This window comes from Nonomuraea sp. NPDC049486, from assembly GCF_040676925.1.
GTDB lineage: Bacteria > Actinomycetota > Actinomycetes > Streptosporangiales > Streptosporangiaceae > Nonomuraea > Nonomuraea ferruginea.
On record NZ_JBFAPV010000004.1, the window covers coordinates 1 to 53697 of the forward strand.

The window sequence follows — 53697 nt, forward strand, 5'->3', positions numbered from 1 at the left end:
GACGTGCGGCGATCCGGGGTCCTCGGCACCCGACGATCATCCCATCCAGCGGATGCCGCTCACGCCAGCGTGATCACACACTTCTGAATGCTTACCCCTCGTCTCAGGAACCAACCCGTGGACCTCGGCCAGGTCAGCCTGCCCGACGATCGGTTGTGGCCAACCATGCTGAATCTGTCGAGGGTGCTGGAAGAGCGTGCGTGGGCGCTCATCGGAGGCCAGATGGTCGCGCTTCACGGCTTGGCCCTGGGCAGGACCCCCGTACGTTTCTCATCGGACCTGGACGTCATCGCAAATCTCGTGCTGAGGCCGTCCAGCCTGACTACCTGCGCCGCTCACGTCCGTTCGCTGGGATTCACCCCTGCTCCTACCTCGGACGGTAGGCGACTGCACCGATTCACGCAGGACAATCTGGTCATCGATATCGTCGCGCCGGACCATCCGCCTCGGCACCTTCTCCCATTGCGATAGTGGGCAAAGACGCTGTCGAGATCGATGGCGGATGGCGTGCGCTGCAAAGCACAGGCGTCATGCCCGTCATGTTCGGCTCCACGCATGGCCAGATTCCGATGCCCGATCTGGGAGGCGCCCTCGTCATCAAAGCTCGCGCTGCCGTAGCCGACTCGCGTGATCCGCAACGACACCTATTCGACCTGGCCTTCCTGTTCAGTCTCGTGGAGAATCCCAGGCAACTACGTGAGCGCCTAAGTGCGCGGGACCGGAGTCATCTGCGGCGCCTCGACCTGGGCGACGATACGCGCCAAGCACCGTGGGTCGTCCTATCTGACCAGGGCGACCGCAGCAATGCTGCCGAGGCATACCTTTCCCTGATTCGACACTGACACCGTGGCGCTGGCTGTCCAACGGACGTCCCCTACTCACGATCTTCCGCCAGCAGCGGATGCGGGAGACCGCGGAGATCGAACGAGCCGTGCAGGCGATGCGGCGATGTGTCGCCGAGGCACACGCAGAGGACGAGGAGTGATCGACATGGGTGATCGCAAGGCATGGGCGGACAAGCGCGCAGAGATCATGAGCCGCCCCGGCGCCGGAGCCGCCTATGAGGCGGCACGTCTGCGCTTCGAACTCGGTGCGGCCGTACGGAACCGCCGCGAAGAGCTCGGTCTGACCCAAGCCGAATTGATCGAGGGGGCCGGGCTCAAGCAGCCAGCTGTGGCGGATGACGTAACAAGCGCCTGACCGTCCTAAACGTCAGGCGCTTGCAACACGATATACAACGGTTCATACCCCCCGAAGGGAATGACAAGACGCTCGCTGTCCGCAGGGCAATCAGGCTATGCGTCGAACTCGCCGATCTTGACACCGCTGAGGAAAGCTCGCCACTCGCCCGGAGTGAAGACGAGCGCGGGGCCGTTAGGGTTCTTGCTGTCGCGAACGGCGATGATCCCAGGGAGATTGCTGGCGACCTCGACACAGTTCCCGCCGTTGTCACCGCTGCGGGAACTCTTCCTCCACGCCGCCCGGAGGAGGTCCGCATGGCTTAGGTCTTGAGCTTCCATTGGTCTCGGGCTTCCTCGATCATCTCTAGAGAGTGTCCAGGACGGTACGCCTCTGCTCGTAGTTTGTCATACCTGTCCCAGATCAACGTAACGAAGTCGTGTTCGGCTGACACCTCGCCTCTGCCTGCGGAGTCCACCGATACAGCCGTGGGGCCGTCCGGTAGCTCAGCAATGATGAAGCTGGACAGCAGGCCGGCAGTACACGGAGTGTCGAAGGGGACGACTTGCACCGTGATGTAGGGACGGTCGGCAACGGCGAGGACATGCTCCAGTTGCGTAACCATGCCTTGCGGTCCCCCGACGGGCCGACGAAGCACCATCTCGTCAAAGAGGACCCACAGAGTGGGAGGTGCTTCAGTGTCGAGGATGAGCTGGCGGTGCATGCGAGCGCTGACACCGTCCTCAACCCTTCGGTCTGAGGCCCCCGCGGGACCGCCTCGAAAGACGGCTCTGGCGTAGTCCTCGGTCTGGAGCAGGCCAGGGAACAGGAGCGGATCCCAGCTTCTGAGGACATGTGCCGAGGGTTCGATCTCGTCGGTCCACCGGAGGTACCAGCCTGGTCCGGACGGAGATGTGATGCTGCGGCACAGGCGGGTGAAGAGGTCGCCGGTACCGAACACCTGATCGCAGCCCGCGGCGAAATCCGGCTTCGGCTTGCGATTCCCCTTTTCGATGTGGGCGACGAGTGATGACGAGCAGTCCAGGCGCTTGCCCAGAGCCGACTGCGTCAGTTCGTTCTCCTTGCGTATTCGAGCGAGTTCTCTGCCGAAGCGCTGCGCTGGCGTGAGACGTGGATCAAGGTCGTTCCTCATGAAAATCTCTCACCTGTCTCCCCGGCAACTTGACGAATGTTGACGACGAGCCCCAATCGAAGGGAATTTTTGGGACTCGATTGTGCACTGGTTCTTTCTGCAAAAAGAGTCTTCACCTGGGCAGACTGAAAGTCAAAGGTTTCTGCCCAGCCTCTTGTCCTGACAGGAAATGGACGCCGAAACGCTATGGACGGATGCTTTGTGACATGTATAAGGCGGGCGAAAATCGACATCCCATAGGAAAGGATGCAAATGCACGGAAAAGGTCTCTTGCTCGGTGAGATCGCCCCGGGAGTCGCGCGATCGGCGAAGGCCATTGTGTCGGCGGAGCGTTCAAGCTTCGCCGGGCGGAGCATGGTCTGGCGGCTCCGGGATGACGCCCGTGCGGTCGGTGATGCCCGTGACCTCGTCCGGCGCGCGCTTCTGCTGGTCGGTCTGGGGCGGGAGCTGGTGGACGACGCGGTGCTGATGGTCAGCGAGCTGGTCACGAACGCGGTTCTGTACGGTGACGCGCCGTACGAGCTGGTGGTACGGGTCGATCCGGTCGAAGTGGTGTGCATGGTGGTCGATGCCGGAGCCGTTCGCCCGGTGCACCGGGGTGCAGATGCTCAGGCCGAGCACGGGCGGGGACTGCTGATCGTGGCGGAGCTGTCGGCCGGGCTGTACGGCTGCGTTCCGCAGGGGTTCGCCACGTGCCCCGGGCTGGCGGGTAAGGCGACCTGGTTCGCGCTGCCTCGTACGGCAGGCCGGCGATGAGCGGGGCGTCAGACCTACTGGAGGAGTATCACGGCCTTCACGTGGCTCCTGCCCAGGAGGAACATGAACAGATCGCCTGGGCGAACCCCGCCGCTCGGTGCGTGCGGGTTCGGGTGCGCGAGCACACGTGCAGCCGGTCTGCGCCTTGCTACGAGTTCTGCGTCGCGGGTGGGCTCGCGTTCGTCCGGCGATCTGTCAAAGGCGTGATGCAGGAGACGGCGTGGACCACGACAGCGGAGGCTGAGCGGGTCTGGGTGGCACTGCTCAGAGGCGAAGCCCGTTGAAACTCGGGCGCCCGTCATACTCGCAGGACGGTGACCTGGCGGCCGGAGGGTGTGGTCGTCTGTTCGAAGCCGCCGCGTTCCTGCCAGGGCGGGGCCTCGGGGCGGCGGTCGAAGATCACCAGCGCGCCGGTGGAGAGGGTGAGGCGGTCCAGGTAGCGGTCGAGCTGGGCGAGGCCGTCGGGTGTCGGGTCGTTCGCGCCTGCTCGCCACACCTTCAGTTCCATGGCCTCGCGCTGCATCAGGCGTTCGCCGTCGGGGCTCGTGTAGGGCCAGCGGACGAGCACGTCCAGGCGTTTGGTGCCGGCGGCGTACTCCCGGTCGAGGTAGCCTCCGCCGTTGACCAGGCGGTGCAGGAAAGCCATGAGGATGATCTGGCAGGCGGCCTCGTGGTAGCCCTCCTGACGGACCAGCACCTCGCCGTGCTCGCGCCAGAAGACGACGAACTCCTCCAGCAGGCGCGGCAGGTCGAACCGGCCGTCCGGCAGCACGAAACTGCGCGGGTCGGCCATCACGTACTGCTCGGACGGGTCTCCGAGCACGCGCAGAATGACCTCCCGGTAGATCGGGTTCGCCACTTCGAGCGGGGGTTTCTGCTTGATCAGGCCCAGGTCGCGTACGTAGGACAGGTCGTCGGAGAAGGCGGGGTCGATATGGGGGAAGGTCCCGGCCACGACAGGCTCCATCACCCGCTTGACCCGCGGCTCGTGCAGCCGGGCCATCACAGAGTCCAGATGCGTGGCGCGCGCCCGTATCAACCGTTCCTTGGCGTCTTCCACCTGCCCGGCGGTGACTGCGCCGGTCACGCCCATCTCGAAGACGACCTCATGGGCCAGGGCGTTGACCAGCCACGGCTGTCCCTGCGTCAGCTCGAACACCCGCTCCACCGCGTCCTTGGTGAACTCCTGCCCGGTCTGCTGAGTGTGCTGGTCGTAGAGGTCGGCGATGTCGTCGGCGGTGAAGTCGCCCAGGCGCAGAGACTTGGCGACGATGTTGAACGGGCTGGCCGGGTTCGACCTGCCGGCTTCGCCACCCGAGGCGACCTTGTAGTCACGCAGGTCGCGCAGCCCGCACAGCACCACGGATGCGGGGAACGGTTGGCCCTCATGCCGGGCGTTGTGACCGTGGCGGAGCTGGCTGAGGATGCTGACCATGCTGTTGCCTTGCAGGGCGTCGATCTCGTCGAGGAGCAGCACCACGCGGCGCGGGCAGCGGCGGCACCACTCGCTCAGCGCCGAACCGAACCGGGCGCCGGGCGTGACCTGCGGCCAGGAATCCGGCGGGAGCAGTTTCTTCGGCCATCCCGACCGCGCGGCGGCCTCGCGGAGGGAATCCAGCAGAAGCGACTCCGCGGCGGCGTAGTCGTCACCGGCCGACTTGGCGCGCTCGCAGGAGAACATCAGGGCGGCGATGTCGCCCTCGGCGGTCAGCTCGGACGCCAGGGTGCGCAGCATGGTGGTCTTGCCGGTCTGCCGGGGCGCGTGCAGCACGAAGTAGCGGTCCATCTCGATGAGCTCGCGCGCCTCGGGGAGCCGTTGCGTGGGAGGCAAGATGTAGTGGTGCTGCGGGCTGCACGGTCCGGTGGTGTTGAAGTATCTCGCTCGGGGTCGCCGCATGGTCACATTGTGTCATCACCTTGCCGCTTAATGTCTGGGACAAAGGATTCGCGTTCGTGTGGAAATCCGCTGATGGCCTGATCCACGAGGCGGCGTGGACGTTGACGGCCGGCCTGCTTGGGGCCACGCACTGGTTGGCCGGATAAAAGATTTTGAAACAGCCAAAATCCCCTCTACGAGGAATCGGGTGCCTGAACGGTGGTCTTACCCGCCGGTAGGACTCATCCGACAGGCGTTTCTGCGTAGCGTTGGACGATGTGTCGAAGCTGAATCTGCGTGCCGCGTTCGCGTTGGGGCTCGATTCCCCTATATCCGCGCAACAGATTTTCACGAATCGCGCATCCGAAATAGGCGCATTCGACAGGTCGATCGAGGCTCTGGCATCCCGCCTCCAACAGGCGGAGATATCCCCGGTGACGGATCGGCGGGTGCCGAGGCGGAACGTGCTCGTCTACTACGGCGTGGGCGGCATCGGGAAGACGACGCTCTCGGCCGAGCTCGAGCGCCGGTTCATGAGCCAGGACGAGCGGGCGGCGGTGCGGGTGGACTTCGCCGAGTCGGCGGTGCCGGAAGTGGAGTCGTACGTACTGCGGTTGCGAGCCGGGCTCGGGCATCTGGCGCGGCGGTGGCCGGCGTTCGATCTGGCGCTGAGCGCGTACTGGGAGCGGGCGCATCCCGGGCGGCCGTTGGAGGAGTTCATCAACGGCGACTCGATGCTCAGCCGTACTTCTCAGGCGATCGGATTGCCCGAGCAGATCACGGGAACGATCGCCGACGTGATCGGCGCGCTGCCCGGAGTGGGCGAGGTCACCCACCGGGTGGGGAGCCTGCTCTACAACAGGGCCGCCGAGGCGATCGTCAAGCACCGCACCCTGAAGAGGTGTGAACTGCTGGGTGAGCTGCTCCAAGCCGACCCCGATGTGGAGACGCTGTCGTACTTCCCGTATCTGCTGGCCTGGGACCTCGAACGCCTGGCCGGGCCGCATCCGCGCGCGGTGGTGTTCCTGGACACCTACGAGAACGCCGGCGGCCGGCACCACCGCGATTTCGAACGGTTCCTGCAGCGGTCGGTCTTCCTCATGCCGAACACGCTGTTCGTCATCACGGGCCGCAACCGGATCGACTGGGCCCACGTCGACGAGCTCGACTTCCCCGGCCCGGAGCGCTGGCCCGGTCTGCATGCCGACCACCACGGCGAGGAGCCTCGCCAGCACCTGGTCGGCTACCTGTCGGCGGACGACGCCGACGACTACCTGCGCAACGCCATGGTGAAAGACGGCACTCCGGTGATGGACGCCGTCATCCGTGAACGGATCGTCGCGGCCGGGGGCGGACTCCCGCTGTACCTGGATCTCGCGGTCACCCGGTATCTGGATCTGCTGGCGCGGGGAAAGGCGCCCACGGCCGAGGATTTCGGGCAGCCTCTGCGTACGGTCGCCGCACGGGTGCTGCGCGACCTGGGCCGGAACGAGCGCGAGTTGCTGCGTACCGCGGCGCTTCTGGACACCTTCGACATGGACATGCTCAGCGCTGCCTGCCCCGCCATTCCCGATGCGGCGTTGCGCAACTTCAAGGACCGCTCGTTCCTGGAAGTGAATCCCGAGTGGACGTGGCCGTACTCCTTGCACCAGGTGCTACGGGAAGCCCTGTGCGAGGCCGACGTGGACCTGGCCGACTCGTGGTCGGAGCGGGAGCGGGCCGAGGTCGCCGACCGGCTCACCGATCATCTGGCTCAGATCTGCACGGCGGCCGCCGCGCATGGTGATCGGAGCGCCGAAGTGGCGGCGTTCCGGCAGGCGCTCCTCCTGTGCACGTACACTGACCGTTTCCCGTACTGGCTGGTCGATGCCGCGCAGCGGCTGCTGGTGTCCGGCCGGTGGAGTCACTTGCCCGAGGCCCCGCAGACCCAGGTCGCGGCGTCGGCGCTGCTGCTGGGCCTGCGCGGGGCTCGGGAACGGCGATCGGGACGGCTGGAGGAGGCCATCGCCGCCACCGAACAAGCTCTCGGCCGGCAGCCGCAGCAGAACCGGCTCCGGCACTTCCTGCTGTTGCACCACGCGCACGCCCTGCGCGTCGCCGGTCGTTACGCCCATGCCGCCGAGCACTACCAGATGTTGATCGCGGCTGGCGCGGACGGGTTCGCGCCCGAGGCCGGATACTGGCTGGCCGACTACCGGTTCCTCGCAGGCGATTTCGGCACCGTACTCGCCTCCCTCGATGCTCTGGGCGAGCAGCCCGACGAGCTCAAGGGAGAGGTTCTGCGCCTGCGCGGGCACGTCTACCGGGTCAACGCCCTGTTCGCCGACGCCGAAGCCAGCTACCGCCAGGCACTGGCTCTGGCCCGCGACACGGCCAACCTCGGTGCGGAGGGCAAGGCCCTCACCGATCTCATCCAGACCCTGGCCTGGCAACGCCCGCGCGAGTCACTGCGACTGCTGCCCGACGCACAGCGGATCAACGCGAGCATCAGCAACCAGATCGAACTCGTCAAACTCCACGCGGCCACCGCCGTCGCGCTGGTCAACCAGGCCCGCTACGACGAGGCCGAGCAAGAGATCGCCCGCGGACTCACCCTGACCACCGACTGCGGCTACCCCGGCGGCGAGGTCTGGTGCTGGAGCGCCCGTGCCTACAGCAGCGTCGTCCGCGCCGACTGGAACGAGCACGCCACCGCCGCCGCCCGACTCACCCAGATCACCACCGCACTCGGCGGCAACCGATTCTGGGGCCAGATCGCCGCCTGGTGGAATCCCTCTGACAACGGCACACTCTTCGACGACATCGACTGGATCGACGGCCCAGAGGCAGCCCGCCGCCGCTGGACCGCGATCATTTCCGCAGAAGGAGGGCGGCGATGACGGACTCGGTGCTCATGGTGGGGCTGGGCGCGGTCGCACGTACCCACTTGAACGTCCTGGCGGACATGCCCCAGGTAGACGTCATCGCCGGAGTCGATCCCGCACTGCCGGAGAGGATCACCTTCCGCGGCCGTGAACTGCCCGTGACGCCCACCCTTCGGGAGGTCGCCGGCACCCCCACACTGGTGGTCATCGCCACGCCCACGCCCACCCACAGCATGCTCTGCCACGAGGCGCGCGAACTCTTCCCCGACGCCGCCGTCCTGGTGGAGAAGCCGGCCGCCGACGACCTGGCCGAAGCCGCCAAGCTCCTGTCCGACGGGATCGAGGTCGCCTTCCACATGGCGTACGCTCCCGAAGTGCTCTGGGGCGAGCAGATCGTCCGCACACACGAACTCGGCCCCGTACGGGAGATCCACGCCTGGTTCACCGACCCCTACGCCGACGACCTTGATGCGGCGCGGGAGCGATTCACGAGTAGCTGGATCGACTCCGGGATCAACGCCCTCAGCGTCCTGCCCAGGTTCTGCGATCCCGTCGAGCGAACCTCCCTGCGCCGGTTGGACGATTCGACGTACGAAGCCCGCATCCTCTGCACCTCCGACGGCGAGCCCTTCGAGGCGCTGATCGTGACAAGCTGGCGGGTCACCGCCGCCGCCCGCCGTACCAGCGTGCGCTTCGCCTCCGGCGCCGAGCTGCTTCTGGACCATCACGCCGTAGCCGGGTACCTGGTGCAGAACGGACGGATCGCCGAGAACTTCGGCACCGACGGGAGCGTCCCACGCCGGGAGAGCCACTACATCGGCCTTTATCACCGGCTCCTCGTCGATCGCCGCTCCCTCATGCCGAGCGAGCAGAGCAGCCTCCTGCACAACGTGCTTCTGCGGGGCGAGTAGCTCGGCCGATGGGCTACAGTCGTCCGCCGTGGCCGAATCCTCCCCCTATCTGACCGCGACCGCGGACGCCTACGACGCCCTCGCGGACGTCTACGCCGACTTCGTCCGGGACTCGCTCGACCGCCTGCCGCTGGACCGCTCGATGGTCGCCGCGTTCGCCGAGCTCGTGCGGGCCGACGGGGCCCGGCCCGTCGTGGAGGCCGGCTGCGGTCCCGGGTACATGACGGCACACCTGCGTGACCTCGGGCTGGACGCCTTCGGTGTCGACCTGTCTCCCCGGCTGATCGACATCGCCCGTAGGGACTATCCCGACCTGCGGTTCGAGGTCGGTTCGATGGGGGCCCTCGACGTGGCCGACGGCGAGCTGGGCGGGCTGCTCTCCTGGTACTCCCTCATCCACACCCCGCCGACAGAGCTGCCGCCTTACTTCGCCGAGTTCCGCCGGGTGCTGGCCCCGGGGGGTTACCTCCTGCTCGGTTTCTTCGAATCCGAGGGCGGCCCGGTAAGCCGGTTCGACCACAAGGTCACGCCGGCTTACCGATGGCCGATCGACGAGCTGGCCGACCTGGCTCGCAAGGAGGAGTTCGTCGAGGTGGCGCGGATGCTGCGCGAGCCTCTGGAGGATGAACGATTCCGCCGGGGCCACCTGCTCATGCGCCGCGACCGTACCGCGGCTATCGGGTGAGTGCACTGCTTCGTGGATCGGTCCGGGCTCCCGCGTGGAACGCCAGGGCCAGCGCGAGCAGAAGCCCGGCGCCCGCGATCGGCACCCACGACAGCGTGGTTGACGGGACGAAGTCCTGGGTGAGCCCCGCCCGATCGAGTACGGTCGCCGCGGCGACGATCGGCAGCAGGGAGCCGAGGCTCATGACGATCGCCAGGGCGACGAGCCCGGCAGTATCACGCCGGGTGAAAGGCCGCCCTTTCATGGTGGAGCTCAGCAGCAGAGCGGCCAGGCCCGCGCACAGACCGCCCAGGAGGACGTCCGCGCGCGAGAGCACCTGCTCGGCGACGGTGGCTCCCCAGACGCCCAGCGGAAGCTCTCCCCGGAGTACGACCCCGTCGGGAAGTCTCACACCGCTCAGCGGCGAGGGCCCGGCGTCCGGAGCGGTTGCCACGCGTACGGTGACGTACCCGCCCGCCTGGGTAGCGCCGTTGATCACGTAGGCGATGCCCCAGATCGCCAGGGCGGCTCCCGCGAACCTGACCAGGTGAAGGATCGAGCTGACGAACGATCGATTCATGAGTGCCCCCACGACGCGCGTCGACTGCCGCCAGTATGCTGCGCGGCGGTCTCCCTAGATAGTGCGCCCAGGTCTCCCCAGCAAAATGGCGGAGTGGGTGTCGGCCGGGCGGTGGACGACGGGGAGGGCCGGGCGTTCCTAGCCTTCGTGGCATCACCGGCCACTTAGGGGACACCATGTCGTTGTCAGATCCGATCCGATTCCGGAGGCTCGCCGCCGGCGCGTGCCTCATCGCCGCGCCCGTCCTGTACGTCGCGGGGGTGGTCGCCGACCCCGCTCTGCGCCAGGGCGGCGGCGACACGGCCGGCGTCTACGGGCGTCAGCTGGAGGAGGTGTCGATCAGCGCGGCGGTCCTGCACTGGAGCTGGGTGCTGCTGATCCCGGGCATCATCGGCATGATCCACCTGGTACGCCACCGCGCGGTGCTCCTCGGTCACGTCACGGGCGGGATCGCCCTGCTCGGCGTGGTGAACTTCTCCGGGCTGATGCTGGGCGACTACTTCTACGCCCGCCTGGAGCGCTCGCTGCCGCCCGCCGAAGGGGCCGCGCTCGCCGACCAGGCGTTCGCCGACCCGGGACTCGTGTTCGGGTTCCAGATCCCGGGGTTCGCCGGGATCCTCGGCCTGTTCGCGCTCGGGCTCGTCCTGGCGTACTGCCGAAAGGCGCCTTGGTGGGCGCCGTTCGCCATACTGCTGGGTATCTTCGGGGCGCCGGTCTTCCCGGTCGGCACGGTCGTGGGCGGACTGCTGTACCTGGCCGGGGCCGGGGTCATCGGCCTGCGCATCGTACGGATGAGCGACGCGGAGTGGGCGGCTCAGCCCGAGGGGAACCTGGCGCGTACCCGGTAACCGCCACCCCGCACAGGGCCGGCGGACAGGTCGCCACCGTGCATCGCGACCCGTTCGCGCATCCCGATCAGGCCCTGCCCGCTCCCGCCCCCTTGCCCGTCCCCCGTGCCGTCGTCGGTGACCTCCACGGCCACGGCGTCGGCGGAGTAGGCGACGGTGACGACGATCCGGGTCGCCCGCGCGTGCTTCAACGCGTTGGTCAGCGCCTCCTGGATCACCCGGTACGCCGACAGCTCCAGCCCTGGGGGCACCGGCCTGGCCTCGCCCTCGACCCGCACCTCCACGGCCGGACCGGCCTCCTCGATCTGGGCGACGAGGGCGTCCAGCCGGTCCAGCCCGGTGGCGTGCGGCTCGGCGGCCGTGCCGCCGGGGCTGCGGAGCATGCCGAGCATCAGCCGGAGCTCCTCGATGGCCTCGCGGCCCGCCCGTTCGACGCCGGTCAGCAGTGTGCGTTCCCGCTCGCGGTCCGGGGCGTCGCGGAGCATCATCCGTACACCGCCCGTGTGCAGGGTCATCAGGCTGACGTTGTGCGAGACGATGTCGTGCAGCTCCCGGGCGATCCTCACCCGTTCACCCGCGACCGCCTGCCGGGCACGCTCCTCGCGCTCGACCTCCAACCGGGTGGCCTGCTTGGTGAGGCGTAACGTCTGATCGATCTGGCGGCGCAACAGGATGCCGCTGGCGTACGCGACGCCGACGAAAATGGCGCTGATCAGCACTTCGGCCACGTCATTATGCTGAAATGTCTGTAAATAGCCGTACGCGAGCAGGACGCACCCCAGCCCGGCCAGCCCTCGCCGGGTACGCACCTCCGCCGCGCTGGCGACGGTGTGCACCAGGATGAGCGTGGAGTAGAAGTGCCACGCGGCGTAGTAGCCCGCCTCCGTGACCTCCCGCACCCCGATGCCGATCCCCACCAGCGCGAGCAGCATGCTCATCGGGAACCTCTGCCGGAACAGCAGCAGCGCCCCGGCGGCGGCCGCACCGGCGGCCAGCGGCACCGGGCGGCTGATCTGGCCCGGCTCGATCCCCTGCCGCCCGAACGACTCGACCTGCCCGGCGACCACCACGGCCAGCGCGAGCAGCGTGTCCATCCGGCTCGGCCGCCAGTTACCGCGCATCATTCCTGACCAGGGCGGACGAAGCCGGACTCCAGCGCGATCTCCCGGTTGGACAGACCCCGCGTCAGCTCCAGGAGTTGCTCGGGGGGCGAGCTTTTCAGCAGGGCCCCGCCGATGTGATGGCCGGTCGGCGGCCGCAGCCGCGTGGCCTGGTTCGGCCAGTCCTGATGCGTGTGGTGCGCCATGAGCCCATCGCGAGAGATGTTTGAGGCCAAACGATATGAAATCCCCTGCTCCGGCACAAGACCACTCGTTTCGTGTCGCCGGGGGCGCGGTGCCGCCGGTTTCACCACGACGGCGAGGGCCGCGTCCGGTGAAACGTCAGGCGTAACGTCCTGGTGGGTCCCGCGGTGTCTGGGCTTTCATGTGAATCGCTCTGAAAGGGGGGCTCCATGAAGGCTTGGCCAAGGGCGCGGGTCCGTGGCCTGCTGATCTTCGCGATCGTCGTCGGGACGCTGCTGGGCGCGGGGGCGGGCAGCTTCCTTCTATGGGGGTCGGGCGACGATTCGGCGGTCCCGCTCATGCGCGATCCACTTCCCAAGCCGTCGCGCTGGGCGGGACCGCCCGCGAGCTGCGGGGTGAGCCCGGAGACGATCAGGGAACTCGTGCCGGGCGCGGAACCGGGAGAGCAGAGGGTGAGAGAGACAGCCAGATTTTTCCTGTGCTCCTGGAGCACCCCGTCCAGCCTTTACGGAAAGAGGAGGGTCACCCTTCGGGTCAGCTTGTCCGAGGAGCAGTCCTCGGACAAGAAGCCGTCCGTCAGTGACGCGATGGGCTTCTTCGAGACCATGCAGAACAACCACGCGTCGCAGTGGCGAGACGTGGTGGGTCTGGCGGATGAGGCCGTCGTAGGGGGCGGGACGGTGTTGTTCCGCACCGAGGCCGTCATCGCCGAGGTGGAGTACGAGGTACGCCTTTGGGATCAGGAGCTGAAGCTGATCGACGACGAGCACGTTCTCACGGACGGCGCGCTGAAGGTCGCGGCCGGTGTGGCTCGCGCACTCGGGCTCGAGGTCGGCAAGCTGTCCGTCGTCACCGCAGCCAACCAGTCCACCGGCGACCTCCTGTCGGCCCCCGAGGACATCTGCGCGACCGTGAGCGAGGACGTGCTGGTGAGCACGGGCGTCACTCCGGCGGCGTCGATGCCCTTGACCCGTTTCGCATATGTCGAGGGCGCCGCCGGAGGCTCGTGCACGTGGTATGACACGGATTACACGAGATCCGTCCACGTGGCCGTCAGCGCCGTTCCCGACGGTGCCTCGGCCACCGCCGAGCGCAAGGCGGCCCGCCACTATCTGATGGAGTATCACCGAGCCAGAGAAGGCGCGATGATTCTCGATGAGCATCGCGGCTCGCTGCGCTTCCACGCCCTTCGCGGTCTGGGTGATGAGGCGTTCGCTTGCGCTTACGTCGACGGTCGGCGCTCCGACAGGTCCAAGGTGGAGGCATACGGCGTCGTCTGGTTCCGCGTGCACAACCTGCTCGTCCGGGTGGAACACAGGGCGCCGACCGGCGAGCTGACGGAGGAGTCCGCGCTGACGGCCGCTTACAAGATCGCCAAGGACCTGGCCGGATCACTCGAAACGGCTTGATCATGCATCCTCTCCTGTCCCGCGACCCTTCCCGGATCGGCGGATACCGGCTGCTCGCCCGGCTCGGCAGCGGTGGCATGGGCGAGGTCTTCCTGGCCCGCTCCCGCTCGGGCCGGGAAGTCGCGCTCAAGCTGGTGCACGCCGACCTGGCGGGCGACCCGGAGTTCCGGGCTCGCTTCCGGCGCGAGGTCGCCGCCGCTCGCGCGGTGAGCGGCGCCTTCACCGCGCCGGTGATCGACGCCGACCCCGAGGCGCCCGTCCCCTGGCTGGCCGCCGCCTACTTGCGGGGCGTCTCTCTCCAGCAGGCGGTCTCCGCGCACGGGCCGTTGCCGGTGACCGGCGGGTACGCGCTCGGGGCGAGCCTCGCCGAGGCGCTGCAGGCCATCCACCGGGCCGGCGTGGTGCATCGCGATCTGAAGCCGTCCAACGTCATCCTCACCGCCGAGGGCCCGAAGGTCATCGACTTCGGCATCGCCAGAGCGGCGGGGTCGGCCACGGTGACGATGTCAGGCTCGGTGATCGGTTCACCCGGCTTCATGGCCCCGGAACAGGCGACAGGGCTCGCGGAGGCCGGGACCGCGGCGGACGTCTTCTCGCTCGGCGCCGTGCTCGCGTACACGCTCACGGGCGTGGGCCCGTTCGGCGAGGGGCCCACCGACGTGCTCATCTACCGCATCGTGCACGACGAGCCCAGGCTGTCCGCGATAGGGGACCCGGAGCTCCGCGAGCTGGTGGCCTCCTGCCTGGTCAAGGAGCCCGCGCTGCGTCCCGTACCGGAGCAGCTCCTGGACCGCCTGACCCCGCACCTGCCCCCCGCGACCGCGCTCCAGGGCACGTCGTGGCTGCCCGAACTGATCATCACCTCGGTCACGCGGCGGCTGGACGAGCCCCCGCCCGCCGACGGCTTGACCCGCCGCCAGGTGCTCGTGGCCGGCGGAGGTGGGCTGGCCGCGGCGGTCGCGGCCGCCATCGGGATCGGCCTGGCCTCCGGAGGAGACTCCGGCTCCGGCGCGAGAGCGAAACCCTCCGCGGAGCCCGGCGGAGACGTCCTGTGGCGGACCAAGGTTCCGATCGGCGGGTTCGGCAAGACCATGGACGTGGCGGCCGGCGTCGTGTTCTCCATGGGGAGGGACACCGGCGTGACCGCGCTCGACGCCAGGACAGGCAAGGTCCTCTGGCGGGTGGCCACCCAGCCCCTGACCCTCCCGGGCCGACCGCTGACCGTGGCCGTGTGGGACCGGGTCGTGCCGCTGCGGGACAACGCCGTGGTATCCGCCTACGACCTGGCCACCGGCCAGGCGAGATGGACGCATCCCTTCACCGCTGGCACGCAAGCGTCACCGCCCCTCGTGGCGAAAGGGCTCGTCATCGTGTCGGGGGAGAAAGAGATCGTCGCGTACGACGCGTCCCGCGGTGAGATGCGCTGGTCGCTGAAAGGCGAAGACCACAGGGAAGCGTGCACGGTGTCGGACGATGTGCTTTACACCTGGTACGGCACGACGAAACCCGAGGTGCACGCCGTCGACGTCGTCACGGGGAAGCTCCGCTGGAAGCGCGCGCTGGTGCGGGACTACCGCGGTACAGGCGGTTCCCTGGTGAAGAGCGGGCGGTTCGTCTACGCCCCGCTGCACGACGGCGAGATCCACGCCCTCGACGCCGATTCGGGGGACGTGGCGTGGGTCGGCGGCCCCAAAGCGCGAAAGTTTCCTTGGTCTCCGCCGCTGTCGGTCGTCGGGAAGCATCTCTACATCGGTGACGAGGCGGGCAGCCTGTACGCGTACGACGCCGGAACCGGGGCCCGGCGCTGGAGGAGCCGGCTCACCACGGCGAAAGTGGGCAGCGGGAGCATGGCGATCGAGCCGGAGATCGCCCTGGCCCGCGAGACGGCCCTCGGCCTGGTGTACGTGTACGACGGTGCGGAGAACCTGGTCGCCCTCGACGCCTCCACGGGGAAGGTGCGCTGGCGGCAGGCGGTCCCGTACGTGCAGCAGGACCTGCCGGTCGTCGCCGAGGGCGCGGTCCACCTGGCCTCACTGGAGGGTGTGCAGTCGTTCCACCTGGAGACGGGACAACTGCTGCGCAAGCTCGAGATGGAGGGCGCAGCCTGTCTCAAGGCGGTGGACGGCGTGCTCTACTGCTTGGACGACGCGGCGGTCGTGGCGGTCAGGACGACCTAGACGCCCGGCTCCGCAGGTCCTCGGCCTGGGCCCGTAAGGGAGCGGCGCCCATCTTGTCGATGGCCGGCATCGCCTCCTCTACGATGCGCACGGCCACCGAGGCTTCCCCGGCGCGCATCCTCACCTCGGCGACGGCCCGCGCGGCGTCACGACTCCACAGCTGCCGGCGCATGGCGCTGTCGTAGTCGCCTCGCAGCCGATCCATCGCCGCGCGGGCCTTCCAGAGCTCGACCAGGCCGTGCTCTTCGTCCAGCTCCGTGAAGATCTGCTCGGCCAGCTCGTACTGGATGTCGGCCTCCCGGTGGTCTCCGCAGGTCATGCTCGACTCCCCGAGCAGGGTGACGGCCAGCGCCTCCGCCCGCCTGTCGCCCGAGCGCCGCGCCGCCTGCCAGCTCCTCGGCCTCGGCGTGATCCGTCTCGCCCATCGCGGCGGCCAGCCACAAGGGGACGTCGGGCACGTCGAGCGCGGCCGGGCGCCGCAGCAGCCGCCGCTCCCGCTCGCTCAAGGCCCGGTGGCTCAGGTCGAAGCTGGCTCGTACGGTGAGGTCGGAATAGGAGAGCAGGTCAAGCCGCCGGTGCTCGTCCGCCAGCCGCCGGGCCAGCTCGTCGAGCCCGCGGTGCGGCAGGGCCGCGAGCCGGGCGCCCGCGATGCGCAGGGCGAGCGGCAGCCCGCCGCACAGGCGTGCCACCTCTTGGGCGCTTTCCGCGTCGTCCGAGACTCGCTCGGCACCGACGATGCGGCCGAGAAGTTCGGCCGACTCCTCCCCGGTGAGCGGACGCAGGCCGATCACCGCCTGCGCGCCCAAGCCGGTCAGGCGCCTGCGCGAGGTCACCAGCACGGCGCAGCCCGCCGAGCCGGGCAGCAGGGGCCGGACCTGGTCCTCGTTCGAGGCGTTGTCGAGCACGACGAGCGCCTCCCGGCGCGTCATCAGCGAGCGGTAGAGCGCGGCGCGCTCGTCCAGGTCCTCGGGGATCGCCCTGCCGTCGACCCCCAGTGCTCGCAGGAACCCGGCGAGCACCTCCGCCGGCTCGGCCGGCGTCGTGTCCGCGCCGCGCAGGTTGGCGAACAGCTGGCAGACGGGGAAACGGGGCAACAGCCGGTGCGCCAAAGGGACGGCGAAGACCGTCTTACCGATGCCGGGCGCGCCCGCGACCACGCAGATCCCCGGCGCCGTGCCGGACTTCTCGGCCAGCGCCCGCACGGCGGTGGCGACCTCCTGCTCGCGGCCGGTGAAGTCGGCGGTGTCGGCGGGGAGCTGCTCGACCGTGCGGGTCCTGGGGCTGCGCCCCCGCTCCATCTCACCGATCGACCGCGAGCTGACGCCGGCCCGCTCGGCGAGCTCCTCCTGAGTGAGCCGGAGCCGGACCCGCGCTGCGAACCCGCCCCGAGCGGCGTGGTCGACGATCATGCTGTGAGGCTAGTGCACGGCGGCCGGACCTCCCAGCGGTCCAAGGTCGCCCGAACAGCTACAGCGCCCCGGCGGCGCATCATTCCTGACCAGGGCGGACGAAGCCGGACTCGTACGCGAGCACCACCGCCTGGAGACGGTCCCGCACGTCCAGCTTGCGCAGGATCTGGGCGACATGGCTCCTGACCGTGGCCTCCCCGACCCCGGACTCCAGCGCGATCTCCCGGTTGGACAGCCCCCGCGTCAGCAGCCGCAGCACGTCCACCTCGCGCGCGGTGAGCGCGGCCAGCTCAGGAGGAGGCGAAAGCGGGGGCTGAGCGGCGAAGGACGCGATGACCCGGAGGGTGACCGCGGGATCGATCAGTCCGTCACCCGCCGCCACGACCCGTATCGCCGCCAGGAGATGCTCGGGAGGCGAGCTCTTCAACAGGAAGCCGCTGACACCGATGCGCAGCGCCGCGTGCAGGTTCTCGTCGCTGCCGAAGGTCGTCAGCATCAGGATCCTCGGCGGGGCGGGGTCCCCGAGCAGCATCGTGGCGGCGGCCAGGCCGTCCAGGCCCGGCATGGCGATATCGAGCAGCAGCACGTCCGGCCGTTGCTCCCTCGTCACGGCGACGGCCTCCACGCCGTCGGCCGCCTCACCGACCACTTCCACTCCTGGGGCGTTCTCCGCCACCAGCCGCAGCCCTGCCCTGATCATGGCGTGGTCGTCCGCTACGACCAGTTTGATCGTCATGTCTCACCCGGCATGGCCAGATCGTATTCAGGCCACGGTCTTGCGCACCATCTCGGCCGTACGGGCGAGGCGATGGAGACCGGCACGTACCCGCTTCTCGCCCAGCTCCGGCAGGAGAGCGGACACGTGCTCGGCCGACAAGGCGGCCAGCACCGCATGGGCGGCGTAGTCGGGGTCGGGCGTGCCGTCGAGCAGGATCGCCACATGGCGGTGCCAGAACCGGTAGGCCCCGATCCGGTAGCGGGCACCCGGCGCCGCGGTCTCCGACATGCGGATCAGGTCCAGGTGCTCCAGCAGGTAGTCGAAGTACGCGTCGACGAACGCGGCGAGTCGCTCGCCGGCTGCCGCGCCGGGGCCGAGCGGTGGCGGTCCATGCAGGATCGCCTCCTGCAGCACACGCTCGCGGGCGTCCAGCAGGGCCGCGGCCAGTCCGGACTTGTCACCGAACCGGCGGAACAAGGTGCCCTTGCCGACGCCCGCGGCCGCGGCCACCTGATCCATGGACACCGCCTCCACGCCGTGTTCGGCGAACAGCCGGGCCGCGGCCTCCAGCACGGCGGCCCGGTTGCGTGCCGCGTCCGCCCGTTCCTTCGGGGGTGGCTTGAGAAGCAGTTCCAACGGGATTGCGGAAACGGACTGCAGTCCGCTATTGTCGCGAGACATAAGCGGACTATAGTCCTATTCATCTGGAGGTGGCGGCATGACCGCACTCATCACCCGGGACGAGCTGAAGGCCGCGATCGACGCGGGCACCGTGACCGTCGTCGACGCGCTGGGCGGCGACTACCACGCGAAGCGGCATCTGCCGGGCGCCATCGCCCTGGTCAGGGAAGACGTCGACAGGCTCGCACCCGCCCTGCTCCCCGACCTCGACGCCGCCATCGTCACCTACTGCTCCAACCCGGCGTGCCCCAACAGCGGCCAGGTCGCCGACCGGCTCACCGCCCTCGGCTACACCGACGTCCGCAAGTACCGGGAGGGTATCGAGGACTGGACCGACGCCGGCCTCCCCACCGAATCCGGATGATCCTCGTCGTGAAGAGGAGAGGCGACGGCGGGCCGCCAGGGACGTGGGGCCCGCCGTCGCCGTCGGGGATCAGGCCTTGGCCAGTGACCGGCCCGCTTCGAGGGCGGCGGCCAGGGCGTCGGCGCGCTGCCGGGCGGAGAGGTCCCTCAGTTCCTCCATGCCCGGGGTCGTGGCGGCGAGGGTGAGCTCACACTTGATCAGGGTGAGGTCCGCCTGCCAGACGTCGGCGAGGACGCGCTTCAGGTAGGGGGTGGAGTGGTCCCACCCGTCGCGCGGGGTGCCGGGGCCGTAGCCGCCGCCGAGTGTGGTGATCAGTACGGCGGGCGTGCCCTTCAGCAGCGGGGTGCCCTTGGCCGCGCCCGCCATGGCCAGGTCGGACCAGGTCTTGAAGTGCTGGGAGACGCCGTAGTTGTAGATCGGCACGGCCATGATCACGGCGTCGGCGTTCTGGAGTTCCCCGGCCAGTCCGGTGGCCAGGGCCAGGGCGTCGCGCTGCGCCGGGGTGCGGTCGGCCTCGGGGGTGGAGCGGGCGGTGGCGGCCTGTGCCCAGGCGTCGGCGGCCAGCGGGTCGGTGCCCAGGTGGCGGCGGGTCACCGTGCCCCAGGGGTGGGCGGCGGTCCACTCGGCTTCGGCTCGGTCGGCGATCTCGGCGCTGACGGAGGCGGCCGGGAGGATGCTGGCGTCGAGTCGGAACAGGTGCATGGATCGATCACTTCTTCAGGGTGGATGCTTCCCGCGGTACGCGGGGTGGTCGCACGCGACGGCCCGGAGAGCTCCAGGGCCCGCGTCTCTCGACAGAGAAACGGACTTTACCCCGGTTAACATTCCCGGTTAGATTGATCGGGTGAACTTCCCTGTCGTGCCCCTGGGAAAACCACGTGGTGAGCGCGCGGACGCGGCACGCAACCGCGAGCAGTTGCTGTCGGCGGCCCGCGCCATGATCGCTGAGCACGGGACGCGGAAGGTGACCATGGACGCTCTCGCCGAGCGCGCCGGTCTGGGCAAGGGCACCGTCTTCCGCCGCTTCCGCACCCGGGCCGGCATCTTCCGTGCCCTGCTCGACGAGGAGGAGCGCCGCTTCCAGGAGCGGGTGCTGTCGGGCCCACCCCCGCTGGGCCCGGGCGCCGACCCCGCGCAGCGCCTGATCGCCTACGGCCGCGCCCGCATCGCCTTCCTCCTGGAACACCACGCCATCGCCCGGGCCGCCCTGGACCGCGCCCAGCCGATCCCCGTGGGCGAGGTCGCCATGACCCGGCCCCACATCCGCATGCTCCTCGGTCTGTCAGGCTCGCGCCTGCCCCACCCGGACATCCTCGCCGTCCAGCTCACGGCCGCACTGGAAGGCCCGCTGCTGCTCTATCTGTCCATGGACGAGGATGCCGCGCCACCGGCCATGGAAGCGGCCCACCCTCTGACCGAAAGCTGGCAGACCATCATCGAACGCGTCCTCCAGGTCGATCTTCCCCCGGAGGACGCCGTCGATGGTTGACCGGATGTACGTCTAGCCGACGTCCTTGCAGTACATCCAGCCGTAGTCTTCGACCCAGCAGGGGTAGTAGTCGTCGTACCTGGGCTTCGCCTGTGCCGCCGTGCCGATGATGGCCAGGGACGCGGCGGCGACTACCACGGCTGCGGCGATTCGGCGGCTCGTGCGCGCGAAGGCGCCGGTTTTATTCTGGTTCGTCATGACAGATATCTGATCTTGAAGCCCTTGTGGATCACTTGCATCCAGCTGTCCTCAAGCCGAGCGGTCTCCCAGCGCTTCCAGCGCCTTGGCGAGCCTGACCTGCCGGATCTCCGGGGTGGAAGCCTGGAGCAGCGGCAGGATCACGAGGTAGCGGCCCGTCTTGTCGAGCGCCTCGAACGCCTGCCGGGCAGCCGGGTCGGCGTCCAGCAGGGCGGCGAGGTCGGGCGGCACCGTCGCGTTCTTCTGCGACTCGTACGCGCGATCCCACCGCCCGTCCTCCTGGGCGCGACGCACCTCGGCCAGCCCCGGCTCGCGCATCCGCCCCGCGGCCGTCAGCTCGGCGACCTTGTCGACGTTGACCCGCGACCACAGGCTCCTGGGGCGGCGCGGGACGTACTTCTGCAGGTAGTGGAGATCGTCCAGGCCGCGTCGCTGCCCCGAGATCCAGCCCCAGCAGAGCCCGACGTCGACCAGTTCGTCCTCGGTGACGGACGGGATGCCGGACTTCTTCTTGGCCACCTTGACCCAGACGCCTTCCGCCCGCGTGTGGTGCTCGGCCAGCCAGTTCTCGAAGGCCTCCGCGTCGGGGAAGGCGATGATCTCCACACCGTCGTCCATACGGATCAGGCTAACGCGGGACGATCCCGTACGACGTCGGCCGGCGCTACTCGGGCCGCGGCGTGACGGATTCGCGGCTGCGGACGTGCATCGGAACCCGGTGCACGTCGCCCACCCGGCCGGCGTCCGAGCGGTCGCGGTCGATCTCGGTGAACAGCACGTCGACGGCCTTGCGGCCCAGTTCGTAGTGGGGCAGCGCCACGGTGGTCAGCTTGGGCCGCATCCACGAGGCGATGGGGTGGTCGTCGAAGGAGACGACGGAGACGTCCGCGGGCACCTTGAGCCCGAAGTCGTCGAGTGCCTGGTAGGCCCCCATGGCGATCCGGTCGTTGAAGCAGATCAGCGCACGCGGCCGTACGGTACCCAGAAGGTCGCGCGTGGCGGCGAGGCCGTATTCCGGCTGCCAGTCGGGGCACCTGCGAGCGCCCGCCACCTCGACTCCCGCCTCGCTGAGGGTCTCGCGGATGCCGATGAGCCGTTCCACCGCCGCGACGCTGTCCGAGGGCACGTCGCGCAGGCCCGGCCCGGCACCGATCAGGTGGATCCCGTCGCGGTGGCCGGCGTCGAGCAGGACGCGGGCGGCCAGGCGGCCGGCCTCGACCTCGTCGGGAAGGACGGCGGGCAAGGGCGTGGGCTCCTGGGGAAGCGCGTTGAGCAGCACGGCGGGTGAGGCCGTCATGCTCTTGGGGACCTTGATGGTCCTGGTGAACATCGAGGCCAGGATGAGCCCCTCGACCTGGCGGTCCTGCATGGTCTGCAGCAGGAGGCGTTCGAGTTCGGGGTCGCCTTCCGTCTCACCGATGAACAGCATGAAGCCCCGGTCCCGGGCGGCCTCCAGCGCTCCCTTGATCATGTCGCCGGCCAGGCGTGAGGTGGCGACGGTGTCGGAGATGAAGCCGATCGTCTGGGAGGTGCCCTTGCGCAGGCCCACGGAGACGATGTTGGGCCGATACTGCAACTCGTCGGCCGCTCTGAGCACTCGCTCCTCGACGTCCTGGGAGATGCGCAGTTCGCGGCCGCGGCCGGACAGCACCAGCGAAGCGGTCGGGCGGGAGACACCTGCGGCCTTGGCCACATCGGCCAGCGTGACCCGTCGTGGACTCACCCAGAACCTCCGGTCGTCAAGAGTGTGTTACAGGGGGTTGACATCCTGCGACGCGCAGGATGAGACTATCGGCGCTAACCCGATTTAGCAACGGAGGCGGACGCCGCCCGGCGCCGATCGTCCCAAGCAGCAGAGGAGACGCACATGGCTCGTCGAGGTCGCCGCGGCAGGTCCGGGGCCGCGCTGGTGATCGCCATGGGGACGCTGGCCGCCGCCTGCGCGGCGCCCGGCAGCGACAACCCGCAACCTCAGGCCACCGCCTCGTCGCCGGTGTCCTCCGCACCCACGTGCGGCACGGAGCCGATCACCATGAGCGGCTACTTCGAGACCGGCTTCCCGCTGCCCAAGGCGCTGACCGCCGAGTTCACCAAGCAGCACCCGAACGTCACGTGGAACCTCCGAGAGGACCAGTTCGCGGTGATCACCCAGAACGCGCCGCGCGTGCTGGCGGACAATCCGCCCGACCTGATGCGCCTGCCCCAGGTCTCCGAGCTGGTCAAGGACAACCTGCTGAAGAACCTGGACGGCTACGCGACGGCGTTCGGCTGGGACGAGTGGCCGGCCTCCCAACTTGAGCAGCTGCGCCTGGGCCAGGGCGGGCGGCCGCGCGGCGAGGGCTCGCTGTACGCCCTGGGGCTCAACTCCAGCATGACCGGCGTCTTCTACAACAAGGAGCTCGCCGCCAAGATCGGGATGTCCGCCCCGCCCACCACGCTGGCGGAGTTCGACGAGGTGCTGGAGAAGGCCAAGAAGGCGGATATCACGCCCATCGTCCAGTTCAACGGCGGCGCCACCGGCGGCCTGGCGTTCCCGCTGCAAAACCTCATGGCCTCCTACGGCCCGGCCGGGCCCATCAACGACTGGATCTTCCAGAAGCCCGGCGCCAGCATCGACACCCCATCGAACCTCCAGGCCGTCCAGCACCTGGAGCGGTGGATCAAGGCAGGATACTTCCAGAAGGACGTCAACGCGGTCGACTACGCGACCATGATGAGCCGCTTCATCGACGGTCAGGGCCTGTTCATGTTCAACGGCGACTGGGAGTCGGGCAACCTCGACAAGCAGATGCCGGGCAACGTCGGCTTCTCCCTGATGCCGCCGGCGCAGCAGGGCGGCAAACTGGCCGCGATGTCGGCTCCCCTCACCTTCGGCATCGCCGCGAACGCCAAGAACGCCGACTGCGCCGCCTTCTTCCTCGACTGGGTGGCCACCGACAAGCAGGCCCGCACGATCGGCGTCGAGGTCGGCGGATCGCGTCCGATGGGACCGGCCGACGCTTACATGCCGGACGTCGCCTCGGACCAGGTCACCGCGAGCACTCTGGCGGCCGGGGCGGACATCGCCGAGGACAACGGCGCGATGGACTTCATCGCCAACGCCACAGGCGCCATCTACGCCAAGAGCTGGACACCGCAACTGCAGAAGCTGGTGGGCGGAGAGCAGACCCCGCAGGAACTGCTGAAGACGGTCCAGGCGGACTACGCCGCCCAGGTCGAAGGGAACTGAGACCGGTGATGAGCAGCCGTGCCGGCGCCCGAGCCGCGCGCCGGCGGCCGGTCGTGACCATGCTGGGCGGCACGCGCGGCCTGGTCGGCTGGCTGTTCGTCGCCCCGGCGCTCGCCTTCTACGCGGTGTTCGTGCTGCGCCCGATCACCCTGACGTTCCAGTACTCGCTGTACGACTGGAACGGCATCGGCGCCTCCACCTGGGTGGGGCTGGCCAACTACGGCAAGGTCTTCACTGATCCCGACCTGTTCGACTCGCTCGTCAACGCCTTTCAGCTGATCGTGTTCTTCAGCGCGATCCCCGTCGTGCTGGGCCTGGCGATCGCCGCGACGATCAGGCGCATCGCCCAGAGCAGGCTTGCCGTCGTGGCCCGGACCGTGCTCTTCCTGCCGCAGGTCATCCCGCTGGTGGCCGCCGGCATCGCGTGGAGCTGGCTGCTGGCCTCCACCGGAGTGATCAACCAGTTGCTCTCGCTCATCGGCCTCGGCGGGGTGACGCGGGCCTGGCTGGGTGACTTCGCCACCGCCCTGCCCGCGGTCGGCATGATCGGCGCGTGGGTCCTGCTGGGCCTGTGCACGCTGCTGCTCCTGGCCGGCATGAGCAAGATCGATCCCGCGTTGTACGAGGCGGCCCGGCTCGACGGCGCCGGGCCGTGGCGGGAGTTCGTCTCCATCACGGTCCCGAGCCTGCGCCAGGAGATCGCGGTCTGCGTCACCGTGACCGTGATCGCGGCGCTGGCCAGCTTCGACATCATCTACATCTCCACCCAGGGCGGGCCCGGCAACACGACCATGGTGCCCGGCCTGCAGATCTTCTACCTCGCCTTCTCCGAACGCGAGGTGGGCATGGCCTCGGCCCTGGCCGTGGTGCTCATGGTCCTCGTGATCGCCTGCGCCCTTCCCATCCAGTGGTTCGCGAAGGACGGCGACCGATGAGCATCCCGTGGCGGGAGGCGTGGACCGGCAGGTTCCTGCTCATCCTCATGATGGCGGTCACGCTTCTGCCGTTCCTCAGCCTGTTCGTCACCGCCCTGCACCCCTCGCGCACCTATCCGGCCGGACTGGCCTGGCCGGACGACCCGCAGTGGGGCAACTTCGTGCGGGCCTTCGAGGCGGCCAACATGGGCGAACTGCTGAAGTCGAGCGGGCTCATCGTGCTGGGTGTGGTCCCGATCTCGATCCTGCTGGGCACGATGGCCGGCTTCGCCATCGGCCACCTGCGCGTGATCGGCGGACGAGTGATCTTCCTGCTGTTCGTGCTCGGTCTGACCCTCCCGTTCGAGGGCATCATCACGCCGTTGTACTACCAGATCCGCGACATGGGACTCCTCAACACACGGTGGGCCATCATCCTGCCGCTCATCGGCCTGTTCATGCCGTTCAGCGTCTTCTGGATGCGCGCCCACTTCGTCAACATGCCTGGGGAACTGTCCGAGAGCGCCCGGATGGACGGCGCCACTACCTGGCAGCTGTTCCGCCGCATTCACGTCCCCCTGGCCATGCCGGCGATCTCGTCCCTGGGCATCCTGCTGTTCCTGTGGACCTGGAACCAGTTCCTGCTGGCCATCGTCCTGGTCGACGACCCTGCCAAACGGACGATGTCCGGCGCGCTGGGCGCTTTCCAGGGCCAGTGGGGCACCGACATCCCGCTGCTCTGCGCCGGATCACTGCTGATCCTGACCCCCACGCTGGTGATCTTCCTCATCTTCCAGCGTCACTTCGTCAAGGCCCTGCTGCAGGGCTCGTTGAAAGGATGACGGCGATGAGCGCGCCGCCGCTCTACGGCGGGATCGAGGCGGGCGGGACGAAGTGGGTGTGCGCGATCGCCGACGCCGACGGGGAGGTGCTCGCGACCCGCGTGATACCGACGACCACAAGGGAGACGACCATCACCGCGGCCGTGCGGTTCTTCCGGGACCACCGGACGCTCGCCGCGGTCGGCGTGGGCAGCTTCGGCCCTGTCGATCTGCGGACGGGCTCACCGACGTACGGCCACATCACCGCCACGCCCAAGCCCGGGTGGTCCGGCACCGACGTCGTCTCCCCGCTGCGCGCCGCGCTGCGCGTTCCCGTCGGCCTCGACACCGACGTGAACGCCGCCGCGCTGGGCGAGTGGCGGCGCGGAGCGGGACGAGGGCTGGGCACGGTCGCCTACATGACCGTGGGCACCGGCATCGGCGTGGGAGCGGTGGTGAACGGCCGGCCGCTGCACGGTCTGCTGCATCCGGAGTTCGGCCACGTCCGCATCCCGCACGATCGGACCAGGGACCCGTTCGCGGGCAGTTGCCCCTTTCACGGGGACTGCCTGGAAGGCCTCGCCTCCGGCGAGGCGATGCGCCGGCGGTGGGGACAGCGCGCCGAGGACCTGGACGACCCGGCGGCGTGGGAGCTCGAGGCCGAATACGTGGCCCACGCCGTCATGAACCTGACCTACGCGCTGTCACCCGAGCGGATCATCGTCGGGGGTGGCGTCACCAAGCGCGCCGGGCTGATGGGACGGACGAGGGCACGCGCGTTCGACCTCGCCGCCGGCTACCCCGCGATCTCGGCGCTGACCGATCGGGCCGCCATGGACGAGTACGTGGTCAGCCCTTCGCTCGGCGACCACGCGGGAATCACGGGCGCCGTCGAACTCGCCATGCGCTGCTTCGCGTGACCGGCAGAGCACATCCCACCAGTGAAAGAAGAGATCATCCATGCACTCCCGAGGACGGTCAGGCGCCCCATGGACCCGCCGGCACCTCGATCAGCTCACCGAGACCGGCACGGCCACGGCTCCCGTCATCGATCCCCCGGCCCTGCCGAGGATCCTGCCGGACCTCGATCTGTGGGACCTGTGGCCGATTCAGGAGGAGGACGGCTCACCGAGCGTGATCGACGGCCGGGAGCTGTGGATGGCCCTGTCGGCTCCCGCCCTCGGTCATCCCGAAGAGCGCCATGACCAGGCCCGGATCCGCCTGCTCGGCAAGAGCGGCGACGCGTGGGAGGACCTGGGGAACGCCTTCGCTGACGGCGCCTCGCCCGGCAGCCGTGAATGGTCGGGGTCGGCGGTCCGCCGGCCCGACGGCACCGTGTCCGTGTTCTACACGGCCGCCGGACGGCGGGGCGAAGCACGCCCGACCTACCGGCAGAGCGTCGTCGAGACCCGCCCCGCCCTGGTCGCGGACCGCGGCGGGGTCCTGCTGGGACGAGACGCCGAGCACCGCGAGGTCCTGCGCTCCGACGGCCTGACGTATCTGCCGGCCGACGAGTCTGATGGGGCGCCGGGCCGCATCAGAGCCTTCCGCGATCCCGGCTGGTTCCGCGACCCGGCCGACGGGCGCGACTACCTGCTCGTCGCCGCGTCCACCGCCTGGGAGGACGGCTTCACCGGTGCGATCGCCCTGGCCGAGTCACGGGACGGCGCCTGGTCCCTACTTCCGCCCCTGCTCGTCGCCGAAGGCGTCAACCACGAGCTGGAACGACCGCACGTCATCGTGCACGACTCCTGGTACTACCTCTTCTTCTCCACCCACCGCCATTCGTTCCACCCGGCCGACCGTGCGCCCACAGGGCTGTACGGATTCGCCGCGCCCAGCCTGACCGGCCCGTACGAACCGCTGAACGGCTCCGGACTCGTGATCCAGAACCCCTCCGTCGCACCCGACCAGGCCTACGCCTGGCTGGTGCTGCCGGATCTCCGCGTGGTCAGCTTCGCCAACTACCGCTCCCACCAGGGCATGGACCCCCGATCCGTGGGAGCGGCGCAGGCGCGGGCCGGTTTCGGCGGCACCGTCGCCCCGATGCTCAGGCTCGTACTCAACGGCATGACCACCTCTGTCAGCCCGGTCACATGGTCACCGTCCTGAAGGAGTCGGTGTTCCGATGGACCGGCGCCGGGGCCGCAAGAACCCCGGCGTCAGCCCGTTCACTCCGGCCGCTTCGCCCTGGAACCCGCCAGCCAGAGGCCGACGCCCACCAGCGCGAGCGCCGCGGCGGCCACCCAGATCCAGCCGGGGATCCCCTCGCCGGCCTCGGCCGCGGCGACGGCGGAACTCTCCGGCGCCGCGGGCGCGGTGGTCTCGGCGGGGACGCTCGGCGGCGTGCTCTGCTCAGCGGCCGGGGTCGGCGTGGACGGCTCCGGTGAGGGCTCGCCCTCGGCCGTGAAGGGGATCTCGCCCTCGATCGGGTGGCCGTCGGACGACACCACCCGCCAGGCGATGACGTACTTCCCGGCCGGCAGCGGCTCGGGCACCTCGGTCCGGACGAACTTCCCCTCGACCTGCGGCTCGCCGAGGTCCACCTGCCGGTCCCCGGCGTCGCGCAGGGCCACGAAGGGCATGCGGACGCGGGAGGTGAACTCCAGCTCGATCTCGTCGAGCGAGGTGACGGTGGCGTCCTTGGCCGGCGAGCTCGCCTTCAACGAGTCGTGAGCCAGGGCGGCGGGAGAACAGAACACCACAAGCAGGCCGCATATCAGCGCGGCCAGGATGGAACGTGGCGCGATCGCCATCGTGCAACTCCGTAGGTACAGGCCCGGCCCTCAGCCGGGTATGCCGAGCGGGCGCGCGGCTGTGACGACGCGCGCACCTGATGACCACGGGGCGCCGGGGGACGCGTACGTCAGCCGGCGCGGGCGAGCGCGGGCGGGCCGCGCCGGTGCACCGCCGCCGTGAACTCCAGGGAGCGCCGGGGACCGCTCCGGCCGGCGGACCGAACCGGCCGCACGCACCGGGGAGCCCGTACGGGCGAGGCGAGCACCAGGAGCAGCAGCCGCAGCGGCGCGACCCCCCACAGCCGCAGCATCGTCCACACGACGCTCTCGCCCTGGTGCAGCCACCAGCCGCTGACCAGCGCGAGGGTCAGGTGGACCAGCGCCATGCCGGCGTTCGTGTGGCCGTGGTCCGTGGAGGTGACGCCGCCTGGCGCGACCTGCGCGAACGTCTGGTGCAGGACGAGCTGGGCGAGCACGGTCGCGGCGAGCACGGCTTCCCGCGTACGCTCGCGCCTGTTGCAGGCGAGGGCGAGGGCGAAGGACGCGATCAGGCTGATCACCAGCGCGGACCCCGATATCGCCCCGCCGCCGGCGAACAGGTGGCCGCAGGCCGAGACCACGACGCAGACCGCCGCGAAGGCGGCCGCGCGGATCAGACGGAGGACCGGGGCCATGTGCCCATCCTCTCAGCCGGGTGCCGCGGTCCGGGTCAGTGGTGCTGCGTCGACTCGATGGCGCCGCCGAGCTTCGTGCGCAGGCCTTCCAGCACCGCCGGGTCGGAGACGACCACCCAGCGCTCGCCCACCAGGTAGGTGCCGCCGTACGGCTGGGCGGCGTCCAGCCAGTCGCGCTGGCCCTTGCCCGTGGTGAAGGTGACCAGGACGGAGTGGGCCGCGGACGTCCGGCAGACGGCCTGCCGCAGCTCGTCGGCGTCGATCTGCACGTCGGGGCTGGGGCAGCCGAGCGCGGCGCCGATCTGGTCGATGCTCGCCGCGGTCGCCGGCTTGGCGGCGGCGGCCGGTGGAGCCGCGTGGGCGTGGTGCGCCGCCGCGGGCTCCCCCGCGGCCGGCGCCGAGCACGCGGTGAGGAGCGTGCCGAGAACCACGGCGCACGCGGCGCCGAGCGGCTTGCCGACGAAAGTCTTCATGGTGCGGTCCCCGGGGGTGTAGGCAGAGCTCTTCCATACCGAGATACGCACCCCGGGCGAAGAAGTTCGATCGGTGCCGCGTCCGCCCCCGGGCTCGGGTCACCAGCCGAGTTCGTCGCAGCCGCTGTGGTCGGCGGGCTCGACCTGCAAGGTGGCGTGCGCCACGCCGTGCCGCTGGAGCAGCAGGTCGCGCGCCTGGTCCAGCACCGCGTGGTTGTCGCTCTGGTCGGCGGTGACCAGGTGGGCGGTGGCGACGTTCATGCCGGACGTCAGCGTCCACAGGTGCAGGTCGTGCACGTCGCGGACGCCGTCGATGGCGGACAGGTCCTGGGCCACGGCGCCGGCGTCGATGCCTTCGGGGACGTGCTGGCCCAGCACGGCGAAGACCTGGCGGCCGAGCGAGATCGCCCGGGCGGCGACGAAGACGCCGATGGCCAGGGCGATGACGGTGTCCCAGATGGGCCGGCCGGTGGTCGCGACCAGCCAGCCGGCGACGATGACGCCGACGGAGCCGGCGGTGTCGGCCACGACCTCCAGGTAGGCGCCCTTGACGTTCAGGCTCTCGGCGGCGCCGGAACGCAGCAGCATCAGGGCGACCAGGTTGACGGCCAGGCCGAGCGCGCCGACGACCAGCATCGGGCCGGAGGAGACCTCCACGTGGTGGCCGATGCGGCCGATCGCCTCGGCCACCACGTACACCGACACGACGATCATCAGCACCACGGCCAGCAGCGAGGCGAACACCTCGGCGCGGTAGGAGCCGTAGCTGCGCCGGCCGGTGGTGTCGGGCCGGGTGGCGATCCGCGTGGCGATCAGCGCCGCGCCGAGGGTGACCACGTCGGCGGCCATGTGGCCGGCGTCCGACAGCAGCGCCAGCGAGCCGGAGAGGAGACCGTAGACGAGCTCCACCACGAAGAACGCGCCGATCAGGGCGAAGGAGACCGCCAGCCGCCAGCGGTGCCGGCCGCCCGCGTGGCCGTGCCCGTGCCCGGTGCCCATCAGTGGTCCCCGCCGCGCTCTGGGTGGATCGCCTCGGTGTGTCCGGTGTGCTCCAGCGCCAGGTCCAGCAGCATCCGCACGTGCGGGTCCTCAAGCCGGTAGTACGCCATCCGGCCGGACCGCCGGGCGGCCACGATGCGGTGCGCGCGCAGCAGCCGCAGGGCGTGGGAGACGGCCGACTCGCTCTGCCCGGTCACCGCCGCGAGGTCGCACACGCACAGCTCTCCGTCCAGCAACGCGACCAGCAGCCGCAGCCGGTTGGGGTCCGACAGCAGGCCGAAGACGTCGGCGGTGTCGACCACGTCCTCGGGGGCGGGCATCCGCTCGCGCACGGCGGCCACCCGGTCACCGTCGACCACCTTGACGCTGCACCCGTCGATGGTCAACACACTGTCACTTGAAGAGCTGTTCATATATGAGAGAGTAGCCGGTGCTCTGGATCAGCTGTCAAGCCGTCAGAGGAGGGCTACTCGGCGTCCGCGGTGTCCGCCTCGCGCGGCGCAAGCGCGTACGCGAGGGCGACCCCCAAGCAGAGGGACAGCGAGATCCCCAGAAGGAGGTCGTGCAGGGTGACGCCGAGGCCCATGCCGATGGCCAGCCCGCAGGCCATGCCGAGCGTCCAGTCGGGGGAGGTCTTCTTGTCGTTCGTCATGGTCAGATCTTCGCCGGACGGGGCGGTGCCGAGGTAGAGACCGCGGTCATCGAAGGGCCGTGACAGGTGTCATCCCGGACGCGGGACCGCGGTCACTTGAGGGGGTCGTGGCCCCAGTTCATCAGCGAGTAACGCCATCTGGTCTCCCGGACGTCGCCGGACGGCCGCTGCGCCAGGTGGCGGTGCACGTAGCCGATCACCTTGCGCATGTGCGCGTAGTCCTGCTCGGTGAGAGCCGACTCCTTCTTGTGGAGCAGTTCGACGATCCTGCGGCCGGACTCGTGGCCGGTGGACTCGCCGCCGCCGTCCTTCTGCCCGACCGCCTTGGACTCGTCCGTGTCGAGCCAGCGCTTCAGCTCTCCGGCGGTCATGTTCACCGCCTTGCCGAACTCGGCCGCGATCGCCCGCTCCTCCTCCCCGGTCATCAGGAGCCCTTGTCCTTGCGCAGGGCCGACGGCTTGTGCACGGCCTTCTTGCCGCTCTTCTCGCTGCGCACCACGTACTGGGGCTCGTCGGGCGAGGCGGCCACGGTACGGCCGGCCTCCTTCTCCCGTTTGGTGATCTTCTTCTCGACCTTGCCGTGGGCGGTGGAACCGTGGCTGCGCCAGGTGACCTCGTCGCCCACCGACGGGTCCTTCTTCCGCTTATCGGCCATGACCTGCGCATACCCGGGCCCGCGCACGTCACACGACATGGTTGCGCAGGCCCAGCTCGTCCGGATACGGGAGGAAGTACGTCTGGTTCTGGACGTAGGTGGCGGCTTCGCCGCGGGCGTGGTGGCGCAGCAGGGCGAGCGGCACGCTGAGCGCCACCCGGCGCTCCTGGTAGGAGGCGATGACCTCGGCCAGGTCGGCCCGGCGGACCGGGTCGAGCTCGTCGCCGAGCATGCCGAGGCAGTGCTGCAGGACGTTGACGTTGCGCCCGACCGACGCCTTGACCGCCATCGCGGTGCGGAACGCGGTGCCGTACACGCCGGCGAGCTCCTCGCGCGGGCGCGTGCCCGCCTCCGCGACCAGGCGGCCGGTCTCGCGGTAGCCCTCGGTGGAGTGCGCGAGCAGCTGCATCTTGTGCCGGGACTGGAAGGCCACCAGGTCGCGCGGCCGCCAGTCGCTCCGCAGCAGCTCGCGCAGGCGCGCGTGGGCGAAGATCCGCTCGGTGAACGCCTCCCGCAGGACGGCGTCACGGAGCCGGCCCTCGTCCTCCACGGGCAGCAGGGGATGGCTCTCGATCACCGCGTCGGCGAACAGGCCCCGGTTCTGCCGGGTCACCATCGTCTCCCCGTCGTAGAGCGGGATGCCGTGGATGCCGCAGCTCGGGCTCTTCGCCTTGAACACGTACCCGTCGACGTCCAGCCCGGCGGACCGCTCGGCAGCCAGCCCGGTCATGGCGGGCGTGAGGTCACGGCCGGTGTTCCTGGTCATGAGCCGGGGGCCACTGGGGGAGCGTTCGAGCCGCAGCGACTCGCGGGGCGTGCCGAGGCCGATCTCCATCTCCGGGCAGATCGGCACCCAGTCCACGAACGGCGCCAGCTCGTCGGTGAGGTAGCGGGCGCGGCTGTGGTTGCCGTTGTGCCGTACGCGCGCGCCGAGCAGGCAGCTCGACACCGCCACCCGCGGCCTGCCCAGGCACTGGTCCTCAACCATGCCCCACAGCTGCCCACAACGGGTCGCCGCACGCCACCCGCAGGCCGGCGTCGGACCTGGTCACAGCGGCGCGGGGAAATCTTGTCCCGATGCTCGGACCGCCATGGCGCTCGTTTGGGACGCCATCGGGCACGTGCATCCGTGATCGCGACGGCTTCGAAAGACAGTGTGTGGAACAGACGAGAAGCGAACAGGCGGGGCGCGTGGCCCTCGGGCCGGCCCGCGCCCTGGGAGTCCTGTCCCTGCTGGCCATGGTCGGCCTCCAGGTGGCGTCCGGGCTGGCCGCGCGGCCGGAACGGTTCACCGGGCTGATCGTGGCGCTGCTCGCCGCGTCCGCCGTCGCCTTCGCCGCCGGCGCGTGGGGGACGCGCCGGGCGCTGGCCGCGTTCGGGGCGGCCGTGCTGACCGGGTACGCGGCCGAGGTGGTCGGGGTGCTGACCGGGTTCCCGTTCGGCGAGTACGCCTACAGCGACGTGCTGTGGCCCCAGGTGGGCGGCGTGCCCGTCGTGGTGGCGATGGCGTGGGGCGGCATGGGGCTCGCCGCGTACGCGGTCGCCGCCACCCTCTTCGGCGGCTGGGCGCGCGTCTGCGCGGGCGCGGCCGCGCTGACGGCGTGGGACCTGTTCCTCGACCCGCAGATGGTCCGACTCGGCCTGTGGACGTGGGCGGCGGACGACGGCTTCTACCGGGGCATCCCGTTGAGCAACTTCGCCGGCTGGCTGCTGGTGTCGGCCCTGGTCATGCTGGTCGTCGGGCGCGTCGCCGGCGACGCCGCGCCGGGGCGAGGGCTGCTCGCGGTCTACACGGTCATGGCGGTCATGGAGACGATCGCCTTCGCCGCGGTGTTCGACCCGACCGACCCGCTGGTGGCGGCGGCCGGCGGGATCACGATGGGCGCGTTCGCCGCGCCGGCCTGGAGGCGGTCATGGCAGAGGTGACGGTGGTCGGCGGCGGCGTGGGCGGCATGGCGTGCGCGCTGCTGCTGGCCCGGCGGGGGCACGAGGTCCGGCTGTACGAGCAGCTGCCCCGGCTGGGCGGCAAGCTGGCCGAGCATCGCCGTGACGGGTTCGCCTTCTCCCTGGGGCCGTCGCTGCTGACCATGCCCGGCCTCTTCCGCGAGCTGGGCCTGGACCGCGAGCTGATCGAACCTGACCCGCTGTGCCGGTACCGGTTCGCCGACGGCACGGTGCTGGACGCCCGGCGCGACCCCGGGCGCATGGCCGCGGAGGTGGAGCGGCTGGCCCCCGGCGAGGGGCGGGCCTGGCGGGCCTTCCACGGCTGGGCCAGGGGCGCCCTGGAGGCGGCGGACCGGACCGTGTTCGCCGGGCCGCTGATCCGGCGCCCCGGTGAGGCCCGGCTGTCCGACCTGCTGGCCGTGGCGCCCGCGCGCACCCTCGACGGGCTGGCCCGCCGCTACTTCCGTGACGCCAGGCTGCGGCAGTACGTCGGCCGCTACGCCACCTACGCCGGGTCCAGCCCGTACCGCGCGCCCGCCGCGCTGGGGTGCGTCCCCGCGCTGGAGCACGGGCAGGGCGTCTGGTACGCGCCGGGCGGCCTGGCCCGGCTGGCCGACGACCTGGGTCTGCTGCTGAAGGCGGCGGGGGTGCAGGTGTTCCTGTCCGAGCCGGTCGCGGCGGTCGAGGCCGGTGGCTCCGCCGTCACGGGGGTCCGGCTGGCGAGCGGGGAGAGGGTCCGGTCGGACGTCGTGGTGGCCAACACCGACGCCGCCGCGCTGTACGGCCGCCTGCTGCCCGACCGTGGGCGGCTGCGCAGGATCGCCCGGCTGGGGCGCTCGTCGTCGGCGCTGCTGGTGCTGGCCGGCGTGGAGGGGCGCACGCCCGGCCTGCCGCACCATGCGGTGCTGTTCTCGGCCGACTACGAACGGGAGTTCGCCGACGTCTTCGAACGGGGGAACCCGCCGCTCGACCCGACGATCTACGTCGGCTGCTCGGCCGTGGACGACCCCTCGCAGGCCCCGGTGGACGCGGAGAACTGGACGATGCTGGTCAACGTGCCCGCCCGCGATCCCGGCCGGTGGCCGATCAGCGTGGCGGCGTACCGGGATCTGGTGCTGGAGCGGCTGGCCGAGCGCGGCCACGACCTGGCGGGCCGGTTGCGCTTCGCCGACGTCTTCACCCCGGCGGACCTGCGCGACCGCTACGGGGCTTGGGGCGGCGCCATCTACGGCAGCGCCTACCGGGGCAGGCTGTCGGCCTTCCTGCGCCCCGGCAACCGCGGCCCCCGGCGCGGCCTGTACCTGGTCGGCGGCTCCGCGCACCCGGGCGGCGGGCTGCCCATGGTGACACTGGGCGCCCGCATCGTGGCCGACCTGGTGGCCCAGGACTTCCGCACCGGGCGGCCCACGGCGAGCGACGTGCGAGGTGGTTCCCGATGAGGTCGCTCACGGTCGTGCAGGCGGTCGCCGCCGGGGTGGCGCTCGCCAGGCTCGCGCGGGGGCGGCGGCGGCTTCCGCCGCTCCGGCCGCGCCGGGACGCGGGCGTGACGATCTCCGTGGTGATCCCGGCGCGCGACGAGGAAGCCAGGATCGGGCCGTGCCTGCGGGCCGCGCTCTCCGACCCCGCCGTCACCGAGGTGATCGTGGTCGACGACGGCTCCCGCGACGGTACGGCCGAGGTGGCGGCAGCGGCCGGGGCCAAGGTCGTCACCGGCGAGCCGCTGCCCGGCGGGTGGGTGGGCAAGCAGTGGGCGCTGCGCCAGGGGGTGGCGGCGGCCGGCGGCGAGGTCGTGGTCACCCTGGACGCCGACGCCCGGCCGGGGCCCGGCCTGTTCGGCGCGCTGGCGGCCACGCTGGAGCGGTACGACCTGGTGAGCGCCGGCCCCCGGTTCGTCTGCGACGGCGTGCTCGAACAGGCCCTGCACGCCTCCATGCTGGCGACGCTGGTCTACCGGTTCGGGCCCGTCGGCCCGGCGAGCCCGCCGCCGCCGCACCGCGCCGTCGCCAACGGCCAGTGCATGGCCTTCCGGCGCGCCCGGATGGCAGAAGCGGACGGGTTCGCGCTGGTACGCGACCGGATGACCGACGACGTGGCGCTGGCCAGGCGCCTGGCGGGGCAGGGCTGGACGGTCGGCTTCCTGGACGCGGGCGGCCTGCTGGAGGTCGACATGCACGACTCGGTAGGCGAGCTGTGGCGGGAGTGGGGCCGCTCGCTCCCGCTGCGCGACGTCACGGGCCCCGGCTGGCAGGCGGCCGACCTGGCCGTCATCTGGCTGACCGGGGCGCTGCCGGTGCTCCGACTGGCGGTCGGCCGCCCCACCCGTCTGGACACGGCGCTGCTGGCGGCGCGGCTGCTGCTCACAGGCGCGCTGCGCGGCAGCTACCGCGCCCCCGGCCTGGGCCTGCTGCTGTCGCCGCTGCTCGACCCCGCCGCCGCGTTCCGGCTCACCCAGGCGACGCTGCGTCCCGTACGGACCTGGCGCGGTCGTACGTACCCGGAGGTCAGCGGCGGCGCTCGGCGAGCGCGGCCTGGCCGAAGCGCAGCCCGATGAGGCACATCAGCCCCCCGGTGGCCGCCACCAGCTCCACGGGCGCGAACAGCAGTTGCAGCACCGGCACGCCGAACACCGCCAGGCGCGCCCCCACCGCGAACGAGCGCAGCGCCACGGCGGTGACCACCAGCGCCGTCACCGCCAGCACGAACGCCGGAGGACAGATGACCGCGACGCCCCCCGCGAAGGTCAGGATCGAACGGCCGCCGCGGAAGCCGGCGAAGATCGGCCAAGCGTGCCCCGCCATGGCCGCCGCCACCGCCAGGTACACCGGCAGCGCGCTCGCCCCGGTGACGACGCCGAGCGCGGTGGTGTGGACGCCGCTGACCAGGAGCGCCACGAGGGCGGCCAGCGCGCCCTTGAGCGTGTCACCGGCGAACACCGGCACGGCGGCCCGCAGGCCGAGCTGCTCCTTGACGTTCCAGTACCCGGGGTTGCGGTCGCCGACGTCGCGCGGGTCCACGCCGTGCGCCCGCGCCACCAGGACCGCCACCGGCACCGAGCCGAGCAGGTAGCCGGCCATGACCGACACCACCACCTCAACCATCGCGTCGTTCCACCTCATCCGGTACGACAGCGCCCGCGCGATGCGGCACATGGCCTTCGACCGGCCGTTGTTGCGGCGCACCGGCGGGCTGCTGTTCTGGCGGCTGCTCGGCACCGGCCGCGGCCGGGCCATGTCCCTCGGCGCCGACCTGCGCCGGTGGGCGCTGTTCGCGGTCTGGCGCGGCGAGGACGATCTGGACGAGTTCCTGCGCGCCTCGCCGATCGCGGCCCGCTGGCGGGCTGAGGCGTCCGAATACTGGCAGGCGCGGCTGTCCCCGATGGCCTCGCGCGGCGCCTGGTCGGGCCGCGACCCCTTCGCCCCGCCCCCGCCCCTCAAGCCCAGCGAAACCCCCAGGGGGCCGTCCAAGCCTACGGCGCACACCGGCGACACCCCCGGGGACTCCCACAGGGCCGAGCGGGTTCGGGGTATGGGCGGGTCTTACAGGTCCGGGGCTACTGGCGACATCCCGGGGGAGCCCCTCAGGTCCGAGCGGGTCCAGGGTGTGGGTGGATTCCTGGGGTCCGGTGTGCCTGGCGACGCCCCAAGGAAGCCCCTTAGGGGCGAGGCGACCGGGGTACTTTTCGAGGCTCCGGGGGCCTTCGGGGCGGGCGCGGCGCGCCGGGGTGGCGGGCCGGTGGCGGTGCTCACGAGGGCGTCGATCCGGCCTCGCCGCCTGGTCGCGTTCTACCGGTCGGTGCCGCCGGTCGACGAGTTGCTGCGGCGGCAGGACGGCTGCCTGGCCTCGATCGGCATCGGCGAGTGGCCGCTGGCCCGGCAGGCGACCTTCTCGCTCTGGCGCGACCGCGAGGCGGTGCGCGCCTTCGCCTACCGGGGCGAGGCGCACCGGCGGGTCATCGAGCGCGTGCGGGCCGACGACTGGTACGCGGAGGAGCTGTTCGCCCGCTTCACCCCGTACGCCAGTGAGGGCACCTGGGACGGAGCCGATCCGTTGCGCTGAGGACGTCATGACGATGTCTCCACCGTTACGGCTTGGACGCCGACGGTGGTCATGGCGCCGTCTCCACCGCCACGGCATCGATGCCGGCCGCCGGGTTCTGCGATGACAGCGCGTGCGCCACCACGCAGGCGCGGGCGATCGTGGCCGCCGGAGAGGAGCCGTGGGCGACGACGACCGTGCCGCGCAGACCCAGGAGGGCGGCGCCGCCGTGGGTCTCCGGGTCGTAGCGGCGGGCTACCTCGGCGAGCCGTTCCGGGGAGGCGATGCCGGCCTGGGCGACCATGGCCAGCGCCGTGCGGACGCACCCCTCGACGTTCTTCAGCACGATGTTGCCGGTGAAGCCGTCGGTGACGATCACGTCGACGGTGCCCGCCAGCACGTCGTGGCCCTCCACGTTGCCGTGGAAACGCAGCGGCAGGGCGGCGAGCAGGTCCCCGGCCCGGCGCGTCAGCCGGTTGCCCTTGCCCGGCTCGGACCCGATCGACAGCAGCCCCACCACCGGGTCGGCACGGCCCAGCACGGCCCGCGCGTAGGCCGCCCCCAGCTGGGCGAACTGGGCGATCATGGCCGGGCTGGGGTCGGCGGTCGCACCCGCGTCCACCAGCACGCTGGCTCCACCCGTCAGCGAGGGCAGGGCCACGGCCAGGGCCGGCCGCAGCACCCCGCCGGCCCGGCCGATGCCGCGCACCGCGCACGAGACCACCGCGCCGGTCGACCCGGCGGACACGAACGCACCGCCCTCGCCCCGGCTGATCAGCTCGCAGCCCACGGCCAGGCTCGACGTCGTCAGCGTCGCCGCGGCGGCGCCGCGCTCGGCCATCGGCACGGTGTCCTCGGCGTGCACCACCGCGATCTCCCCGGCGGCGCCGTGCCCGCGCAGCTCACGCTCCACCCGGTCCCGCGCGCCGACCAGGACGACGGGCACCCCGTGCCGCCGCCACGCTGCCACGGCCCCGGCGACCGTCGCCACCGGCCCGTGGTCCCCACCCATCGCGTCCAGGACAACAGGCGGAGCCATGGAAAGGCCGGCGGTCATGGGAGTTCCACGCTGACGCGGCGCTCGGCCCTGCTCGCCTCGGCGGAGGCCAGCAGGTGGCGGGCGAACACGGCCGCCTTGCGCCGGCGCGGCACCCGTACCCGGCCCGCCAGGACCTCGAAGCCCCGGCGCTCGATCTCGTCGAGGATGCCGCCGTACAGGGCGTAGGCGGCGCGGACGCACGGCCGGGAGGAGGCGGCGAGCAGGCCGATCCCCCCTGCGGCGGCGCGGTAGTGGTCGCGGGCGCGCCCCGCCTCGAAGGCGAGCAGGTCCCGCAGGGCGGGCCCCGTACGGCGGGCGCCCAGCTCGGCCGGGTCCACCCCGAACTTGTCCAGATCCTCCATCGGCAGGTAGACGCGGCCCCTGGCGTGGTCCTCGCGCACGTCGCGCAGGAAGTTGGTGAGCTGGAACGCCAGGCCGAGCTGGCGGGCGGGCTCGCGGGCCGCCTCCTCGCGGCCGGGCGTCGCCTCCAGCACCGGCAGCATCATCGTGCCGATGGCGGCGGCCGATCCGGCCATGTAGCCGAGCAGGTCGTCGTAGGTCGCGTACCGGGTCACCGACAGGTCCGCGCGCATGGACGCGAGGAAGACCGCGATGTCGTCGTGGCCGATGCCGAAGGAGTGGACGGTGTGCAGGAACGCGGGCAGCACCGGATCGTCCTTCTTCGCCCCGGCGAGCCCGGCCTCGACCTTGACGGTCAGGGCGTCCAGCGCGCGGGCCCGGTCGGCGGTCATCGTGAACGAGTCGACGATCTCGTCGGCGTACCGGGCGAAGCCGTACAGCGCGTGCACGTGCCTCCGCTTCCATCGCGGCAGCAGCCGGGTGGCCAGGTAGTAGGAGCGGCCGTAGCGGGCGTGGAGCCGCCGGCAGCGTTCGTAGCTGGCGGTGAGCGTCAACGGGTCTCCTTGAGGATGCGTTCGGCGGCGAGCCGGCCGGAGATCAGCACGGGCGGCACCCCGACTCCGGGCGCGGTGTACATGCCGGCGAAGTGCAGCCCCGGCACCCGCCGGGCCACGGCGGAGGGGCGCAGCCACGCCGTCTGGGTGAAGCGGTGGTCCAGCGCGAACGGGGTGCCCGCGGTGTGGCCGCGCGCCGCCCAGGCGGGCGGGTCCAGCACCAGCCGGGGCGCGCCCGACAGGTCGCCGTAGCCGAGTCGCGCCATGCGGTCGAGCAGCCGGGACTCCAGCCGGGGGCGCAGCCGGTCCCAGTCGGTGTGCCGCAGGTTGGGCGCGGGTTCCAGGACGCTGAGGGTGGCGTGCCCGTCCGGCGCGGCCTCGCCGTCCGGCGCCGGGCAGGTGACCAGCAGGCTCGGGTCGGGCTGCGGCCGGCCCGCCTCCAGAGCGGTGAACGTCTCGTTCCAGTCCCGGCCGAAGTGCAGCGTGTGGTGCGCCTGGCCGGTCGGCGGGCGGTCCAGGCCGACGTGCATCACCAGGCACGACGGGGAGTGGCGCGGACGGCGCAGCCGCCAGTCGCCCGCGCGGGAGGGCAGCAGCCGCCGAGCCGCCAGCCGATCGCAGGCGACGACCACGTGCCGGGCCGCCAGCCGCTCGCCGTCCCGCAGCAGCACGCCGGTGACACCGTCGCCGTCCGTCTCGACCCGGTCGGCGGGCACGCCGTAGCGGAGGTCCGCGCCCAGCTTCTCCAGCAACGCCGCCATGGCCGCCGGGATGGCGTGCATGCCGCCGTGCCGAGGGAAGTACACGCCGCCGACCGTGTCCATGTGCGCGATGACGGCGTAGATGCCCAGCGCGCGCTGCGGCGACAGCCCCACGTACAGGGACTGGAACGTGTGCGCCTTGATCAGCCGAGGGTCCGTCAGGTGGCGGGCCGCCAGGCGGTCCAGCCGGCGGAACCCGCCCAGCCGGGCCAGCCGCAGCAGCGCGGCCGGCCGGGCCAGGGCGCGCAGCCGGGTCATGTCCGCGTCGATGAACGCGGGCCACTCGACGCGGAACAGTTCGTCGAGCAGGCTCCGGTAGCGCTCGTAGCGGGCCGCCTCCGCCGGCCCGCACACCGCGCGGACCTGCTCCGCCATCGCCTCCCGCTCCGCCCGCACGTCCAGCCGCGACCCGTCGTCGAAGACCATCCGGTACGAGGGATCCAGCCGGCGCAGCGGCAGCCAGTGCCGCAGCTCCTGCCCGGCCGCCCCGAAGACCTCCGCGAGCACGCCCGGCATGGTGAGCACGGACGGACCGGTGTCGAAGCGGTACGCCCCGAGGCGGGTCGTTCCGCAGCAGCCGCCGGGCTCGCCGAGGGCCTCGACCACGGTGACCTCGCGACCGGCCGCGGCCAGGTGGATGGCGGCCGACAGCCCGCCCAGGCCCGCGCCGACGACGACCACGGGGCTCATCAGAAGTCCCTTTCCGTGCACTGGGCGGCCAGGTCCACCAGCGCCGTCCTGGCTTCGTGCGGGATGCCGGGCGGCCGGTCCAGCGCTGTGACCGCCTCGTCGACCAGCGTGGCGATGCGCCGCTCCGCCGCGTCCAGCGCTCCGCACTCCACGATCAGCTCGCGCGCCGCCTCCACCCCCCGCTGGTCGGTGATGTCGTCCAGGAGCGCGCTGCCCGTCTCGCGCCGGGCGTAGGCGAGCAGGTAGGTCGCCTTGCCCTGGAGCAGGTCCGCTCCCGAGGGCTTGCCGGTGCGCGCCGGGTCGGCGAACACGCCGTTGACGTCGTCCCTGAGCTGGAACGCCTCGCCCAGGGGGAGGGCGTACGCGCTCAGCGTGCGGCGCGTCTCGGGACAGCCGTCCGCGACGGCGTGACCGAGGTGCAGGGGCCGCTCGACGGTGTACTTGCCCGACTTGTAGAGCGAGATCACCCGCGACGGCTCGTCACCCGTCCGGGCCCCGGCCGTACAGGCCAGGTCAAGATACTGGCCGCCGATCGCCTCCACCCGCAGCCGGGTGAGGACGTCGAGCGAGGGCCCCAGGTGCGGCCCCGTATCCAGCAGCGCGGCGTCGGCCCAGCTCAGCGCGAGCAGCGCGAGCAGGGTCGCCGCTGACTCGCCGAACCGGTCGGCGTCGCCCCGCCAGCCGGACCGCCGGTGCAGCTCGGCCAGCGCGACGTGCGCCGCCGGCCGGCCACGCCGCGAGCCGGCCTCGTCCATCACGTCGTCCAGCAGCAGCGCCGCCGCGTGCACCAGCTCCACGGCGCAGGCCGCGGGCAGCACCGACTCCAGCCGCTCGCCGCCGGCCGCCCGGTAGCCCCAGTAGACGAACGCGGGCCGCAGCCTCTTCCCGCCGCCGAGGACGAACGCCGTCAGGTACTCGCGCACCAGACCGACCTCCGCCGGGGCGAGGAAGCCGAGCCGGCGGACCTGGTGGTCCAGCAGCCGCGCCAGCCGCCGGTCGACCTGCTCGCGCACGTGGGTGGTTCGCGCGATCACCGTGTCCATGTACGCAGCCCCTTCTGTCGCTATGGGAAGTCTTCGCGGGAGGGGCCCGACCCGGTTGCACGCGAGCTCGAATCGCACTATCACGGTAACCAGCGCGTACCGGGTTTCCGCGGGGGACACGCCTGGTCATGCGTCCGAGCGGCTCCGGAACCGCGAAAAGATGGTCGGACACGTCGAACGTCAGCGGGAAGACCATGGTCGAGGAGACACCGGACAACGTGGAGGACGCGGGCTACGGCATCGGAGCCGCCTCCCGGCGGCTGGGCGTGCCCGCCCCCACACTGCGCACCTGGAACCTCCGCTACGGCCTGGGGCCCAGCCGCCGCACCCCCGGCGGCCACCGCCGGTACGACGCCGCCGACCTGCGGCGGCTGACCGAGATGAAGCGTTTGATCGCCACCGGCCTGGCGCCGGCGGAGGCCGCGAGGCTCGCCCTGGCGCTGCCGCCCCCGCCTCCCGCCGCGACGCCGGAGCCCACGGAGGAGACCCCCGCCGACGCCCCGGAAACCGGCGCACCCCCGACCGGCACCCCCGCGACCGGCGCACCCCCGACCGGCGTTTCTGAGGCCGGTCCGCGGCGGCCGCCCACGGCCGCGCTGGCCCGGGCCGCGCTCGTGCTCGACAGCCACCAGGTCTCCGGCCTGGTCGAGGAGACGCTGGCCCGGCACGGCGTGGTGTGGACATGGGAGCGGCTCCTGCTCCCCGTCTTCGACGCCATCTGCCGCCGCCAGGACGACACCGGCGCCGGCATCGACGTCGAGCACCTGCTGTCCGACCGGGTCCAGGCGGCGCTGCAGCGCCGTGCCCGCGACGTCCCGCCGCACGAGGGCCGTCCGGTGCTGCTGGCCTGCGCCGAGGACGAGCAGCACAGCCTGCCGGTGCACGCTCTGGCCGCCGCGCTCGGCGAGGTGGGCGTGCAGACCCGCGTCCTCGGCGCGCGCACCCCCTACGCGGCGCTGGCCCACGCGATGCGGAGGCTCGGCCCGGTGGTCGTGTTCGTCTGGTCGCAGCAGGCGATCACCGGTGACACCGCCCCGCTCGCGGCCCTGCCGAGGCTCCGTCCGGCGTGCCGGATCGTCATCGGCGGGCTCGGCTGGCAGGGCGAGCCGCCCCCGGGCGTCGTCCGGGTGTCGACGCTGCCCGAGGCCGTCGCGCGCATCACGGCCACGCTCGCCTGAGCAGCCCTTTCACCGGAGGACCTTGTGGCATCCCCCTATGCCCAGCTATGAATAAGTTTTGAATAGGTTTTTGGGGTGAGGGGCAGGGACATGCGGATCAGTGACGAGGAATCGCTCAGCGGGTGTTACCGCGCGCACGGCCCCGCCGTGCGCTCCTACCTGCGCCGGTACGTGCCCGCCCAGGACGTGGAGGACCTGGTGCAGGTCGTCTTCGCCGACGTCTGGCGCTCGCGCGAGCGGTACGACCCGTCCAGGAGCCTGGCGGCCTGGATCTTCGCCATCGCCCACCGCCGCGCCGTCGACCACCTGCGCGGCCGCGGGCCCGTCACGGTGCCGCTGGAGGAGGCCGGCGACCCGCCAGGACGAGGACGCTCCGAGGTCGACGACCTCGCGGACCGCGACCGGCTCAGCAGGGCGCTGGCCGAGCTGTCGCACGCCCAGCGGCAGGCGATCGAGCTGGCCTACTTCGGCGACCTGAGCCAGCGCGAGATCGCCGAACGGCTGCGGGTGCCGCTCGGCACCGTGAAGGCCCGCACCTCCCGCGGCCTGCGCAGACTGTCGGCTCTGCTGGTCGCCCCGTGAACCCCGGGCCCCGGGTCAGACAGCCGGCACCGGAGCGAGCGTGGTGATGGTCAACCGGACGTGATGGTCCTCGTCGTCCGGCCGGCGGGGGTCGGTGTGGCCGGGCTCGCGGAAGAGCATCGGCCTGGACGGCCCTGGACGAGCAGATCGGTGCCGCCCGCCCAGATGCGTTCGGCGTCCGATCTGCGATCGCGGAGGTCGTCCACCACGGCCGTCAGCTCGTGGCCGCGCGGCGACCGCATCGCCCGGCCGCGGACCAGTGACATCAGCGCACCATTACGGTAACCACCGGTCACCGGTTTTCGAACGGGACACGCCTAGCGGCCACCGATGGGTGAGCCGCCGGCTGGATCAGGGCCGGTTGTCCTTTCCGTCCAGCCACAGGGTGTCGGACTCGTCCCGGTGGGTTCCGGTGCTGCCGACATGCTTGGCGTCGATCGCCGGGCCCTTCTTGATCACGTGTACCAGCGCCATCGCGTGCCCGCGGCCCAGCCCGTGGTCCTGCTTGAGCCACTCGACGATCGTGCCGGCCTTCACGGACGGGTCGTCGAACCCGCGTTCCTTCGCGAGCTCGACGAACTCGCGGGGCGTCAGCCCGGTCTTCGTCTCGATGTTGTCCAGATAAGCCTGGAACGACATATGACTCTCCCTCTCGTATGACGACTTGTCAGGCCCGTACGGCCTTCTCCAGTTTGGACATGGTCACCGCGATCCAGGCCCACGCGGCGACGACGCCGGCGAACATGGCGAGCGGCCCGCCCGGCGCGCCGCTCATCCCCCAGCACAGGCCGACCGCGAGCAGCACGCCGCCGGCGCGGCCCGCCACGGCCCAGGACGTGCCGCCGAACCGCCGGCTCAGCACGAAACAGCACGTGATCATCGCGATGAACGAGACGCAGGCCCCCGCCAGATGCACGGCTCCGACCGAGCTCATCGTCCCCGGCATGTCGGGCGTACCAGGAGGAAACGCGAAGCCCGGATCGGCCGGGAAGACGCCCGCCACGATCAGGCCGAGCCCTTGCAGGCCGAGCAGGCGAGGCCCCCACACGCCGCCCAAGCCGGCGCGGCGCATCCCCGCCGCACCGCACAGGGTCATCACACCGGTCACCAGGAAGCTGGAGACCTGGATCCAGCCGAGGTCGCCCAGCGAGAGCATGCTGATCGGGTGCCGGATCAGGTCGAAGCCCGTTCGGGTGGCCGCCTGGGTTGCGGCGAGCACGATCCAGATGGGCGCCGCGAGCATCCCGGCGGTGAGCAGCGGCGGGCGTCTCCGCGTCATTGCCTCAATGATTGTCATGTCGACCATGTTGATCAGGGGGTCGCCGAGGCACCAGGGCAAACTGAGTTCCCGGGACGCCGTTACCGGCGATACCGTTACCGGCAACGCCATTTCCTGCTTGACGCGGCAAGGGGGGAGCGCTTGCACAAGAGCCGCGAGCTCCTCGGCCAGTTCCTGCGCGAGCGCCGCGCCAGGATCACCCTGAGCCAGGTGGGCCTTCCCCCGCGACGTTCCCGCCGCCGTGACTCCCTCACCCAGGAGGACCTGGCCTACCTCACGGGATACTCCATCCGCACCATCAGCGCGCTGGAGCAGGGCGCCGAACACCGCCCCACCGCCGAGCTGCTCGAAGCCATCGCGTCGGCGCTCCAGCTCGGTCAGGACGAGCGCAGCATCCTGTGGTATCTGGCGAACGGCACCCCTCCTCCCGAGCCTGACGGCGCCGTCGAGCCCGACCCGGCCCTGCACCGCCTGGTGAGCGCTCTCGAACCGCACCCCGCGTACGTGACCGACGGGTTGTGGAACGTCCAGAGCCAGAACTCCGCGTTCGCCCGCTGGATCTGCGACTTCACCGCCATGCCCGAGGGCGAGCGGACGATCCTCCACTGGTTCTTCCTGCACGAGCACTCCAAGCACGTCATGGTCGAGTGGGAGCGCGAGGCGACGGCGCTGATGTCGCTGGTCCGCGGCCGGGCGATGCGGTCACCGCGCGGCCACGAGCTCATGGCCGTGGTGGACGACCTGCGCGAGCGGAGCCCCGACGCCGAACGCCTCTGGGCCGGCGGCACCGAGCTGCTCGTGCAGGGCCCGTCCAGGCCGATGCTCTTCCGCGAGCCGGGTCACACGGGCGCCGACGACCGTCACGTCCAGCTGACCATCACCACGCTCGCTCCGGTGCGCGCCGGGGAAGGCCATCGCATCCTGGCCTTCCTCCTGCCCGAGGGTTACTCCGCGCCGCCCGAAAGCGGAGGTTGCCCCGCGTGCCGGGGCTGATGCCGGCGCGGGGCCGGTTCTGTCGTAGGGCCGGGGCATGATGCCGGCATGCTGCTCCGTATCGAGGCGTCCGATCTGCCAGGGCTCGAATGCGGGCTTCCCGGGGTCCGCGACATCCACGTCGGCGTGCAACGGCGGGCGCGCCCCGGCGAGTTGACGGGCACGTTCCCCGCGGACGCCCCTTCAGCCGTCTGGGAGCTGGAAGTGACCGCGACCCGCGGGGAGTCCGGCTGGGATCTCCGGGGCCCGTTCGTCCAGGGCGGGCCGGGCGGCCGGTTCGTCTACCTGTCCTGGATGTCGGCCGACGACGCCGGGGGGTTCTCGATGTTCCGGCGGGCGAAGCTGCTGTTCGACGGCGTCCCCCCTGACGTGCTGGACGCCGCGGCGGGCCACGGGTTGCTGGTGGCGCGGCTGGGGCTGACCGATGCCCGGGGTCACCCGTTGTGCGCCGCGGTCCGCCCGCCGCTGGTCGAGTGGTCCGCCCCGGCTCCCCGATAACCGGTGCCGCCGTCCGCGGCCTGACGTCTCCGGCCCGGGTGACAAGAGCGGGAGAGGGGGTAAGTCGCAGGTCGGGCCGCATGGCGCTGATCGGGGGGATCATGCTGGGGATGCCTGACGGGGTGCGCGGGTGCCTGTTCGACATGGACGGCGTGCTCACCCGCACCGCCACCGTGCACGCCGCCGCGTGGAAGTCGATGTTCGACGACTTCCTGCGCGACCGGGCAGACCGCACCGGCACCCCTTTCGTGCCGTTCGACGCGGTGGCCGACTATGACCGCTACGTCGACGGCAAGAAACGGCTCGACGGGACCCGGAGCTTCCTGGAGGCGCGCGGGATCAGCCTCCCGGAGGGCAAGCCGGACGACCCGCAGGACGCGCAGACCCTGTACGGGTTGAGCAACCGGAAGAACGCCCTGGTGCAGGCCATACTCGACAGGGACGGCGTGCAGGTGTTCCCCGGCTCCGTCCGATACGTGCAGGCCGCCGAGGACGCGGGGCTGCGCAGGGCGGTGGTGTCGTCGAGCGCCAACGCCGCGCACATCCTGGCCGCCGCCGGGATCGCCGGACACTTCGAGGCGCGGATCGACGGGGTGGTCGCCCGCGAGCGGCACCTGGCGGGCAAGCCCGCCCCGGACATGTACGTGGCGGGCGCCGAGGCGCTGGGGCTGAAGCCGTCGCAGGCGGCGGTGTTCGAGGACGCGCTGGCCGGAGTGGCGGCCGGCCGGGCCGGAGGTTTCGGCTTCGTCGTCGGCGTCGACCGGAAGGGGCAGGCGGACGCGCTGCGCGAGCACGGCGCCGACGTCGTCGTCGGCGACCTGGCCGACCTGCTGAAGTCGGAGGGCCGGCGATGATCCGGCATCCCGCGTTCGCCATCGAGCCGTGGTCGGTGCGGGAGCGCCGGCTGGACCTGGACGTGCTGGCGCAGAGCGAGTCGGTGTTCGCGCTGTCGAACGGGCACATCGGCCTGCGCGGCAACCTGGACGAGGGCGAGCCGCACGGTGAGCCAGGCACCTACCTCAACGGGCTGTACGAGCTGAGGCCGCTGCCGTACGCGGAGGCGGGCTACGGCTACCCCGAGTCCGGGCAGACGGTGGTGAACGTGACCAACGGCAAGGTGATCCGGCTGCTGGTCAACGACGAGCCCTTCGACGTGCGCTACGGGACGGTGCACGAGCACGAACGGGTCCTCGACCTGCGCGCCGGCACCCTGACGCGCACCGTCCTGTGGAGCTCGCCGACGGGCACGCGGGTGCGGGTCACCTCCACCCGGCTGGTGTCCTTCACCCACCGCGCCGTCGCCGCGATCCGGTACGAGGTCGAGGCGGTCGACGAGCCGTTGCGCGTCGTCGTGCAGTCGGAGCTGGTGGCCAACGAGACCCAGGAGACCACGGACGACGACCCGCGGGCGGCCGCGCGGCTGCGGTCGCCGCTGGTGCTGGAGGAGAACGTCCCGAACAAGAACGGCCCGGCGATCATGGTGCACCGCACCCGGGTCAGCGGGATACGGGTGGCCGCCGGCATGAGCCACGAGATCGACGGGCCGGACGGCACCCTGGTCGACGCCGACGGCAGCGGCGATGTCAGCCGGCTCACCGTCGCCACGAACCTCGCCCCCGGACGGCCGCTGAGACTGGTCAAGTACTTCTCCTACGGGTGGTCGGTGCGGCGTTCGCGGGCCGCCACGCACGATCAGGTCGTCGCGGCGCTCGCCGCCGCCCGGCTGGCCGGGTGGGACGGTCTGTGCGCCGACCAGCGGCGCTTCCTCGACGACTTCTGGAACGGCGCTGACGTCGAGGTGGAGGGCGACCCCGAGGTGCAGCAGGCCGTCCGTTTCGGGCTGTTCCACCTGCTGCAGTCGGCCGCGCGCCTGGAGGAGCGCCCCATACCCGCCAAAGGGCTGACCGGCTCGGGCTACGACGGGCACGCGTTCTGGGACACCGAGATCTTCGTCCTGCCGGTGCTCACCTACACCTATCCGCGAGCCGTCGCCGACGCGCTGTCGTGGCGCCGGTCCATCGTCCCGCTGGCGCGGGCCCGCGCCACCCAGCTGGGGCTGCACGGCACCGCCTTCCCGTGGCGGACCATCCACGGGGAGGAGTGTTCGGGCTACTGGCCGGCCGGCACCGCGGCCTTCCACGTCAACGCCGACATCGCGCACGCGGTCACCCAGTACGTCGACGCCACCGATGACACGTCGTTCGAGCGGGAGACCGGCCTGCCGCTGCTGGTCGGCACGGCCCGGCTGTGGTGCGCCCTCGGCCATCACGACCCGGCCGGACGGTATCGCATCGACGGGGTCACCGGCCCCGACGAATACAGCGCCGTCGTCGACAACAACGTCTACACCAACCTGATGGCCCAGCAGAACCTGCGCGTGGCGGCCGAGACCGCGGCCCGCCATCCCGACGAGGCCGAGCGGCTCGGCGTCACCGCCGAGGAGACCACCGCCTGGCGCGACGCCGCCGCCGCGATGTCCGTCCCCTACGACGAGGACCTGGGCGTGCATCCGCAGCACGAGGCGTTCACCCAGCACGCGCCCTGGGACTTCGCCGCCACCAAGCCCGACCAGTATCCGCTGCTCCTGCACTTCCCCTACTTCGACCTCTACCGCAAGCAGGTGGTCAAACAGGCCGACCTGGTCCTCGCGATGCACCTGCGCGGCGACGCCTTCACCGCCGACCACAAGGCGCGGAACTTCGCCTACTACGAGGCCCTGACGGTCCGCGACTCGTCCCTGTCCGCCTGCACCCAGGCGGTGATCGCCGCCGAGGTGGGGCACCTCGACCTGGCCTACCGCTATCTCGGCGAGGCGGCCCTGATGGACCTGGAGGACCTGGAGAAGAACACCGTCGACGGTGTCCACATGGCTTCGCTGGCCGGGGCGTGGATCGTCCTCGTGACGGGGTTCGGCGGGATGCGCGCCGGCCAGGGGCGGCTGGGGTTCGCCCCGAAGCTGCCGCCGGAGATCACCCGGCTCGCCTTCCGCCTGCGCTACCGCGGCAGCCTCCTGAGCGTCGCCGCCACGGAAGAGACGACCACCTACGAGCTCCTGGAGGGCCCGCCGATCACCCTGACCCACCACGGCGACCAGATCCGCCTCGACCGGGAATCGGTCGCCCGCCCCAACCCACCGCACCCGCCGTCGAACGGGCAGCCCCGCCAGCCCCCCGGCCGCGAGCCCGCCGCCCGTCACACGAAATCCAAGGGGCACAGACGCCGGTAAGAGACGGTCTCCGCCGGGCGACCACGACGCGACTCGCCGCGTACGGCTCACCGCCGGGCGTACAGGTGACTTCGCGTACGGCTCACCGCCGGATGTACACGGTGACTCGCCGCGTACGGCTCACTTACGGGCGAGTGCGGTCCGGTAGACCGCGATCGTCTCCTCCGCGGCCCCGGCCCAGCTCAGCCGCTCCCTGACGAACCGTTCCCCGCTGTCCGCGAGAGCGCGGCGGGCCACCGGATCCGCCATGAGGTCGATCACGGCGTCGGCGATGGAGCCGGGGTCGGCGCTTCGCGCGTACCGCACGGCGGGGTCGGCGGGGTCGCCGAGGAAGATCCGGGAGAACCCGTCGCCGAGGATCGTCGGCCTGGCCAGAGCCATGGCCTCGGTCGCCACCAGGCCGAACGGCTCGAAGAGCGACGGGAAGACGCAGAGGTCGGCCAGCTCGTAGTACTCCAGCAGCGCCGCGACGTCGACGAACCCGCCCGAGGTGAGGACGCGCCCCTCCAGCCCGGCGTCCGCGACGATCCGCGCGACCCTGGCCTCGTCCCCCTCCCCGACGATCACCAGCCGGAGCCGGGGGAGCGCGACGGCGATCTTCTCCATCGCCTCCAGCAGCTGGTAGATCCCCTTCTGCCGTTCGATGCGGCCGACGAAGAGCAGGACAGGGTCGCCGTCCGCGATGCCGAGACGGGCGCGCAGCGCGGCGGCGCCGGAGCGGAGCGCGGCCCTGTCGACACCGGCGAGCCGCCGTTCGAACGTGCCGCCCAGACAGACCACGTCGATCGTGTCCCGGTCCCACCCGGCGGCGGCGAGCTGCTCGCGCACCTCCGGGGTGGCGACCACGACCCGGCGGGCGATCCGTCCCAGCCACCGCTCCAGGGCGGCGAACACGCCGACCGGGTCGGTGATGCTGCGCTGCGGCGCGACGCCGTACTCGGTGGTGTGCACGTGGAAGACGACCGGCAGCCGCAGCACGTAGTGGCACAGCAGGGCGGCCAGGAAGTTCGTCGAGTCGTGCACGGCGACCAGGTCGGGCCGCTCACCAGGTGCCAGCCGGCGCAGCCGCAGGAAGTACCGCCAGTTGCTCACCACGACGTTCACCGCGAGCAGCACGAACTCGGTCCGGCGCGTCCGGTTGAGCCTGCGGCGGCGGCTGATCGCGCCGAGCAGGCGGCCGAGCGGCCGGTAGACGGTGACGCCGTCGCGCCGCTCGTGCACCGGCAGGCGCCCGTCGTTCAGCGTGAACACGGCCATCTCCAGGTCGCGCGCCAGGTGCGGCGTGATCTCCTCGACGTAGCGGCCGAGCCCCGCGGTGATGTTGGGCGGGAACTGGTTGATGACGTGGACGACCCTCATCGTTCGACCTCCGGAGGACGGGCCCGGTACACCCGGGCCGCGGCGACGGCCACGACGGCTACCAGGACGAGATTGGTCAGTGCGAACCCCACCAGGCCCCCGGTCAGGCCCTGCCAGGAGATGAACACCGCCTGGCAGGCGAGCGCGAGGGGCGACCCGACGGCGAGGCAGGCGATGAGCACCTTCGCGCCCCGCACCCCGTCCATCGACAGGGCGAAGAGGTAGAGGTTGAACACCGTGTGGACGCCGATCCCCACCGCGGACAACGCCATCAGTCCGGGCGAGTACGGATACTCCGCCCGCAGCACCAGGAAGAACAGCGCGCTCGCGGCGAAGGAGAAGACGGCGGTGGCCACCGCGATCGCCGGCGCGAGGCGGCCGATCCGCCGCAGCGCCGCGACCTTGTCGGCCGTCGCCAGCACCGGCAGCAGCACGAGCCCGATCCCCTCGGTGAACACCACGCCGAGCAGCCTCTTCGGGAAGCCGTTGTAGATCGAGTAGACGCCGACGTCGCTCCCGGAGGCCCAGTGGTTGAGGAAGATCACGTCCACCCCGAACAGCACGGCGGTGAAGGCGGCGATGACGCTCATGTAGGCGCCGTGCCGGAGCAGCGAGCGCGCCAGGGACGCGGACCAGGAGCGCGGGACGATATCGAAGCCGATCACGGCCACGAGGGCGAACACGACGTTCGTGACGATCAGCGCGACCAGGTAGACCTCGGCGTCCCTGATGCCCGCGACCAGCAGGCAGTAGGCGGCCGTGGCCAGGTAGACGGCGGCGACGGCGAGCTTGAGCCCCGCCACGAACGCGAACTTCTTCAGCCCGCGCAGGAAGCTCTCGGTCAGCTGGTTCACCGTCATCGACAGGGCCAGCGCCAGCGCGAAGCAGAGCGTACGGACGTCGACGCCGAGCAGGCGGGTCAGCGCCGGGGCGGCCAGCAGCCCGGCGGCGACCAGGCCGCCGCCCAGCGCCAGCGTGGTGAACAGCGCCGTCGTCACCAGGGCCGGCCGGTCCTGCGGCTCGGCTCTCGGCAGCTCCTGGAACATGACGTAGTTCAGGTTGAGCAGCATGCCGACAGTGACGATCAACGCGATCGTCAGCACCAGGGTGAACCGGCCGAACGCCGCCGCGCCGATCCCCCAGGCGATCACGAGCGTCGTCGCCGCCGCCGTCCCGCTGGCGGCGATCCCCACCAGCGTCGGCCACACGGCCCACCCCCGCCCCCCGACCAACCTGGCCACGTGCTCGCGGACGGCCCAGCCCCGTCCACCGGCGAGCCTGGTCGCGTGGTCGCGTCCGGCTCTGTTCCGGCCGCCGAGCAGGCGTGCCATCCGGTCGCGGACCGGGCCGGACGTCACGGGGTCACCTCCGCGTACGCCGCCAGCGTGGTTTCGGCGGTGCGCGTCCACGAGTATCGTGCGCGGACGTGCTCGGCGCCGCGCCGGGCGAGCCCGGCAGCGTGCTCCGGGTCGTCCAGGCAGCGCGACAGGGCCGCGGCCAGTTCCTCCGGCTCTCCGGTACGGCAGCGGACCGCCCCGTCGCCGACCACCTCCGGCGAGTAGCCCGGCCCGACCACGACCGGCCGTCCCAGCGCCATCGCCTCCACGGCGACCAGCCCGAACGGCTCGTACGACGAGGGGAAGGCGCACACGTCGGCGGCCAGGAAGTGCGCGAACACCTCGGGCGGGTCCAGGAACCGGTAGCCGGCGACCACGTGCCCGCCGACGCCCTCCCGCTCGATCAGCCGGGCCACCTCCGCGTCGTCGCCGCTGCCGATGAGCACCACCCGCAGGTCGCCGCGATCGCGGAGCAAGGGCACCGCTTCGATCAGCGTGCGCACGCCCTTGTGCGGCGACAGGCGACCGGCGAAGACGACCAGCCTTCCGGCGCCGCCGGGCAGGTAGCGGGCCCTGACCTCCGCGCGGAGCCGGTCGCGCTCGGCGGGGGAGAGCCCGGCCAGCCGCACCAGCTCGGGATCCTCGAACCCGTGCGGCACGACCCGCAGCCGCCCCGGCGGCCAGCCGCGCGCCACCAGTTCGTCCCGCATGCCCGCGCTCGGCACCACGATCAGGTTCGCCAGCCGGGCCTGCGCGTTCTCCAGCGCGGTGATGCCGGCGGTCACGGCGGTGCGGCGCGCCCCCGGCGCGGTGTTGTGCTCACAGGTGTGCACGTGGAACACCACCGGCATCCGCCCGACCACCCGGCACAGGATCCCGGCGATGCACCCCATCCAGTCGTGCACCGCCACCACCGCCCCGGACCGCCGCCCACCACCCCGCAGGATCCGCGCCGCGACCCGCACATTGAAAGCGACCACCCCGGCAACCCTGACCAGCGCCCGGACACCCCCACGCGAACGGGCGTCCGCACGCGGCTCGGCGTACTCGGGCGGGCGGGCGTTCTTGCGCGGTTCGGCACCCC

60 protein-coding genes (1 of these 60 only partly in view) are annotated in these 53697 nt (G+C 71.3%); 26 read left to right on the top strand and 34 right to left on the bottom strand.

Translation table 11 applies throughout. The annotated features are described in order from the left end of the window. Window positions 1–470 precede the first annotated feature (470 nt). Both AB0K05_RS12325 and AB0K05_RS12330 read left to right on the top strand, forming a co-directional pair. A complete protein-coding gene (locus tag AB0K05_RS12325) occupies window positions 471–842 on the top strand; it encodes a hypothetical protein (RefSeq protein WP_364228836.1) in 372 nt (123 codons plus the stop codon). Between the two features lie 148 nt (window positions 843–990). Beyond that, complete coding sequence (locus AB0K05_RS12330) at window positions 991–1200, top strand: hypothetical protein (protein ID WP_364228838.1); 210 nt, start codon at window positions 991–993, stop codon at window positions 1198–1200. A gap of 95 nt (window positions 1201–1295) precedes the next feature. Here AB0K05_RS12330 and AB0K05_RS12335 read toward each other — a convergent pair whose 3' ends face one another. Then, on the bottom strand, window positions 1296–1520 hold the full coding sequence (locus tag AB0K05_RS12335; protein ID WP_364228840.1) for a DUF397 domain-containing protein: 225 nt from the start codon (window positions 1518–1520) through the stop codon (window positions 1296–1298). Then, the gene (locus AB0K05_RS12340; protein ID WP_364228842.1) at window positions 1502–2332 is read right to left on the bottom strand and encodes a helix-turn-helix transcriptional regulator; all 831 of its coding nucleotides are present in this window, start codon (window positions 2330–2332) and stop codon (window positions 1502–1504) included. The genes AB0K05_RS12335 and AB0K05_RS12340 overlap by 19 nt, the downstream gene beginning before the upstream one ends. Window positions 2333–2602: 270 nt before the next feature. Here AB0K05_RS12340 and AB0K05_RS12345 point away from each other — a divergent pair, with 270 nt between their 5' ends. After that, window positions 2603–3088: an ATP-binding protein gene (locus tag AB0K05_RS12345; RefSeq protein WP_364228844.1), complete on the top strand. Its 486-nt coding sequence runs from the start codon at window positions 2603–2605 to the stop codon at window positions 3086–3088. 298 nt (window positions 3089–3386) lie between these two features. Here AB0K05_RS12345 and AB0K05_RS12350 read toward each other — a convergent pair whose 3' ends face one another. Next, the gene (locus AB0K05_RS12350) at window positions 3387–4985 is read right to left on the bottom strand and encodes an ATP-binding protein (protein WP_364228846.1); all 1599 of its coding nucleotides are present in this window, start codon (window positions 4983–4985) and stop codon (window positions 3387–3389) included. A gap of 257 nt (window positions 4986–5242) precedes the next feature. On the opposite strand from AB0K05_RS12350, the gene AB0K05_RS12355 reads away from it, so the two are divergent. The 3 genes from AB0K05_RS12355 to AB0K05_RS12365 are packed head-to-tail and all read left to right on the top strand — an operon-like array spanning window position 5243 to window position 9424. Further along, window positions 5243–7843, top strand: a complete 2601-nt coding sequence (locus tag AB0K05_RS12355) for a hypothetical protein (protein ID WP_364228848.1) — start codon at window positions 5243–5245, stop codon at window positions 7841–7843. Then, a complete protein-coding gene (locus tag AB0K05_RS12360) occupies window positions 7840–8739 on the top strand; it encodes a Gfo/Idh/MocA family oxidoreductase (protein ID WP_364228850.1) in 900 nt (299 codons plus the stop codon). The genes AB0K05_RS12355 and AB0K05_RS12360 overlap by 4 nt, the downstream gene beginning before the upstream one ends. A 28-nt stretch (window positions 8740–8767) precedes the next feature. Next, window positions 8768–9424, top strand: a complete 657-nt coding sequence (locus AB0K05_RS12365) for a class I SAM-dependent methyltransferase (protein WP_364228852.1) — start codon at window positions 8768–8770, stop codon at window positions 9422–9424. Here the strand turns inward: AB0K05_RS12365 and AB0K05_RS12370 are convergent. Further along, complete coding sequence (locus tag AB0K05_RS12370; protein WP_364228854.1) at window positions 9414–9983, bottom strand: hypothetical protein; 570 nt, start codon at window positions 9981–9983, stop codon at window positions 9414–9416. The genes AB0K05_RS12365 and AB0K05_RS12370 overlap by 11 nt on opposite strands. A 176-nt stretch (window positions 9984–10159) precedes the next feature. Between AB0K05_RS12370 and AB0K05_RS12375 the strand changes: the two genes are divergently transcribed. Further along, the gene (locus tag AB0K05_RS12375) at window positions 10160–10831 is read left to right on the top strand and encodes a hypothetical protein (RefSeq protein ID WP_364228856.1); all 672 of its coding nucleotides are present in this window, start codon (window positions 10160–10162) and stop codon (window positions 10829–10831) included. Here AB0K05_RS12375 and AB0K05_RS12380 read toward each other — a convergent pair. Further along, on the bottom strand, window positions 10798–11955 hold the full coding sequence (locus tag AB0K05_RS12380) for a histidine kinase (RefSeq protein WP_364228858.1): 1158 nt from the start codon (window positions 11953–11955) through the stop codon (window positions 10798–10800). The two genes, AB0K05_RS12375 and AB0K05_RS12380, sit on opposite strands and share 34 nt — an antisense overlap. Then, complete coding sequence (locus AB0K05_RS12385) at window positions 11952–12137, bottom strand: hypothetical protein (protein WP_364228860.1); 186 nt, start codon at window positions 12135–12137, stop codon at window positions 11952–11954. Before AB0K05_RS12385 ends, AB0K05_RS12380 begins: the two co-directional genes overlap by 4 nt. Before the next feature lie 207 nt (window positions 12138–12344). Between AB0K05_RS12385 and AB0K05_RS12390 the strand changes: the two genes are divergently transcribed. Both AB0K05_RS12390 and AB0K05_RS12395 read left to right on the top strand, forming a co-directional pair. Beyond that, window positions 12345–13544 carry a hypothetical protein gene (locus AB0K05_RS12390; RefSeq protein WP_364228862.1) on the top strand — a complete coding sequence of 400 codons (1200 nt, stop codon included), beginning with the start codon at window positions 12345–12347 and terminating at the stop codon, window positions 13542–13544. Between the two features lie 2 nt (window positions 13545–13546). Beyond that, the gene (locus tag AB0K05_RS12395) at window positions 13547–15721 is read left to right on the top strand and encodes a PQQ-binding-like beta-propeller repeat protein (RefSeq protein ID WP_364228864.1); all 2175 of its coding nucleotides are present in this window, start codon (window positions 13547–13549) and stop codon (window positions 15719–15721) included. Here the strand turns inward: AB0K05_RS12395 and AB0K05_RS12400 are convergent. The 4 genes from AB0K05_RS12400 to AB0K05_RS12415 all read right to left on the bottom strand — a co-directional run bounded on the left by AB0K05_RS12400 (window position 15708) and on the right by AB0K05_RS12415 (window position 18484). Further along, window positions 15708–15893 (bottom strand): hypothetical protein, encoded by a 186-nt coding sequence (locus tag AB0K05_RS12400; protein WP_364228866.1) that lies wholly within the window; start codon window positions 15891–15893, stop codon window positions 15708–15710. The genes AB0K05_RS12395 and AB0K05_RS12400 overlap by 14 nt on opposite strands. Then, window positions 15868–17130, bottom strand: coding sequence for an NB-ARC domain-containing protein (locus AB0K05_RS12405; protein WP_364228868.1), 1263 nt, complete (start codon window positions 17128–17130; stop codon window positions 15868–15870). The genes AB0K05_RS12400 and AB0K05_RS12405 overlap by 26 nt, the downstream gene beginning before the upstream one ends. A 79-nt stretch (window positions 17131–17209) precedes the next feature. Next, a complete protein-coding gene (locus AB0K05_RS12410) occupies window positions 17210–17866 on the bottom strand; it encodes a response regulator transcription factor (protein WP_364228870.1) in 657 nt (218 codons plus the stop codon). Between the two features lie 27 nt (window positions 17867–17893). Further along, window positions 17894–18484 (bottom strand): helix-turn-helix domain-containing protein, encoded by a 591-nt coding sequence (locus AB0K05_RS12415; RefSeq protein WP_364228872.1) that lies wholly within the window; start codon window positions 18482–18484, stop codon window positions 17894–17896. 82 nt (window positions 18485–18566) lie between these two features. Between AB0K05_RS12415 and AB0K05_RS12420 the strand changes: the two genes are divergently transcribed. Next, the gene (locus tag AB0K05_RS12420; RefSeq protein ID WP_364228874.1) at window positions 18567–18893 is read left to right on the top strand and encodes a rhodanese-like domain-containing protein; all 327 of its coding nucleotides are present in this window, start codon (window positions 18567–18569) and stop codon (window positions 18891–18893) included. Window positions 18894–18962: 69 nt separating this feature from the next. On the opposite strand, the gene AB0K05_RS12425 is transcribed toward AB0K05_RS12420, so the two are convergent. Beyond that, complete coding sequence (locus AB0K05_RS12425; protein WP_364228876.1) at window positions 18963–19595, bottom strand: NAD(P)H-dependent oxidoreductase; 633 nt, start codon at window positions 19593–19595, stop codon at window positions 18963–18965. A 142-nt stretch (window positions 19596–19737) separates the two neighbouring features. Between AB0K05_RS12425 and AB0K05_RS12430 the strand changes: the two genes are divergently transcribed. Further along, window positions 19738–20382: a helix-turn-helix domain-containing protein gene (locus AB0K05_RS12430; protein WP_364228878.1), complete on the top strand. Its 645-nt coding sequence runs from the start codon at window positions 19738–19740 to the stop codon at window positions 20380–20382. A 12-nt stretch (window positions 20383–20394) separates the two neighbouring features. Here AB0K05_RS12430 and AB0K05_RS12435 read toward each other — a convergent pair whose 3' ends face one another. Genes AB0K05_RS12435 through AB0K05_RS12445 form a run of 3 tightly spaced genes read right to left on the bottom strand, consistent with a single transcriptional unit; the run spans window position 20395 to window position 22303 of the window. Next, window positions 20395–20580, bottom strand: a complete 186-nt coding sequence (locus AB0K05_RS12435) for a hypothetical protein (RefSeq protein WP_148035761.1) — start codon at window positions 20578–20580, stop codon at window positions 20395–20397. Window positions 20581–20631: 51 nt separating this feature from the next. After that, complete coding sequence (locus tag AB0K05_RS12440) at window positions 20632–21198, bottom strand: YdeI/OmpD-associated family protein (protein WP_364228881.1); 567 nt, start codon at window positions 21196–21198, stop codon at window positions 20632–20634. A gap of 46 nt (window positions 21199–21244) precedes the next feature. Beyond that, window positions 21245–22303, bottom strand: coding sequence for a LacI family DNA-binding transcriptional regulator (locus AB0K05_RS12445; RefSeq protein WP_364228883.1), 1059 nt, complete (start codon window positions 22301–22303; stop codon window positions 21245–21247). A 144-nt stretch (window positions 22304–22447) separates the two neighbouring features. On the opposite strand from AB0K05_RS12445, the gene AB0K05_RS12450 reads away from it, so the two are divergent. The 5 genes from AB0K05_RS12450 to AB0K05_RS12470 are packed head-to-tail and all read left to right on the top strand — an operon-like array spanning window position 22448 to window position 27656. Further along, window positions 22448–23809 (top strand): extracellular solute-binding protein, encoded by a 1362-nt coding sequence (locus tag AB0K05_RS12450; protein ID WP_364228885.1) that lies wholly within the window; start codon window positions 22448–22450, stop codon window positions 23807–23809. 8 nt (window positions 23810–23817) lie between these two features. After that, on the top strand, window positions 23818–24744 hold the full coding sequence (locus AB0K05_RS12455; RefSeq protein ID WP_148035757.1) for a sugar ABC transporter permease: 927 nt from the start codon (window positions 23818–23820) through the stop codon (window positions 24742–24744). Beyond that, entirely contained in the window at window positions 24741–25565 is an 825-nt protein-coding gene (locus AB0K05_RS12460) for a carbohydrate ABC transporter permease (protein WP_364228887.1), read from the top strand. The genes AB0K05_RS12455 and AB0K05_RS12460 overlap by 4 nt, the downstream gene beginning before the upstream one ends. A gap of 5 nt (window positions 25566–25570) precedes the next feature. Further along, window positions 25571–26464, top strand: coding sequence for an ROK family protein (locus AB0K05_RS12465; RefSeq protein ID WP_364228889.1), 894 nt, complete (start codon window positions 25571–25573; stop codon window positions 26462–26464). A 40-nt stretch (window positions 26465–26504) separates the two neighbouring features. Continuing rightward, window positions 26505–27656, top strand: a complete 1152-nt coding sequence (locus tag AB0K05_RS12470) for a glycoside hydrolase family 68 protein (protein ID WP_364228891.1) — start codon at window positions 26505–26507, stop codon at window positions 27654–27656. 59 nt (window positions 27657–27715) lie between these two features. Here the strand turns inward: AB0K05_RS12470 and AB0K05_RS12475 are convergent, their stop codons facing one another. The 9 genes from AB0K05_RS12475 to AB0K05_RS12515 all read right to left on the bottom strand — a co-directional run bounded on the left by AB0K05_RS12475 (window position 27716) and on the right by AB0K05_RS12515 (window position 32723). Further along, window positions 27716–28300, bottom strand: a complete 585-nt coding sequence (locus AB0K05_RS12475; RefSeq protein WP_364228893.1) for a copper resistance CopC family protein — start codon at window positions 28298–28300, stop codon at window positions 27716–27718. A 110-nt stretch (window positions 28301–28410) separates the two neighbouring features. After that, window positions 28411–28956, bottom strand: a complete 546-nt coding sequence (locus tag AB0K05_RS12480; protein ID WP_364228895.1) for a hypothetical protein — start codon at window positions 28954–28956, stop codon at window positions 28411–28413. A 35-nt stretch (window positions 28957–28991) separates the two neighbouring features. Then, window positions 28992–29429, bottom strand: coding sequence for a hypothetical protein (locus tag AB0K05_RS12485; protein WP_364228897.1), 438 nt, complete (start codon window positions 29427–29429; stop codon window positions 28992–28994). 99 nt (window positions 29430–29528) lie between these two features. After that, complete coding sequence (locus AB0K05_RS12490; protein ID WP_271275535.1) at window positions 29529–30428, bottom strand: cation diffusion facilitator family transporter; 900 nt, start codon at window positions 30426–30428, stop codon at window positions 29529–29531. Further along, window positions 30428–30817 carry a metalloregulator ArsR/SmtB family transcription factor gene (locus AB0K05_RS12495; protein ID WP_271275534.1) on the bottom strand — a complete coding sequence of 130 codons (390 nt, stop codon included), beginning with the start codon at window positions 30815–30817 and terminating at the stop codon, window positions 30428–30430. The genes AB0K05_RS12490 and AB0K05_RS12495 overlap by 1 nt, the downstream gene beginning before the upstream one ends. 77 nt (window positions 30818–30894) lie before the next feature. Further along, entirely contained in the window at window positions 30895–31080 is a 186-nt protein-coding gene (locus AB0K05_RS12500; RefSeq protein WP_148035748.1) for a hypothetical protein, read from the bottom strand. A 92-nt stretch (window positions 31081–31172) separates the two neighbouring features. Beyond that, entirely contained in the window at window positions 31173–31505 is a 333-nt protein-coding gene (locus tag AB0K05_RS12505) for a DUF3140 domain-containing protein (protein WP_148035747.1), read from the bottom strand. Continuing rightward, window positions 31505–31735, bottom strand: coding sequence for a DUF2945 domain-containing protein (locus AB0K05_RS12510; RefSeq protein ID WP_148035746.1), 231 nt, complete (start codon window positions 31733–31735; stop codon window positions 31505–31507). The genes AB0K05_RS12505 and AB0K05_RS12510 overlap by 1 nt, the downstream gene beginning before the upstream one ends. Window positions 31736–31763: 28 nt before the next feature. Further along, complete coding sequence (locus tag AB0K05_RS12515; RefSeq protein ID WP_364228901.1) at window positions 31764–32723, bottom strand: DUF523 and DUF1722 domain-containing protein; 960 nt, start codon at window positions 32721–32723, stop codon at window positions 31764–31766. A gap of 170 nt (window positions 32724–32893) precedes the next feature. On the opposite strand from AB0K05_RS12515, the gene AB0K05_RS12520 reads away from it, so the two are divergent. The 3 genes from AB0K05_RS12520 to AB0K05_RS12530 are packed head-to-tail and all read left to right on the top strand — an operon-like array spanning window position 32894 to window position 36230. After that, the gene (locus AB0K05_RS12520) at window positions 32894–33661 is read left to right on the top strand and encodes a carotenoid biosynthesis protein (RefSeq protein WP_271275532.1); all 768 of its coding nucleotides are present in this window, start codon (window positions 32894–32896) and stop codon (window positions 33659–33661) included. Then, window positions 33649–35118, top strand: coding sequence for a phytoene desaturase family protein (gene crtI / locus AB0K05_RS12525; RefSeq protein WP_364228903.1), 1470 nt, complete (start codon window positions 33649–33651; stop codon window positions 35116–35118). Before AB0K05_RS12520 ends, crtI (AB0K05_RS12525) begins: the two co-directional genes overlap by 13 nt. Further along, window positions 35115–36230 (top strand): glycosyltransferase family 2 protein, encoded by a 1116-nt coding sequence (locus AB0K05_RS12530; protein ID WP_364228905.1) that lies wholly within the window; start codon window positions 35115–35117, stop codon window positions 36228–36230. The genes crtI (AB0K05_RS12525) and AB0K05_RS12530 overlap by 4 nt, the downstream gene beginning before the upstream one ends. Here AB0K05_RS12530 and AB0K05_RS12535 read toward each other — a convergent pair. Continuing rightward, window positions 36181–36777 carry a glycerol-3-phosphate acyltransferase gene (locus AB0K05_RS12535; RefSeq protein ID WP_364228907.1) on the bottom strand — a complete coding sequence of 199 codons (597 nt, stop codon included), beginning with the start codon at window positions 36775–36777 and terminating at the stop codon, window positions 36181–36183. The two genes, AB0K05_RS12530 and AB0K05_RS12535, sit on opposite strands and share 50 nt — an antisense overlap. Here AB0K05_RS12535 and AB0K05_RS12540 point away from each other — a divergent pair. Beyond that, window positions 36752–37735 (top strand): hypothetical protein, encoded by a 984-nt coding sequence (locus AB0K05_RS12540; protein ID WP_364228909.1) that lies wholly within the window; start codon window positions 36752–36754, stop codon window positions 37733–37735. The two genes, AB0K05_RS12535 and AB0K05_RS12540, sit on opposite strands and share 26 nt — an antisense overlap. Window positions 37736–37784: 49 nt before the next feature. Here AB0K05_RS12540 and AB0K05_RS12545 read toward each other — a convergent pair whose 3' ends face one another. Genes AB0K05_RS12545 through AB0K05_RS12560 form a run of 4 tightly spaced genes read right to left on the bottom strand, consistent with a single transcriptional unit; the run spans window position 37785 to window position 42161 of the window. After that, complete coding sequence (locus AB0K05_RS12545) at window positions 37785–38771, bottom strand: phosphate acyltransferase PlsX (protein WP_364228911.1); 987 nt, start codon at window positions 38769–38771, stop codon at window positions 37785–37787. Continuing rightward, window positions 38768–39667: a phytoene/squalene synthase family protein gene (locus AB0K05_RS12550; RefSeq protein ID WP_364228913.1), complete on the bottom strand. Its 900-nt coding sequence runs from the start codon at window positions 39665–39667 to the stop codon at window positions 38768–38770. Before AB0K05_RS12550 ends, AB0K05_RS12545 begins: the two co-directional genes overlap by 4 nt. Beyond that, window positions 39664–41118: a phytoene desaturase family protein gene (gene crtI, locus AB0K05_RS12555; RefSeq protein ID WP_364228915.1), complete on the bottom strand. Its 1455-nt coding sequence runs from the start codon at window positions 41116–41118 to the stop codon at window positions 39664–39666. The genes AB0K05_RS12550 and crtI (AB0K05_RS12555) overlap by 4 nt, the downstream gene beginning before the upstream one ends. Then, on the bottom strand, window positions 41118–42161 hold the full coding sequence (locus AB0K05_RS12560) for a polyprenyl synthetase family protein (RefSeq protein ID WP_364228917.1): 1044 nt from the start codon (window positions 42159–42161) through the stop codon (window positions 41118–41120). The genes crtI (AB0K05_RS12555) and AB0K05_RS12560 overlap by 1 nt, the downstream gene beginning before the upstream one ends. A 194-nt stretch (window positions 42162–42355) precedes the next feature. Between AB0K05_RS12560 and AB0K05_RS12565 the strand changes: the two genes are divergently transcribed. Both AB0K05_RS12565 and AB0K05_RS12570 read left to right on the top strand, forming a co-directional pair. After that, the gene (locus tag AB0K05_RS12565; RefSeq protein WP_364228919.1) at window positions 42356–43339 is read left to right on the top strand and encodes a MerR family transcriptional regulator; all 984 of its coding nucleotides are present in this window, start codon (window positions 42356–42358) and stop codon (window positions 43337–43339) included. 90 nt (window positions 43340–43429) lie between these two features. Further along, complete coding sequence (locus tag AB0K05_RS12570; RefSeq protein ID WP_364228921.1) at window positions 43430–43921, top strand: RNA polymerase sigma factor; 492 nt, start codon at window positions 43430–43432, stop codon at window positions 43919–43921. A gap of 50 nt (window positions 43922–43971) precedes the next feature. Here AB0K05_RS12570 and AB0K05_RS12575 read toward each other — a convergent pair whose 3' ends face one another. From AB0K05_RS12575 to AB0K05_RS12585, 3 genes are all read right to left on the bottom strand, one after another. Beyond that, the gene (locus tag AB0K05_RS12575; protein ID WP_271275523.1) at window positions 43972–44187 is read right to left on the bottom strand and encodes a hypothetical protein; all 216 of its coding nucleotides are present in this window, start codon (window positions 44185–44187) and stop codon (window positions 43972–43974) included. An 85-nt stretch (window positions 44188–44272) separates the two neighbouring features. Continuing rightward, window positions 44273–44560 (bottom strand): DUF4287 domain-containing protein, encoded by a 288-nt coding sequence (locus AB0K05_RS12580; protein ID WP_271275522.1) that lies wholly within the window; start codon window positions 44558–44560, stop codon window positions 44273–44275. A gap of 28 nt (window positions 44561–44588) precedes the next feature. Continuing rightward, window positions 44589–45200, bottom strand: coding sequence for a DUF998 domain-containing protein (locus tag AB0K05_RS12585; protein WP_364228924.1), 612 nt, complete (start codon window positions 45198–45200; stop codon window positions 44589–44591). Between the two features lie 141 nt (window positions 45201–45341). Between AB0K05_RS12585 and AB0K05_RS12590 the strand changes: the two genes are divergently transcribed. From AB0K05_RS12590 to AB0K05_RS12605, 4 genes are all read left to right on the top strand, one after another. Further along, the gene (locus AB0K05_RS12590; protein WP_364228926.1) at window positions 45342–46193 is read left to right on the top strand and encodes a helix-turn-helix transcriptional regulator; all 852 of its coding nucleotides are present in this window, start codon (window positions 45342–45344) and stop codon (window positions 46191–46193) included. 48 nt (window positions 46194–46241) lie between these two features. Then, a complete protein-coding gene (locus tag AB0K05_RS12595) occupies window positions 46242–46691 on the top strand; it encodes a DUF5990 family protein (RefSeq protein ID WP_364228928.1) in 450 nt (149 codons plus the stop codon). An 80-nt stretch (window positions 46692–46771) separates the two neighbouring features. Then, window positions 46772–47545 (top strand): beta-phosphoglucomutase family hydrolase, encoded by a 774-nt coding sequence (locus AB0K05_RS12600; protein ID WP_364228930.1) that lies wholly within the window; start codon window positions 46772–46774, stop codon window positions 47543–47545. Further along, complete coding sequence (locus tag AB0K05_RS12605; RefSeq protein ID WP_364228932.1) at window positions 47542–49917, top strand: glycosyl hydrolase family 65 protein; 2376 nt, start codon at window positions 47542–47544, stop codon at window positions 49915–49917. Before AB0K05_RS12600 ends, AB0K05_RS12605 begins: the two co-directional genes overlap by 4 nt. A gap of 120 nt (window positions 49918–50037) precedes the next feature. Here AB0K05_RS12605 and AB0K05_RS12610 read toward each other — a convergent pair whose 3' ends face one another. The 3 genes in view from AB0K05_RS12610 to AB0K05_RS12620 are tightly spaced (each overlapping or abutting the next) and all read right to left on the bottom strand, a layout consistent with a single transcriptional unit that may run on beyond the window. Continuing rightward, window positions 50038–51276, bottom strand: coding sequence for a glycosyltransferase family 4 protein (locus AB0K05_RS12610; protein ID WP_364228934.1), 1239 nt, complete (start codon window positions 51274–51276; stop codon window positions 50038–50040). Next, window positions 51273–52634: a hypothetical protein gene (locus AB0K05_RS12615; protein ID WP_261808966.1), complete on the bottom strand. Its 1362-nt coding sequence runs from the start codon at window positions 52632–52634 to the stop codon at window positions 51273–51275. Before AB0K05_RS12615 ends, AB0K05_RS12610 begins: the two co-directional genes overlap by 4 nt. After that, window positions 52631–53697, bottom strand: the 3' portion of a protein-coding gene (locus AB0K05_RS12620; protein ID WP_364228936.1) for a glycosyltransferase family 4 protein. It continues 421 nt past the right edge of the window; 1067 of the gene's 1488 nt are visible here — the last part of the coding sequence; the start codon falls outside the window, past its right edge; its stop codon occupies window positions 52631–52633. Before AB0K05_RS12620 ends, AB0K05_RS12615 begins: the two co-directional genes overlap by 4 nt.

Coding starts and splice junctions, on each gene's coding strand:
- AB0K05_RS12420 (WP_364228874.1), top strand. CDS start 18,567: ATGACCGCACTCATCACCCGGGACGAGCTGAAGGCCGCGATCGACGCG.
- AB0K05_RS12490 (WP_271275535.1), bottom strand. CDS start 30,428: ATGGGCACCGGGCACGGGCACGGCCACGCGGGCGGCCGGCACCGCTGG.
- AB0K05_RS12560 (WP_364228917.1), bottom strand. CDS start 42,161: ATGGACACGGTGATCGCGCGAACCACCCACGTGCGCGAGCAGGTCGAC.
- AB0K05_RS12475 (WP_364228893.1), bottom strand. CDS start 28,300: ATGGCGATCGCGCCACGTTCCATCCTGGCCGCGCTGATATGCGGCCTG.
- AB0K05_RS12470 (WP_364228891.1), top strand. CDS start 26,505: ATGCACTCCCGAGGACGGTCAGGCGCCCCATGGACCCGCCGGCACCTC.
- AB0K05_RS12600 (WP_364228930.1), top strand. CDS start 46,772: ATGGCGCTGATCGGGGGGATCATGCTGGGGATGCCTGACGGGGTGCGC.
- AB0K05_RS12605 (WP_364228932.1), top strand. CDS start 47,542: ATGATCCGGCATCCCGCGTTCGCCATCGAGCCGTGGTCGGTGCGGGAG.
- AB0K05_RS12535 (WP_364228907.1), bottom strand. CDS start 36,777: ATGGTTGAGGTGGTGGTGTCGGTCATGGCCGGCTACCTGCTCGGCTCG.
- AB0K05_RS12585 (WP_364228924.1), bottom strand. CDS start 45,200: ATGACGCGGAGACGCCCGCCGCTGCTCACCGCCGGGATGCTCGCGGCG.
- AB0K05_RS12395 (WP_364228864.1), top strand. CDS start 13,547: ATGCATCCTCTCCTGTCCCGCGACCCTTCCCGGATCGGCGGATACCGG.
- AB0K05_RS12375 (WP_364228856.1), top strand. CDS start 10,160: ATGTCGTTGTCAGATCCGATCCGATTCCGGAGGCTCGCCGCCGGCGCG.
- AB0K05_RS12410 (WP_364228870.1), bottom strand. CDS start 17,866: ATGACGATCAAACTGGTCGTAGCGGACGACCACGCCATGATCAGGGCA.
- AB0K05_RS12370 (WP_364228854.1), bottom strand. CDS start 9,983: ATGAATCGATCGTTCGTCAGCTCGATCCTTCACCTGGTCAGGTTCGCG.
- AB0K05_RS12570 (WP_364228921.1), top strand. CDS start 43,430: ATGCGGATCAGTGACGAGGAATCGCTCAGCGGGTGTTACCGCGCGCAC.
- AB0K05_RS12500 (WP_148035748.1), bottom strand. CDS start 31,080: ATGACGAACGACAAGAAGACCTCCCCCGACTGGACGCTCGGCATGGCC.
- AB0K05_RS12335 (WP_364228840.1), bottom strand. CDS start 1,520: ATGGAAGCTCAAGACCTAAGCCATGCGGACCTCCTCCGGGCGGCGTGG.
- AB0K05_RS12425 (WP_364228876.1), bottom strand. CDS start 19,595: ATGCACCTGTTCCGACTCGACGCCAGCATCCTCCCGGCCGCCTCCGTC.
- AB0K05_RS12510 (WP_148035746.1), bottom strand. CDS start 31,735: ATGGCCGATAAGCGGAAGAAGGACCCGTCGGTGGGCGACGAGGTCACC.
- AB0K05_RS12390 (WP_364228862.1), top strand. CDS start 12,345: ATGAAGGCTTGGCCAAGGGCGCGGGTCCGTGGCCTGCTGATCTTCGCG.
- crtI (WP_364228903.1), top strand. CDS start 33,649: ATGGCAGAGGTGACGGTGGTCGGCGGCGGCGTGGGCGGCATGGCGTGC.
- AB0K05_RS12480 (WP_364228895.1), bottom strand. CDS start 28,956: ATGGCCCCGGTCCTCCGTCTGATCCGCGCGGCCGCCTTCGCGGCGGTC.
- AB0K05_RS12505 (WP_148035747.1), bottom strand. CDS start 31,505: ATGACCGGGGAGGAGGAGCGGGCGATCGCGGCCGAGTTCGGCAAGGCG.
- AB0K05_RS12610 (WP_364228934.1), bottom strand. CDS start 51,276: ATGAGGGTCGTCCACGTCATCAACCAGTTCCCGCCCAACATCACCGCG.
- AB0K05_RS12330 (WP_364228838.1), top strand. CDS start 991: ATGGGTGATCGCAAGGCATGGGCGGACAAGCGCGCAGAGATCATGAGC.
- AB0K05_RS12385 (WP_364228860.1), bottom strand. CDS start 12,137: ATGGCGCACCACACGCATCAGGACTGGCCGAACCAGGCCACGCGGCTG.
- AB0K05_RS12435 (WP_148035761.1), bottom strand. CDS start 20,580: ATGACGAACCAGAATAAAACCGGCGCCTTCGCGCGCACGAGCCGCCGA.
- AB0K05_RS12465 (WP_364228889.1), top strand. CDS start 25,571: ATGAGCGCGCCGCCGCTCTACGGCGGGATCGAGGCGGGCGGGACGAAG.
- AB0K05_RS12595 (WP_364228928.1), top strand. CDS start 46,242: ATGCTGCTCCGTATCGAGGCGTCCGATCTGCCAGGGCTCGAATGCGGG.
- AB0K05_RS12340 (WP_364228842.1), bottom strand. CDS start 2,332: ATGAGGAACGACCTTGATCCACGTCTCACGCCAGCGCAGCGCTTCGGC.
- AB0K05_RS12400 (WP_364228866.1), bottom strand. CDS start 15,893: ATGCGCCGGCAGCTGTGGAGTCGTGACGCCGCGCGGGCCGTCGCCGAG.
- AB0K05_RS12485 (WP_364228897.1), bottom strand. CDS start 29,429: ATGAAGACTTTCGTCGGCAAGCCGCTCGGCGCCGCGTGCGCCGTGGTT.
- AB0K05_RS12580 (WP_271275522.1), bottom strand. CDS start 44,560: ATGTCGTTCCAGGCTTATCTGGACAACATCGAGACGAAGACCGGGCTG.
- AB0K05_RS12530 (WP_364228905.1), top strand. CDS start 35,115: ATGAGGTCGCTCACGGTCGTGCAGGCGGTCGCCGCCGGGGTGGCGCTC.
- AB0K05_RS12350 (WP_364228846.1), bottom strand. CDS start 4,985: ATGCGGCGACCCCGAGCGAGATACTTCAACACCACCGGACCGTGCAGC.
- AB0K05_RS12405 (WP_364228868.1), bottom strand. CDS start 17,130: ATGATCGTCGACCACGCCGCTCGGGGCGGGTTCGCAGCGCGGGTCCGG.
- AB0K05_RS12455 (WP_148035757.1), top strand. CDS start 23,818: ATGAGCAGCCGTGCCGGCGCCCGAGCCGCGCGCCGGCGGCCGGTCGTG.
- AB0K05_RS12440 (WP_364228881.1), bottom strand. CDS start 21,198: ATGGACGACGGTGTGGAGATCATCGCCTTCCCCGACGCGGAGGCCTTC.
- AB0K05_RS12360 (WP_364228850.1), top strand. CDS start 7,840: ATGACGGACTCGGTGCTCATGGTGGGGCTGGGCGCGGTCGCACGTACC.
- AB0K05_RS12545 (WP_364228911.1), bottom strand. CDS start 38,771: ATGACCGCCGGCCTTTCCATGGCTCCGCCTGTTGTCCTGGACGCGATG.
- AB0K05_RS12515 (WP_364228901.1), bottom strand. CDS start 32,723: ATGGTTGAGGACCAGTGCCTGGGCAGGCCGCGGGTGGCGGTGTCGAGC.
- AB0K05_RS12450 (WP_364228885.1), top strand. CDS start 22,448: ATGGCTCGTCGAGGTCGCCGCGGCAGGTCCGGGGCCGCGCTGGTGATC.
- AB0K05_RS12565 (WP_364228919.1), top strand. CDS start 42,356: ATGGTCGAGGAGACACCGGACAACGTGGAGGACGCGGGCTACGGCATC.
- AB0K05_RS12380 (WP_364228858.1), bottom strand. CDS start 11,955: ATGATGCGCGGTAACTGGCGGCCGAGCCGGATGGACACGCTGCTCGCG.
- AB0K05_RS12460 (WP_364228887.1), top strand. CDS start 24,741: ATGAGCATCCCGTGGCGGGAGGCGTGGACCGGCAGGTTCCTGCTCATC.
- crtI (WP_364228915.1), bottom strand. CDS start 41,118: ATGAGCCCCGTGGTCGTCGTCGGCGCGGGCCTGGGCGGGCTGTCGGCC.
- AB0K05_RS12540 (WP_364228909.1), top strand. CDS start 36,752: ATGACCGACACCACCACCTCAACCATCGCGTCGTTCCACCTCATCCGG.
- AB0K05_RS12575 (WP_271275523.1), bottom strand. CDS start 44,187: ATGTCACTGGTCCGCGGCCGGGCGATGCGGTCGCCGCGCGGCCACGAG.